The organism is Xanthomonas campestris pv. asclepiadis (assembly GCF_020784175.1).
Taxonomy (GTDB): domain Bacteria; phylum Pseudomonadota; class Gammaproteobacteria; order Xanthomonadales; family Xanthomonadaceae; genus Xanthomonas; species Xanthomonas campestris_D.
Genome location: NZ_JAJGQM010000021.1, coordinates 1 through 57,671, shown reverse-complemented (window position 1 = coordinate 57,671; position 57,671 = coordinate 1). Strand labels below are relative to the sequence as shown.

General features: G+C 65.2%; 46 protein-coding genes and 2 pseudogenes (1 of these 48 running past the window's edge). 29 read left to right on the top strand and 19 right to left on the bottom strand.

Annotated elements, in window-relative coordinates; translation table 11 throughout:
* The 9 genes and pseudogenes from LL972_RS11465 to LL972_RS11425 form a co-directional block, all read right to left on the bottom strand.
* On the bottom strand, positions 1-938 hold the 5' portion of the coding sequence (locus tag LL972_RS11465) for a BatA domain-containing protein (protein ID WP_228327712.1). It extends 241 nt beyond the left edge of the window; the window shows 938 of its 1,179 coding nt (coding positions 1-938); it begins with the start codon at positions 936-938; its stop codon lies beyond the left edge, outside the window.
* Positions 939-981: 43 nt separating this feature from the next.
* A complete protein-coding gene (locus tag LL972_RS11460) occupies positions 982-1,878 on the bottom strand; it encodes a DUF58 domain-containing protein (RefSeq protein ID WP_228327711.1) in 897 nt (298 codons plus the stop codon).
* A 13-nt stretch (positions 1,879-1,891) separates the two neighbouring features.
* Positions 1,892-2,884, bottom strand: coding sequence for an AAA family ATPase (locus LL972_RS11455; RefSeq protein WP_228327710.1), 993 nt, complete (start codon positions 2,882-2,884; stop codon positions 1,892-1,894).
* 250 nt (positions 2,885-3,134) lie between these two features.
* The gene (locus tag LL972_RS11450; protein ID WP_228327709.1) at positions 3,135-3,947 is read right to left on the bottom strand and encodes a DUF4159 domain-containing protein; all 813 of its coding nucleotides are present in this window, start codon (positions 3,945-3,947) and stop codon (positions 3,135-3,137) included.
* Complete coding sequence (locus LL972_RS11445) at positions 3,944-5,278, bottom strand: TldD/PmbA family protein (protein ID WP_039517956.1); 1,335 nt, start codon at positions 5,276-5,278, stop codon at positions 3,944-3,946. Before LL972_RS11445 ends, LL972_RS11450 begins: the two co-directional genes overlap by 4 nt.
* Before the next feature lie 14 nt (positions 5,279-5,292).
* Positions 5,293-6,926: pseudogene (locus tag LL972_RS11440) on the bottom strand (TldD/PmbA family protein).
* Between the two features lie 773 nt (positions 6,927-7,699).
* Positions 7,700-9,334 carry a TldD/PmbA family protein gene (locus LL972_RS11435; protein WP_228327708.1) on the bottom strand — a complete coding sequence of 545 codons (1,635 nt, stop codon included), beginning with the start codon at positions 9,332-9,334 and terminating at the stop codon, positions 7,700-7,702.
* Positions 9,335-9,529: 195 nt separating this feature from the next.
* Positions 9,530-10,684 (bottom strand): epoxide hydrolase family protein, encoded by a 1,155-nt coding sequence (locus tag LL972_RS11430; protein ID WP_228327707.1) that lies wholly within the window; start codon positions 10,682-10,684, stop codon positions 9,530-9,532.
* Position 10,685: 1 nt separating this feature from the next.
* Positions 10,686-11,600, bottom strand: coding sequence for an NmrA family NAD(P)-binding protein (locus LL972_RS11425; RefSeq protein ID WP_228327724.1), 915 nt, complete (start codon positions 11,598-11,600; stop codon positions 10,686-10,688).
* 178 nt (positions 11,601-11,778) lie between these two features.
* Here LL972_RS11425 and LL972_RS11420 point away from each other — a divergent pair, with 178 nt between their 5' ends.
* On the top strand, positions 11,779-12,420 hold the full coding sequence (locus LL972_RS11420) for a TetR/AcrR family transcriptional regulator (protein ID WP_228327706.1): 642 nt from the start codon (positions 11,779-11,781) through the stop codon (positions 12,418-12,420).
* A gap of 149 nt (positions 12,421-12,569) precedes the next feature.
* Here LL972_RS11420 and LL972_RS11415 read toward each other — a convergent pair whose 3' ends face one another.
* The 4 genes from LL972_RS11415 to LL972_RS11400 all read right to left on the bottom strand — a co-directional run bounded on the left by LL972_RS11415 (position 12,570) and on the right by LL972_RS11400 (position 16,340).
* Complete coding sequence (locus LL972_RS11415) at positions 12,570-12,824, bottom strand: DUF2164 domain-containing protein (RefSeq protein WP_228327705.1); 255 nt, start codon at positions 12,822-12,824, stop codon at positions 12,570-12,572.
* Between the two features lie 225 nt (positions 12,825-13,049).
* Positions 13,050-13,517 (bottom strand): hypothetical protein, encoded by a 468-nt coding sequence (locus LL972_RS11410; protein ID WP_052767866.1) that lies wholly within the window; start codon positions 13,515-13,517, stop codon positions 13,050-13,052.
* 312 nt (positions 13,518-13,829) lie between these two features.
* Positions 13,830-14,846 (bottom strand): class 1 fructose-bisphosphatase, encoded by a 1,017-nt coding sequence (locus tag LL972_RS11405; protein WP_016903904.1) that lies wholly within the window; start codon positions 14,844-14,846, stop codon positions 13,830-13,832.
* 291 nt (positions 14,847-15,137) lie between these two features.
* Positions 15,138-16,340 carry an aromatic amino acid transaminase gene (locus tag LL972_RS11400; protein ID WP_228327704.1) on the bottom strand — a complete coding sequence of 401 codons (1,203 nt, stop codon included), beginning with the start codon at positions 16,338-16,340 and terminating at the stop codon, positions 15,138-15,140.
* A gap of 156 nt (positions 16,341-16,496) precedes the next feature.
* On the opposite strand from LL972_RS11400, the gene LL972_RS11395 reads away from it, so the two are divergent.
* From LL972_RS11395 to LL972_RS11385, 3 genes are all read left to right on the top strand, one after another.
* Entirely contained in the window at positions 16,497-18,635 is a 2,139-nt protein-coding gene (locus LL972_RS11395; protein WP_228327703.1) for a TonB-dependent receptor family protein, read from the top strand.
* A 271-nt stretch (positions 18,636-18,906) separates the two neighbouring features.
* The gene (locus tag LL972_RS11390) at positions 18,907-19,206 is read left to right on the top strand and encodes a hypothetical protein (protein ID WP_228327702.1); all 300 of its coding nucleotides are present in this window, start codon (positions 18,907-18,909) and stop codon (positions 19,204-19,206) included.
* A 127-nt stretch (positions 19,207-19,333) separates the two neighbouring features.
* Positions 19,334-19,714: a cupin domain-containing protein gene (locus LL972_RS11385; RefSeq protein WP_228327701.1), complete on the top strand. Its 381-nt coding sequence runs from the start codon at positions 19,334-19,336 to the stop codon at positions 19,712-19,714.
* Positions 19,715-19,851: 137 nt separating this feature from the next.
* On the opposite strand, the gene LL972_RS11380 is transcribed toward LL972_RS11385, so the two are convergent.
* Positions 19,852-20,583, bottom strand: coding sequence for a carbon-nitrogen hydrolase family protein (locus LL972_RS11380; protein ID WP_228327700.1), 732 nt, complete (start codon positions 20,581-20,583; stop codon positions 19,852-19,854).
* A 164-nt stretch (positions 20,584-20,747) separates the two neighbouring features.
* Between LL972_RS11380 and LL972_RS11375 the strand changes: the two genes are divergently transcribed.
* The 8 genes from LL972_RS11375 to LL972_RS11340 all read left to right on the top strand — a co-directional run bounded on the left by LL972_RS11375 (position 20,748) and on the right by LL972_RS11340 (position 26,836).
* Positions 20,748-21,239, top strand: coding sequence for a hypothetical protein (locus LL972_RS11375; RefSeq protein ID WP_228327699.1), 492 nt, complete (start codon positions 20,748-20,750; stop codon positions 21,237-21,239).
* Positions 21,240-21,468: 229 nt separating this feature from the next.
* Positions 21,469-22,998: an aldehyde dehydrogenase gene (adh, locus tag LL972_RS11370; protein ID WP_228327698.1), complete on the top strand. Its 1,530-nt coding sequence runs from the start codon at positions 21,469-21,471 to the stop codon at positions 22,996-22,998.
* Between the two features lie 187 nt (positions 22,999-23,185).
* Entirely contained in the window at positions 23,186-24,067 is an 882-nt protein-coding gene (locus LL972_RS11365) for a LysR family transcriptional regulator (protein WP_228327697.1), read from the top strand.
* 74 nt (positions 24,068-24,141) lie between these two features.
* Positions 24,142-24,819, top strand: coding sequence for an isochorismatase family protein (locus LL972_RS11360; RefSeq protein WP_228327696.1), 678 nt, complete (start codon positions 24,142-24,144; stop codon positions 24,817-24,819).
* A gap of 85 nt (positions 24,820-24,904) precedes the next feature.
* Positions 24,905-25,342: a hypothetical protein gene (locus LL972_RS11355; RefSeq protein WP_228327695.1), complete on the top strand. Its 438-nt coding sequence runs from the start codon at positions 24,905-24,907 to the stop codon at positions 25,340-25,342.
* 42 nt (positions 25,343-25,384) lie between these two features.
* Positions 25,385-25,876: a cupin domain-containing protein gene (locus LL972_RS11350; RefSeq protein WP_228327694.1), complete on the top strand. Its 492-nt coding sequence runs from the start codon at positions 25,385-25,387 to the stop codon at positions 25,874-25,876.
* A gap of 182 nt (positions 25,877-26,058) precedes the next feature.
* Positions 26,059-26,205, top strand: a complete 147-nt coding sequence (locus tag LL972_RS11345; RefSeq protein WP_228327693.1) for a hypothetical protein — start codon at positions 26,059-26,061, stop codon at positions 26,203-26,205.
* 226 nt (positions 26,206-26,431) lie between these two features.
* The gene (locus LL972_RS11340; protein ID WP_228327692.1) at positions 26,432-26,836 is read left to right on the top strand and encodes a DUF779 domain-containing protein; all 405 of its coding nucleotides are present in this window, start codon (positions 26,432-26,434) and stop codon (positions 26,834-26,836) included.
* 112 nt (positions 26,837-26,948) lie between these two features.
* On the opposite strand, the gene LL972_RS11335 is transcribed toward LL972_RS11340, so the two are convergent.
* Entirely contained in the window at positions 26,949-27,128 is a 180-nt protein-coding gene (locus tag LL972_RS11335; RefSeq protein ID WP_228327691.1) for a hypothetical protein, read from the bottom strand.
* 149 nt (positions 27,129-27,277) lie between these two features.
* Between LL972_RS11335 and LL972_RS11330 the strand changes: the two genes are divergently transcribed.
* Positions 27,278-28,240, top strand: a complete 963-nt coding sequence (locus tag LL972_RS11330) for a Ku protein (RefSeq protein WP_228327690.1) — start codon at positions 27,278-27,280, stop codon at positions 28,238-28,240.
* 9 nt (positions 28,241-28,249) lie between these two features.
* Positions 28,250-31,012: a DNA ligase D gene (gene ligD / locus LL972_RS11325; RefSeq protein WP_228327689.1), complete on the top strand. Its 2,763-nt coding sequence runs from the start codon at positions 28,250-28,252 to the stop codon at positions 31,010-31,012.
* Positions 31,013-31,412: 400 nt separating this feature from the next.
* Here the strand turns inward: ligD and lldD are convergent, their stop codons facing one another.
* Positions 31,413-32,573 (bottom strand): FMN-dependent L-lactate dehydrogenase LldD, encoded by a 1,161-nt coding sequence (lldD, locus tag LL972_RS11320; RefSeq protein WP_228327688.1) that lies wholly within the window; start codon positions 32,571-32,573, stop codon positions 31,413-31,415.
* 126 nt (positions 32,574-32,699) lie between these two features.
* Here lldD and LL972_RS11315 point away from each other — a divergent pair, with 126 nt between their 5' ends.
* The 3 genes from LL972_RS11315 (at position 32,700) to LL972_RS11305 (ending at position 35,305) form a co-directional block, all read left to right on the top strand.
* The gene (locus LL972_RS11315; RefSeq protein WP_228327687.1) at positions 32,700-33,920 is read left to right on the top strand and encodes a sensor histidine kinase; all 1,221 of its coding nucleotides are present in this window, start codon (positions 32,700-32,702) and stop codon (positions 33,918-33,920) included.
* Complete coding sequence (locus LL972_RS11310; RefSeq protein WP_228327686.1) at positions 33,917-34,549, top strand: response regulator transcription factor; 633 nt, start codon at positions 33,917-33,919, stop codon at positions 34,547-34,549. The genes LL972_RS11315 and LL972_RS11310 overlap by 4 nt, the downstream gene beginning before the upstream one ends.
* A 294-nt stretch (positions 34,550-34,843) precedes the next feature.
* Positions 34,844-35,305 carry a hypothetical protein gene (locus LL972_RS11305; protein ID WP_228327685.1) on the top strand — a complete coding sequence of 154 codons (462 nt, stop codon included), beginning with the start codon at positions 34,844-34,846 and terminating at the stop codon, positions 35,303-35,305.
* Positions 35,306-35,608: 303 nt separating this feature from the next.
* Here LL972_RS11305 and LL972_RS11300 read toward each other — a convergent pair whose 3' ends face one another.
* Positions 35,609-35,992, bottom strand: coding sequence for a hypothetical protein (locus LL972_RS11300; protein WP_228327684.1), 384 nt, complete (start codon positions 35,990-35,992; stop codon positions 35,609-35,611).
* Positions 35,989-39,339, bottom strand: coding sequence for a winged helix-turn-helix domain-containing protein (locus LL972_RS11295; protein ID WP_228327683.1), 3,351 nt, complete (start codon positions 39,337-39,339; stop codon positions 35,989-35,991). The genes LL972_RS11300 and LL972_RS11295 overlap by 4 nt, the downstream gene beginning before the upstream one ends.
* A 293-nt stretch (positions 39,340-39,632) precedes the next feature.
* Between LL972_RS11295 and fabV the strand changes: the two genes are divergently transcribed.
* Positions 39,633-40,841, top strand: a complete 1,209-nt coding sequence (gene fabV / locus LL972_RS11290) for an enoyl-ACP reductase FabV (protein WP_065033226.1) — start codon at positions 39,633-39,635, stop codon at positions 40,839-40,841.
* Positions 40,842-41,008: 167 nt separating this feature from the next.
* The gene (locus LL972_RS11285) at positions 41,009-41,296 is read left to right on the top strand and encodes a hypothetical protein (RefSeq protein ID WP_054591801.1); all 288 of its coding nucleotides are present in this window, start codon (positions 41,009-41,011) and stop codon (positions 41,294-41,296) included.
* A gap of 167 nt (positions 41,297-41,463) precedes the next feature.
* On the opposite strand, the gene LL972_RS11280 is transcribed toward LL972_RS11285, so the two are convergent.
* Entirely contained in the window at positions 41,464-42,486 is a 1,023-nt protein-coding gene (locus LL972_RS11280) for a sugar kinase (protein WP_228327682.1), read from the bottom strand.
* 285 nt (positions 42,487-42,771) lie between these two features.
* Here LL972_RS11280 and LL972_RS11275 point away from each other — a divergent pair, with 285 nt between their 5' ends.
* The 10 genes and pseudogenes from LL972_RS11275 (at position 42,772) to LL972_RS11230 (ending at position 57,650) form a co-directional block, all read left to right on the top strand.
* Positions 42,772-45,552, top strand: a complete 2,781-nt coding sequence (locus tag LL972_RS11275; protein ID WP_228327681.1) for a TonB-dependent receptor — start codon at positions 42,772-42,774, stop codon at positions 45,550-45,552.
* 232 nt (positions 45,553-45,784) lie between these two features.
* Positions 45,785-48,982: pseudogene (locus tag LL972_RS11270) on the top strand (TonB-dependent receptor).
* Between the two features lie 13 nt (positions 48,983-48,995).
* Complete coding sequence (locus LL972_RS11265; protein ID WP_228327680.1) at positions 48,996-49,973, top strand: pectinesterase family protein; 978 nt, start codon at positions 48,996-48,998, stop codon at positions 49,971-49,973.
* Complete coding sequence (gene pelA / locus LL972_RS11260) at positions 49,973-51,013, top strand: pectate lyase (protein ID WP_228327679.1); 1,041 nt, start codon at positions 49,973-49,975, stop codon at positions 51,011-51,013. Before LL972_RS11265 ends, pelA begins: the two co-directional genes overlap by 1 nt.
* An 88-nt stretch (positions 51,014-51,101) precedes the next feature.
* Entirely contained in the window at positions 51,102-54,959 is a 3,858-nt protein-coding gene (locus LL972_RS11255; protein ID WP_228327723.1) for a LamG domain-containing protein, read from the top strand.
* 188 nt (positions 54,960-55,147) lie between these two features.
* Entirely contained in the window at positions 55,148-55,357 is a 210-nt protein-coding gene (locus LL972_RS11250; RefSeq protein ID WP_168959220.1) for a hypothetical protein, read from the top strand.
* Between the two features lie 60 nt (positions 55,358-55,417).
* Entirely contained in the window at positions 55,418-55,801 is a 384-nt protein-coding gene (locus LL972_RS11245) for a hypothetical protein (protein ID WP_228327678.1), read from the top strand.
* A 53-nt stretch (positions 55,802-55,854) separates the two neighbouring features.
* Entirely contained in the window at positions 55,855-56,055 is a 201-nt protein-coding gene (locus tag LL972_RS11240; RefSeq protein WP_228327677.1) for a KTSC domain-containing protein, read from the top strand.
* Positions 56,056-56,607: 552 nt separating this feature from the next.
* A complete protein-coding gene (locus LL972_RS11235) occupies positions 56,608-57,156 on the top strand; it encodes a hypothetical protein (RefSeq protein WP_228327676.1) in 549 nt (182 codons plus the stop codon).
* A gap of 83 nt (positions 57,157-57,239) precedes the next feature.
* On the top strand, positions 57,240-57,650 hold the full coding sequence (locus tag LL972_RS11230; RefSeq protein ID WP_228327675.1) for a hypothetical protein: 411 nt from the start codon (positions 57,240-57,242) through the stop codon (positions 57,648-57,650).
* Positions 57,651-57,671: the final 21 nt, after the last annotated feature.

The window sequence follows — 57,671 nt, the reverse complement described above, 5'->3', positions numbered from 1 at the left end:
TGCAGTGGCGCGGCCCAGCGCAGCAGACGGCCGCGGCCGACGGCGCTGGCGTCTATCAGCGCGGCGCCGTGTGCATCCTGCAGCAGCGCTTGCAACGGGCCAGCCAGTGCGGGCGGGGCCGGCGTCTGCGCAGCGAGCAGCAGCTGCCCGCCGGCCGCGACCCAGGCGATGACCGGCGCCGGCGGTGGGCGCCGCGACAGCCAGGCCACCACCGTGCCGGCCGGCCAGCGTGCCGGCGAAGCGTCCGCGGGCGTGCCCACCGGCAGTGCGCCGGGCAGTGCCCAGGCGGCATGGACGGCGCGCAGATAACGCAGGGCCGGGTCGGCGGGAGCGTCGGCGATGGCCTGCAACCGCAACGGCTCGACGGCCGCCACAGCGACAGCTGGCGACTGGCCGGGCAGCACCTGCCAGCGCACCTCGCGCGAGAGCTGCAGGCGTTGCGCATCCAGCGGCCCCCACTGGCTGGGCACGATCACGCTCAGCGCGGTGTCCGGCGGCAGGCTGGCATCGAGTTCGCGTAGCAGGCTGCCAACCGGCGGCGCGGTGCCGGCAGCTGGGCGTGCCGCATCGGCATCCACCGGCGGGAAGCCTGGCGCCAGCCAGACCCACTGCGCGTTGGCCGCGTGGGTGAGTGCCCGGGCGGCGGCCAGATCCACGCCGGGGCTGACCGCGATGCGCGGGCGCGCCTGCCGGTTGTCGCGCAACGCCGGCTCGGCCAGCAGCAGCGCCATGGCGGCCAGCAACAGCAGGCGCACCAGCAGCAGCGGCCATTCGTCGAATCGAACGCGGTGCCGGGGGCGCGGCAGCGCGCGCAGCCAGCGCAGTGCGGCAAAGTCGGTGGGCCGGTGTTCGCTGCGTCGGGCCAGATGGATCAGCAACGGCAGCAGCAACGCGGCCAACGCGGCCAGGCCGGCGGTGAACAGCAGGAGCAGGTTCACCGCTGCGCCCCTTCAGCCGCGGCGGTCGAGCCGGTGCGCCGGCTCATCGCCGCGCACCGTGCGCAAACAGCGCGCGCAATGCCGCATCCGGTGGCGCATCCAGATAATGCACCGCGTGCGCAATGCCGGCGGCCTGCCAGCGTGCCTGCAGCGCGCGCTGGGCCGCGCCGAAGCGTTGCAGATACGCCGCGCGCATCGCGGCGCCATCGCCAAGCAGTTCTTCGCCGGTTTCCGGGTCGCGGAAGCGATGCCCGCCGTTGAAAGGGAAATCGCGTTCGTCGCAAGTCAGCACCTGCAGTTGCATCACTTCGCGGCGTGCGGCGGCAAGTTTTTCCAGCGCGCCGACCAGTTCTTCGTCGAAGCCGTCGCCAATCGACAGCACCAGGGTGTGTGCGGCGATGCGTTCCCATAGCGGACGCACGGCGTCCATGCCCGGCCAGCGCCCGCAGGCGCGCAGCCCGTGCAGGGCCAGCCAGAGCCGGTCGCGCTGGCGCGGCCCGCCAGCGGCCGGCACGGCCACCAGGCCACCGCCATGCATGGCGAACAGGCCGACTTGGTCGCCTTGCTGCAGCGCGACCTCCGTAGCGCACGCGGCCAGGGTCGCCATCGCCTGCAGGCGCGTGACCTGCGGGCGCGCCTGATCGGCCTGGCCGGCGGAGGCGGTGGCATCGAGCAACACCCACAGCGTCAGCGGACTCTCGCGCTCGGCTTCGCGCACGAAGAAGCGGTCCGAGCGGGCGTAGAGCTTCCAGTCGATCTGGCGCAGTGCATCGCCGGGTTCGTAAGCGCGGTATTGCGAGAATTCCAGCCCGGCGCCGCGGCCGCGGCTGGCGTGCTGGCCGATGCCTTGCGCGCCCTGCGCATGCCGCGCGCGCAGCTGCAGGCCGCGCAGGCGGCTGCGCAGCTCGGCAGGAAGCAGTGCCGGCACGTCCTCGCTCACGTTGCCGCGCGCCTCACGCCGGGAACGGCACGGCGCGCAGCAGCGCGGCGACCACATCGTCGGCGCTGCGTTGTTCGGCCTCGGCCGCGAACGACAGCAACAGGCGATGGCCCATCACCGGCGCGGCCAGCGCGGTGACGTCCTCGCGGGTGGCGGCAAGGCGGCCGTGCAACAACGCACGCGCCTTGGCCGCCAGCACCAGCGATTGCCCGGCGCGCGGGCCGGCGCCCCATTTGATCCACTGGCGCACCTCCTCGCTGGCCTGCGGGCCGGGGCGACTGGCCCGCACCAGGCGATTGATCCAGGTCAGCAGGTCCGCGCCCACATGCACGTGCCGCACCTGTTGCTGCAGCGCCAGCACGCTGTCGGCATCCATCACCCTGGGCACCTGCGCAGTGGTGGTGCCGGTGGTCTGGGTGAGGATGTCGCGCTCTTCCTGCTCGCTGGGGTAATCCACCCGCACATGCAGCAGAAAGCGGTCCAGTTGCGCTTCCGGCAGTGGATAGGTGCCGGCCTGTTCGATCGGGTTCTGCGTGGCCAGCACGAAGAACGGCGCCGGCAACGCATAGGTGGTGCCGGCATAACTCACCGTGCGCTCGCTCATCGCCTCCAGCAGCGCGGCCTGGGTCTTGGGCGGGGTGCGATTGAGCTCGTCGGCCAGCAGCAGGTTGGTGAAGATCGGGCCCTGCTGGAACCGGAACTGGCGATGCCCGGTGCCATGATCCTCTTCCAGCAGCTCGGTGCCGAGAATGTCGCTGGGCATCAGGTCGGGGGTGAACTGCACGCGCCGGAACTGCAGCTCCAGCGCCTGCCCCAGCGAGCGCACCAGCAGCGTCTTGCCCAGGCCGGGCGCGCCTTCCAGCAGGCAGTGGCCGCCGGCCAGCAGGCCGATCAGCAGTTGCTCCACCACCGCGCCCTGGCCCACCACCGCCTGCGCCAGGGCCGCACGCAGCGCACCGAGTTGGGAGAGCTGACGGGTGAGGGTGTCGTCGCTGGGGGATGTCATGGGGAAAGTCTCGTTGTCTGGCTGCTGGCGTAGGAGCGCGCTTGCGCGCGATGCGTTACCGGTCAATCTTCATCGCGCGCAAGCGCGCTCCTACAAAGGCGTGCGCGGCTGGCGTATGCGACGGCGGGTGGTTGCGGTGGTGTGTTGCCTGGAAAAAATCTCACGTGCGTCCTGTAGGAGCGCGCTGGCGCGCGATATGGCGTTACCGATAAAGCCTCATCGCGCGCTAGCGCGCTCCTACGGATCGATTTCAGTTGGTCAGCGCATACATCACGATGTTCACTGCGAACTTGGTGTTGTCTTCGGCCAAAAACCGCTTGTTGCGCCAGTCGTAATCCCATTCGCAGCCGTAATCCTTGTTGCTGTACAACACGCCGAGCCGGCCATCGATGCTGATGCCCCTGAGATAATCGTGCACCAGATCGTCGCCCCAGCCATTGAGCTCGAAGCTGGTGGCCGGCGGGCCGTCGGGGAACTTGAAGAACGCGCTGTAGAGACGATGGTTTTTGGGCAGTTTCTGCAATGCGCTCTTGCCGAAGATCGCTGCCATCTGCGCCTCGAACGAGGTGGCGAACAGGCCGTCGATATCGTGATTGCAGTCGTCCACGAACACGAACCCGCCATTGCGCACATAGCGCTCGAAGTTGCGCCGCTCGGCGGGATTGAACTCCACCAGCTTGTGCCCGGACAGATAGCAGAACGGTGCCTGCAGCATGCGCGGATCGGCCAGGTCCAGCACATGCTCCTGCGGGTCCACGCGCAGCTGGGTGTAATCGATCAACGAGGTGATCAGGTTGGACGGCATGCGCGCATCCACATCCCAATCGCCCGAGTCATAGCGCAACCGTGTAAACCAGAAATCGTAGTTGCCCGCCGCCCGCGCCTGCAGCGGCAGTGCCAGCGTTGCGGCACTACCGAGCAGCAGACCGAGGAAATGGCGTCGCGATGTCGTGGCCGGGAGGGAACCGGGAACCGGAAGCGCTTGTAAACAATCAGGTTGGGAGGAGCGGCGCTTGCTCTCCCATTCCCGATTCCCGAATCCCGATTCCCGGCTCTCAGTCACACCGCATCCGACAACGAGGTAAACGTAAAGTCGCGCAGCCGCATCGGCGGAATCATCATCACGTAGCTGGATTCATCGCCGGCCACGCGCACCGGCCTGCCCAGCTCGTCGATGTTGTTGAGCATGATGATCGGCGATTCGTTGAAGCGGAAATTCTTCACCGGGTACTTGATCTGCCCGTTCTCGATGTAGAAGGTGCCATCGCGGGTCAGCCCGGTCAGCAGCACGGTCTGCGGGTCGACCATGCGGATGTACCAGGTGCGCGTGACCAGGATGCCCTTCTCGGTGCCGCGCACCAGCTCGGCGATGTTCTTGTCGCCACCGGCCATCAGCAGGTTGCCCGGCTCGCCGACCGCGCGCTTGCCGTTCTTCTGCGCCCAGAACCGCGAATACTGCAGGTTGGCGATCTTGCCGTTCTCCACGATCGGCATCTTCTCGCGCGGCAGGCCTTCCTCGTCCCATGGCAGCACGGCGGCACGCGCATCCCACGGGTCGGCGGTGATGTTCACGCGCGGGTCGTAGACCTGCTCGCCCAGCTTGTTGCCGCCGCCCTTCTTGGACAGGAAGCTGCGGCCCTCGTCGGCCATGCGCGCATCGAAGTAGCGCATCATGAAAGAAATCAGGCCTGCCGCCGCTGCCGGCTCCAGGATCACCGTGTACTTGCCCGGTTCCAGCGCCTTGGCTTCGGACGAGTCGCTGGCCTTGCGCATGGCGATGCGGATGTCCTGCTCGGCCTTGAAGTCGGCGGCATCCTTGAGGTTGCGGCCCACCCAGCCCGAGCCGCGGCCGTCTTCGGTGCGCACGGTGCAGGTGTAGTCGAAACGCGCGCCGCGCTGGTAGCCGAAGTTGCCCTTGCTGTTGGCGAACGCGGTAAAGCTCTGGCCATCTTCCAGGAAGCCGGCCGCGATCAATCCCTTGCCCTTGCACGGGGCGATCGAATCGGCGGCCACCTGCGCGCGGAATGCCGGGTCGATGGCGGCGGTGGATTCGCTGAAGGTGGGGCTGGGTTTGTAGGTCTGCTTGTCCACCGCCGGCATGAATTCCGGGTTTTCCGGCGCCAGCCGCGCCAGGTCTTCGGCACGCCGCACCACGCGCTCCAGCGCGGCGTCGTCGAACTCGTTGATGGTGGCGATGCCCACGCGCTTGCCGAACGCCACCTGCACCTGCAGGTCGGTGTTGTCGACGATGCCGCTGGTGGACACGTTGTTGAGCGCGAAACGGATATTGCCGTCGATCGAACCGCTGAGCGTGGCGGTGCACTCGTCGGCCTTGGACAGCTTGATGACCTTGTCCAGGATGGCCTTGGCCTGCGCTTCGGTAAGGATGCTCATGTGGGTTTCTCCTGTCAGCCGAGCGAGCGGGCGGTGTTGATGACGTTGATGCCGTCGAAACGGGCGGTGGATGAGCCATGCGAGACCGCCGAGGACTGGCTCGGCTGGCCCTTGCCGTCGAAGAACGAGCCGCCCAGGCGGTAGTCGCGTTGATCGGCCACCGCACTGCAGGCGTTCCAGAATTCCGGCGTGCGGATCTGGTAGGCCACGTCCTCGAGCATGCGGGTGATCGTGCCGTTCTTGATCTCGTAGAACAGCTGGCCACCGAACTGCGCGTTGTAACGCTGCTGGTCGATGGAGAACGAGCCGTCGCCGATGATGTAGATGCCGTTTTCCACGTTCTTGATCAGATCGCTCACGCTCAACGGTGTCTTGCCGGCGGCCAGCGACACATTGGCCATGCGCTGGAACTGCACGCTCGACCACGAGTCGGCGTAGCAGCACCCGTCGGAGGCGGTCTTGCCGAGGATATGCGCCTGGTCGCGGATGGCCTGGTAGTCCACCAGCTTGCCATCACGGATCAGGTCCCACTGCTTGGTCTTGACGCCTTCATCGTCGTAGCCCACCGCGCCCAGGCTGCCGGGCTGGATCTTGTCGGCCAGGATATGCACCTTGTCGCTGCCGTACTGGAAACCGGCCTTGAGCTTGTCCAGCGTGGCGAAACTGGTGCCGGCGAAATTGGCCTCGTAGCCGAGCACGCGATCCAGCTCCAGCGGGTGGCCGACCGACTCGTGGATGGTGAGCCAGGTGTGCGAGGGGTCCAGCACCAGATCGTACTTGCCCGGCTTCACCGACGGCGCCTTGAGCTTTTCCTGCGCCTGCTTGGCCGCGGCGATCGCGTCCTCCTTCATGTCGTAGGACAGGCCGTAATTCACCACGCCATTGGGCGAGACGAACTTGCCCGCGGCGGCGCCATCCAGATATTCGTAGCCCAGGCCCATCGGTGCGGACAAGCCGTCGCGGGTGCGGAACTTGCCGCTGGCCTTGTCGATGGCGGTCACGCTCAGCGGCGCCCAGATGCGGTGCACGTCCTGGTCGATATACGAGCCGTCGGTGCTGGCAAAGTACTTTTGCTCGTTGACCACGAACAGCATCGAATTGACGAAGTTGGCGCCGGCAGCGGTGGCGGCAGCGTTGACGCCCAGCAGCAGGTCCACCTTGTCCTTGATCGGCACTTCCATCGCGTTCTTGCTGATCGGCGTCTTCCAGCTGACCTCGCCCACGCCCGGCGTGGGCGCCAGCTGCACCGGCGTGCCCTGCACCTTGGCATTGGCCTTGGCGATCGCGGCGGCCTGCGCCGCGGCCTTGGCCACACCCTGTTCGGTGAGCTCGTTGGTGGCGGCAAACCCCCAGGCGCCCGCCACCAGGACGCGCACGCCCGCACCGATGGATTCGGTGTTGACCACGTTCTGCACCTTGTCCTCGCGGGTGATGACGAACTGGCGCAGATAACGGCCGATGCGGACATCGCAATAGCTCGCACCGGCCTGACGCGCGGCGTTGAGGCCGGCATCAGCCAGGCGCTTCTTGCGGCCCACATCAAGCTGCGTCACCAACTGCTCGGCGGCGATCGCCTTGCCGAAGTAAGCCGGCACGATCAGCCGCCCATGGTCAGCCCGGTCAGGGCCAGGAAATCACGTCGCTGCACGGCAACTCCCCAATGATCCCGCGCGGCGCGCAGGTAGTGTGGTGACGCACAGATCGCTATCTGCACGGTATCGCCGATTCTTGCCGGGCGATGAACGCTGCGTCAAATGACTTTCGGCAGGGGTAGGTATGCAAACGCAACACGTGCATGAACCCGGTGGCGTAGCAGGCCTGCACGTGTGGCGAGCGCGGCTGGCTGCGTGTGGTGCGTCCTCATCGCGATGCCCTCGGTGCGATCGATACCACGCGTGCCTTTCTCGCTGGCGATCGTGGCATCCACGCGCGTGTGCCATCGCGCGCAGTCGCTGTTTCACATGGGCCACGGCGGCTGAAAACGAAACGATGGTCTGCGGGGTTGCTGCAGTGTCCTTGCCCGCCCACCATCGCAGGACACGCCGTGAATCCGTCCATGGAGGCTCTTACGCGGCATCCATGCCGCGTAAGGTCCCGCGACGGTTGGCGGGCAAGGACCAGGCGAGATGGTCGGTACGCATAGTGAGAGCAAAGCATGACGTGCGTTGTTGAATAACGCCGCGGATCATCTTCGCAACGCGAGGCGATCAACCTGAGGCTTCAAAAAAAGCAACCGAATCACTCTCTGGTGCGGTGTCCTTGCCGCTTGCGGGACCGTGTGGCGGCATGGATGCCGCCACCGAGCCTCCACGGACGGATTCACGGCGTGTCCCGCGAGCGGCGAGGGCACCGCGCACTCGACTAACCAAGCTTTTGATCGCACCCAACAACGCTAAGAATCGACATCATTATTAGCCGCTCTCAGCCCAACGCACGCGCGGTGTTGATCACGTTGATGCCATCGAAGCGCGCCGTGGACGACCCGTGCGAGACCGCTGATACCTGGCTGGGTTGGCCCTTGCCATCGAAGAACGAGCCGCCCAGGCGGAAGTCGCGTTGGTCGCAGACCGCGCTGCAGGCGTTCCAGAATTCCGGCGTGCGGATCTGGTAGGCGCCGTCTTCCACCAGCCGCGTGACCTGGCCATTCTCGATTTCGTAGAACAACTGCCCGCCGAACTGCGCGTTGTAGCGCTGCTGATCGATCGAGTACGAGCCGCGCCCGTGGATGTACAACCCGCGCTCGACGTTCTTGATCATGTCGGCAACCGCCAACGGCGTCTTGCCTGCCGCCAGCGAGACGTTGGGCATGCGCTGGAACTGCACGCTGGACCACGAGTCGGCATAGCTGCAGCCATCGGACGCGGTCTTGCCGAGCAGATGCGCCTGATCGCGCGTGCACTGGTAGTCGACCAGGATGCCGTCCTTCACCAGCTCCCATTGCTTGCTCTTGACGCCCTCATCGTCGTAACCCACTGCGCCCAGGCTGCCGGGCTGGGTGCGGTCGGCGACGAAGGTCACCGCATCGCTGCCCCAGCGATAGCCGGCATCGCGCTTGTCCAGCGTGGCAAAACTGGTGCCGGCGTAATTGGCCTCGTAGCCGAGCACGCGATCGAGCTCGAGCGGATGGCCCACCGACTCGTGGATGGTGAGGAACAGGTTGCTCGGGTCGATCACCAGATCGTACTTGCCGGCCTTCACCGACGGCGCGGTGAGTTTGGCGCGCGCCTGTTTGGCGGCGGCGATCGCATCCTCGCGCGCATCGTAGCTGTGGCCGTAACCGATCAGTCCGCCTGGCAGCTGGTGCTTCTGGCTGGCATCGCCGTCGAGATATTCGTAGCCCATGCCCATCGGCGCCGACAGCCCGTCGCGGGTGCGGAACTTGCCACTGGCCTTGTCCACCGCGGTAACGGTGAACGGCAGCCACAACCGGTGCACGTCCTGGTCGATGTAGGAGCCATCGCTGCTGGCGAAATACTTTTGCTCGTTGATCGCGAACATGCGCGAGGCCACGAAGGTCGCACCGGCATTCAACGCCGCCGCGTTGACGTCCATCAGCAGCGCCACCTTGTCGCCCAGCGGCACTTCCATCGCGTTCTTCTGGATCGGCGTGCGCCATTGCACCTGCCCGGCAGGCGTCACCGGCGCCAGCTGCACCGGCGCACCGCCCAGCCGCGCGTTTGCCTTGGCGATCGCCACCGCCTGGCGCGTGGCGGTGGCCACGCCATCGCTGGTGAGCGTGTTGGTGGCCGCAAACCCCCACGCGCCATCGGCCAGCACGCGCACGCCAACGCCAACGCCACTGGATTCGGCATTGACCACGTTCTCCACCTGCGCCTCGCGGGTGATCACGAACTGGCGCAGATAACGGCCCACGCGCACATCGCAATAACTGGCACCGGCCGCCTTGGCCGTGCTCAGCGCGGTATCGGACAAGCGACGGCTGCGCGCGGCATCGTTGGGAGCGAGCAACTGCTCGGCCGCGATCAGGCGCGTGTGCGGCAGCAGCAGCCCGGCAGCACCGATGCCGGACAAGGTGAGGAAGGTACGACGGTCCACGGCGGTTCTCCGTTGAAGGCCAGCGGCACGACTCCCCGCCGCGCCAGCCCCCGAGACTGGCCCGTGCAGGCGACGGCGGTCAAGGGGGCAGTGCCGGCCTGGCGTCAGGCAACTCCAACTGCAAAGCGGAGACATCGGCAGCGTCGGCAGGGCCGTGGCGCGAAGGCAGTGCCGGCATGCCAGGAGCGGCCGCCGTCACCGCAGCGATCGAAACGTCGTTCGCAAATGATCGACAAAGACCGGCGGATTCTCCATCGCAGCAAAATGTCCGCCCCGCTGCGCTTGCCCAAAAAAGCGGAGATCCGCAAAACGGCGCTCTGCCCAGCGCCGGGAAAGGCGCACCTGCTCGCCGGGAAACATGCTGATGCCGGTGGGCGTGGGCATTGGATGCGAAGGCATCTGCGCCCTGGCTTCCTGCGCGGCTTCCCAATACAGACGCACCGAGCTGGGCCCTGCGTTCGGGAGCCAGTACAGCATGATGTCATCGATGAGGTGGTCCAAGGCGAACACGTTCTCCGGTTCGCCGTCGCTTTGTGAGACGTCCTGAAAGAGTGCATAGATCCATGCAGCCAGGCCCACCGGGGAGTCAGCCAAACTGAAGCCCACCGACTGCGGCCGGGTGCTTTGCAGCTTCATGTAGCCGGAAAATTCCGCGTAGTAGCGCTGGGCATCTTCCAGCATCTTCTGCTCGGCCGGTGTGGCTTCGGCGATTTCCTGCGTGCTGGGTTCAAACATCACCATGTTCAGATGGATGCCCACCAGGCCCGGTGGCTGCATGAATCCAAGCGCGGTGGTGATCGCACTGCCCCAATCGCCGCCCTGTGCGGCCCAGCGCTCGCCATACCCCAAGCGGCGCATCAGTTCGACCCATGCCGCAGCCGTGCGCCCGATTCCCCAGCCACGGGCGGTCGGCTTTGCAGAGAACCCAAAGCCAGGCAGGGATGGAATGATGAGATGAAAGGCGTCCGACGCCTGCCCGCCATGGGCCACCGGGTCACTCAAGGGGCCGATCACCTCGCGGAATTCGAGCACCGATCCGGGCCACCCGTGCGTCAGCAGCAACGGAAGCGCAGTTGGCTCCGGCGAGCGTACATGCAGGAACTGGATCTCCAGTCCATCGATCGTGGTACGGCTGCTGTTCCAGCCGTTCAACAACCGCTCTGTCGCACGCCAGTCGTAACCAGACTGCCAGCGGTCCACCAGGCGCCGGATGCGCTCGCTCTGTGGGCCCTGGCTGTGGTCCGCCACGGTTTCCCTGCTCGGCCAACGCGTTTGCCTCAGCCGGTGTGCAAGGTCATCCAGCTCCGCTTGTGCAACCTGGATGTGGAACGGTGCAATGCCATCGCGCATCTCAAGACTCCCGTACGTACGTATTGGCCAGTGTCTGGCGGGCTGTTTGCCAGGAGCGCGCACCGTAGCGATCGTTATCCAGCGGGACCAACTTGCCGCGCCCGCTCATCATGTCGCGCAGGTATTGCATGCCCTGCCAGGGAGGGAAGGGATCATCGCTGGCGGGCGTGAGTGCACGCACTGCACTGATGATTGCCGACATCGTCCCGAGCCCGCCGGGCCTGAGCGTGCGATAGCGCTGCCCGGTGAGTTCGGTGAGCAGTTGCGCGATGTCGTTGGGCGAAATGCTGTTGCCGGCAATGCGCAGGTCCCGCGGGGCCGTGGCATCCTGTGCGGCCGCGGCCGTGTAGCTGGCGACGTCATCTTTGGCGGTGAAATCGAGCTGCTGGTGTGCGTCGCCAAAATGCATGACACGACGGCCCGGAACCACGAGGCGTGCACTGCCCTCGAGAAGCTCCAGAAAACCACCGCACAGAACCGAGGTGGCCGCGATCGGCGCGGCATCCAGTTGGTCTCTGAACCGGCGCCGCAAATCCAGGTTTCGATTGTCGCCCGGCCGTGTCTTCGTATAGTCCAGCGAGAAATCAGACGGGATGAAGCGAGGCACGCCGGCGCTGACCGCTGCATGCAACAGCTTTCCCTGTTGACCCAGCATGACGTCTTCCAGGCCGTTGAGCGCGGAAACGACACATGCCGCATTCCGGACCGCCTCACGCAACGATTTGGCGTCTTCCATCTCGACGTAGCGGATCGTGATGTTCCTGCGTTGCAAGGCCGCGATACGGTCCTTGCCCGCACCTTGCCGAACAAGCGCAACCACCGCGGCGCCCTGGTCCTGCAGGGCAAAGGCGATGCGGCAACCCAGGTCGCCGGTGGCGCCTGCAACAACGATTGGGGATCTCACATCTGACGTCACGACTTGCCTCTCGCTTGGGTCTTTCGCGCCAACGACGGCAACGGGAACTGCAACAGAAGATGCGAGCTGTCTGTCACGCAGCACCCAGGCCATTCGCCGGCTTGGCAGACCACGCAGCGAATAACTGAACGATAACGTTCAGTTGATGGGGATGCAAGCGGCGTGTAAGTTTTCGTGCATGAAAGCGGTCAAGCAAAAATCAAAAGGCGGACGGCCGCCACTCGATAAGGCGGGTGATGTCGAACGGCGCTTACTCGATGCGGCACTGCAACTCTTCCTGGAGCGCGGATTCGAGGACACCTCGTGCGAGGACATCGCGCGGCTGGCAGGCGCGGGCAAGGCAAGCCTTTACGCGCGCTATGCCAACAAAGACGCCATCTTTGAGGCGGTGGTCCGTCGCGATGTCGACACCCAGCCGCTGCCTGCCGCAGCCAGCGTCGCCATGGATCTGGAGGGGCGCCTGAGACACGCAGGACAAGGGATACTTGCGCATGCATTACAGCCCCAGACGGTGGCCATGATGCGCCTGGTCGTCGGCACCTCCATCCGCGCGCCAGCGCTTGCCGCTGAAGTCAACCGCATTGGCTGGGAGGGCGGGCTGCGGCGGGTGCAGATGACGATCCTGGACGGCCCGGATCAACCGGCTAATCCGTCTGCGCTGGCAAGCCACTTCGTCGATCTGGTCTTCGCCCCGCATCAACTGCGCGCGCTGCTGGGCGAGCACCCGGACGACCTGATCGCCACCGCATCGGCGCGTGTGGAGTGGGCGCTTGCACTTCTCAAGGATGCTGGCCAGCTGGAAACCGGAAGTCCTCAGTGACACCCTTGCGTTGCAGGAATCATTGAACAACGCAACGCAACGCAGCGACTTGATGGCGTATTCGGCGGTATCTCTGACACGCGCATGTTGTCCCTGCTCGCAGCAGCGAAATGGAACTTCTCAGTGCTTTGGCATCGTGAGGTGACGGATCACTTTTTGAAGTCGGTAGGACGTTCCAGCTGGTAGATCGCCTCACCCAGGTCATCCAGCTTGCTGGCAACGATGGCCTGCGCATCGTAGGCGCCCCGATTGTAGAAATAGGCTCCCACCTCTTCGGCGAAGAAATCCAGCAGAAACTCCGCATCGAAGCGTCCGATCTGCTGCTTCAGCTCTTCGCTGAAGTACAGCTGGATCTTGCGCGTGATCGCCGCCCGCTCGCCTTCGCTGAATTTGATCTCGGTCATGGATGCTCTGGTTGGCTCAACTACGGTATCGGGGCGATGTGCGTCGCGACACAGGTAGCTTGGGGCGATACTTTTTCCGAGAACTACGCGACCGACCTGCTGCGCCGTAATGTGGCTGCAAGATCGATCGGTAAAAGATGTCGCATACAGGCTCCCTGCCTTCAAACTGCCGCTGCTCCTCAAATAAACGAGCCGCGCCGCGATGCGGCGTCGGCTCGCCCGTGTTCACTTGGACTGACTTGCCGCGCGTTTGAAATACGCCGTGCGCATTACCGGGTTGCCGTCCTTGAAGTACGCTTCAATCTCGGTCATGACCTTGCCGTCGGCACTGACCGTATAGGTGCGTGTGGATGCCGGGACGCCTTGATACATCAACTGCATCACCAGCACGCCGGGCTCTGGCATTTTGACTGCGGCGCGATCCACCAGGTAGGTGCCCGAGGCCTTGCCCGGTGTGCCGTCCAGCAACAGCGTGGATTGCGCCTGCAGCGTCTTGTTGTCGTGTTCGATGATCTCGGCGCTGGTGGCCCACTTGTTGCCTGGAACCTGTTTGAACTCCAGAACGACACGTTTGGGTCGTACCGCTGCCGGCATCGGCAGGCTGCTGGTGTCCAGCAGCCAGGTTCCGACCAGTGGCGATGGCGCGGTTGATGCGGAGAAGGCGGGTGTGGCCTGCAACATGACGGCAGCCACCAGTGCAACACATGCGGTCTTCATGTGAACTCCCTGATCGATATGTGATCCCTGCGGGCAGTCAGGCGACTGCTTGCAAGGCATTGCGCGTAGAGATCGACTTCCCGTAGACCGTCCCACTCCGGCCCGAGGGCGATACTCACCGCTGCCCGGTGGTGAGTCAACCGACGGCAGGATGTGGCTGCTGGCGCAGTTCTCGTCGCTCTGCAGACCATCATTGACTGCGTAATCTGCCGTTGTCACAAACAAAGACACCCGCACGGGGCGGGTGTCTGGCAGGCATCAGCGCGGCGTGTGGCTCGCGCCGAAAGTTCAGCCCTGTGCCTTGTCGAACTCCACGTGATAGCGCGTGGCCTCATTCACTTCGTTCTTCGACCCCAGGAACACAGGCACGCGCTGATGCAGCTGCGTCGGTTGGAGGTCAAGGATGCGCTCGCGCCCGGTGGTGGCCGCGCCGCCGGCCTGTTCCACCAGCATGCTCATCGGGTTGGCTTCGTACATCAGGCGCAGCTTGCCCGGCTTGGACGCGTCCTTCTTGTCCCAGGGGTAGATGAAGATGCCGCCACGGGTGAGGATGCGGTGCACGTCGGCGACCATGCTGGCGATCCAGCGCATGTTGAAGTCCTTGCCGCGGGTGCCGTCCTTGCCGGCCAGCAGGTCGCTGACGTAGGACTGCATGGCCGGCTCCCAGTGGCGCTGGTTGGACATGTTGATGGCGTATTCGGCGGTGTCTTCGGGCACGCGCATGTTGGCCTGGGTCAGCAGGAAGCTGCCTTCCTCGCGCTCCAGGGTGAAGGCGTGGGTGCCGTGGCCGAGCGTAAGCACCAGCATCGTGCTGGGGCCGTAGATGCAGTAGCCGGCGGCCACCTGTTGCGTGCCCGGCTGCAAAAAGTGCTCGTCGCCGGGCTTTTCGGTGCCCTTGGGCGCGCGCAGCACCGAGAAGATGGTGCCGACCGAGACGTTGACGTCGATGTTGGAGCTGCCGTCCAGCGGATCGAACAGCAGTAGGAAATCGCCGCTGGGGTACTGGTCGGGCACCGGCTGGCTGTGATCCATTTCTTCCGACGCGCACGCGGCCAGGTGGCCGCCCCAGGCGTTGGCTTCGAGCAGGATGTCGTTGCTGAGCACGTCGAGCTTCTTCTGCGCCTCGCCCTGCACGTTGCCGGTGCCGGCATCGCCAAGCACGCCGCCCAGGGCGCCCTTGCTCACGGCGATGGAAATGCGCTTGCAGGCGCGCGAGACGATGGTGATCAGCTGGCGCAATTCCGGGTCGATACGGCCGGCGTGTTGCTCTTCGATCAGGAAGCGGGTCAGCGAGGGACGCGACATGGGAGCGGGCAGCCTGTGTAGGAAGTGGTCCGCCATTGTCGCCATTGCGCCGTTAGATTTCGATCACTGGATGCGCGTTTTGCCGCGTTGTTGATCGAACATGCGCGAATGGGGGAGCGATGGTCGCGCTGCGCTTGCCCCCATCCGCCCTTCGGGCACCTTCCCCCGCCGGCGGGGGAAGGACGCGGCGAGGGCTGGGAAGGGGGGCGTTTGCGGGCACAAAAAAACCGGGAGGCTGGCGCGCTCCCGGTGTGCAGGCGTTGGCCGCTGTGGCCGACCACGCTGCGTCGCTTACATGCGGCTGACCGTGGCCACGGCCTGTGCCACATAGTCCAGGTTGCGCTGGCTCAGCGCGGCCACGCAGATACGGCCGGTGCCGACGGCATAGATGGCGAACTCCTCGCGCAGGCGGTCCACCTGGGTCCGGGTCAGGCCCGAGTACGAGAACATGCCGGCCTGGCGCTGGATGAAGTCGAACTCCGGCGCGCCCAGCGTGGCGAGCTTGGCCACCAGGCCCGCGCGCAGGGCGTGGATGCGCTCGCGCATCTCGGTCAGCTCCTGCTCCCACAGATCGCGCAGCTCCGGGCTGGTCAGCACGCCGGCCACCAGGGCGGCGCCGTGCGTGGACGGGCTGGAGTAGATCGTGCGGATGATGCGCTTGACCTGCGATTGCACGGCCTTGGCTTCGGCCGCAGTGGCCGAGACCACCGACAGCGCGCCCACGCGCTCGCCGTACAGCGAGAACGACTTGGAGTACGAACTGGCGACCACGTAGCTGTCGATGCCTTCGGCAGCGAGCAGGCGCACCGCGTAGGCATCGGCCTCGATGCCCTTGTCGAAACCCTGGTAGGCGATGTCGACGAACGGGAACAGCATGCGTTCCTTCAACAGCCCAGCAACCTGCTTCCACTGGTCCTTGGTCAGGTCGGCGCCGGTGGGGTTGTGGCAGCAGGCGTGCAGCAGCACCACGGTGCCCGGTTCGAGTTTTGCCAGGTCGGCGAGCATGCCGTCGAAGTTCAGCCCATGGCTGGCAGCATCGAAATAGGTGTAGTCCACGACCTCGAAGCCGGCCGCGCCGAACACCGCGCGATGGTTTTCCCAGCTCGGGTTGCTGATGGCGATGGTGGCCGTGGGCAGCAGCTTCTTGAGCAGGTCCGCGCCCACGCGCAAGGCGCCGCTGCCGCCGACGGTCTGCGAGGTCGCCACGCGGCCGGAGGCCACCAGCGCCGACTCGGCGCCGAACAGCAGCTCCTGGGTGGCCTTGTCGTAGGCGGCCAGGCCGTCGATGGGCAGGTAGCCGCGCGGTTTGGCGTCCAGCGCGAGCTGCTGCTCGATCTTGTGCACGGCGCGCAACAGCGGGATGCGCCCGTTCTCGTCGTAATAGATGCCCACGCCCAGGTTGACCTTGTTGGGGCGGCTGTCGGCGTTGTAGGCCTCGGTCAGGCCCAGGATGGGGTCGCCTGGAACCTGTTCCACGTTTGCAAAGAAGGACACGGCATGACTCGCTGAAGGACGAAAGAGTGAGGGACTTCCGGATGCTCGGCCGCGGCTGGGCCAAACCACTTCATCGTAGCAGCCCATGGCCGGCGTAGCATGCTTCGTTCCGTACGCAACGATGCGGCCACAGTACGGATGAGGGACACTACGCCCATGCCCAGACTGACCCTATTGGCCGCCGCCTGCGGCCTGTTCGCCACGAGCGCCGCGCCGCCCGTCCTGGCCGCCGATGCGGCGCCGCCCGCCTCCCCACCGATCCAGCGCTTGCCGACCGTGCAGGTGGACGCCGCGCGCGTGCGCGGGGTGGACGACTTCGACCTGCCGGCCTCCTTCACCGTGGTGGCGGCCGATGCCGACAACCGCCGCGGCGCGCAAGTGTCCGAGCTGCTGGACGGCATCCCCGGGCTGGTGGCGCGCGATCGGCAGAACTATGCGCAGGACACCCAGCTGTCGATCCGCGGCTTCGGTGCGCGCTCCACCTTCGGCGTGCGCGGCGTGCGCCTGCTGGTGGACGGCATCCCGGCCAGCATGCCCGATGGCCAGGGCCAGCTGTCGCACTTCAACGTGCTCGGCGCCGAGCGGGTGGAAGTGCTGCGCGGGCCGTTCTCGGCGCTGTACGGCAACTCCTCCGGCGGCGTGCTGCAGCTGTGGAGCGCCGACGGCGCCCCAAACGACCCCTGGCGGCTGCGCGCCACCTACGGCAGCAACGCCACCGTCAACACGGGCGCGCAATTGCTCGGCCAGCAGGGCGCGGTGCACTACAACCTGGCCGCCAATCATTTCGAAACCGACGGCTTCCGCGCCCATAGCCGCGCAAAGCGCGATTCGGTCAACGCCAAGCTCGGCTTCGATCTGGCCGAGGGCCGCCGGCTGGACCTGGTGCTCAACTATCTGGACGCACCCGACGCGCAGGACCCGCTCGGCCTGACCCGCGCACAGTTCAACGCCGACCCGGCGCAGGCCACGGCGGTGGCCACCCAGTTCAACACCCGCAAATCGGTGCGGCAGTCGCAAGCGGGGGCCATCTTCACTCAGCAGCTGGACAGCCAGACGCTGCGGCTGATGGCCTACGGCGGGCAGCGCAGCGTGGAGCAGTTCCTGGCGATCCCGGTGGCGGTGCAGCGCAACCCGCTGCATTCGGGCGGGGTGATCGATCTGGACAGCAATTACGAGGGCGCCGACGCGCGTTGGGCCTGGCAGGGCGAGGCGCTGGGCCGGCCGTTGCAGCTGACCGTGGGCGCGAACGTCGATCGCCAGCGCCAGCACCGCACCGGTTACGAAAACTTCGTCGGCGATACGCTGGGCGTCAAGGGCGCGCTGCGCCGCAACCAGCGCGATCAGGTCGAGAATGTGGACCAGTTTGCGCAGGCGTGGTGGCAGTGGAGCGCGCGCTGGTCCGCCTTGTTGGGCGTGCGGCATAGCCAGGTGCGCTTCGACTCGGACGACCACTACATCCTCGGGCGCAATCCCGACGACAGCGGCCAGCGCGATTATTCGGCAACCACGCCGGTGGCCGGCATCGTGTTCCGCGCTGCCGACGATCTGCGGTTTTATGCGTCGGTCGGCCGCGGTTTCGAAACGCCCACCTTCAACGAGCTGGGTTATCGCAGCGACGGCGGCGCCGGCCTGGCACTGGATCTGGGCGCGGCGACCAGCCGCAACTATGAGATCGGCAGCAAGTGGCGCGCACAAAGCGGCGCAGCGGTGGAGGTGGCGCTGTTCCGCGCCGACACCGACGACGAACTGGCGGTGGCCAGCAACACCAACGGCCGCAGCACCTACCGCAACATTGGCGCCACCCGCCGCCAGGGCGCGGAGCTGAGCTGGAATCAACCGGTGGGCACCACCCAGCAGTTGCAGCTGGCCTACACCTTCGTCGATGCCAGCGTGCGCGATGGCTACCTCACCTGCGCCAGCAGCGGCTGCGCCACGCCCACCGCACCGGTGGCCAGCGGCGCGCGCCTGCCGGGCGTGCCGCGCCAGCAGCTGTTCGCACGCTGGCAGTGGCAGCCGGCGCAATGGCAGTTCGCCGCCGAAACGGTGGCCTCCGATGCCACCGTGGTCAACGACCTGGCCACCGAGCGCGCGCCCGGCTACGCGCTGGTCAACCTGGAAGCGTCCCGGCGCTGGACCACCACGCTGGGCGGGCTGCGCACCTTCGCCCGCATCGACAATGCGCTGGACCGGCACTACATCGGCTCGGTGATCGTCAACGACGGCAACGGGCGCTATTACGAACCCGGCCCGGACCGCACCTACACGGTTGGCCTGCAATGGGATTTCGGCGGCTGAGCCACCCGCAGGCGGACGTGCGTGCAACAACACGCACGTCACCGTAGGAGCGCACCCGGGCGCGACAAAGCCGTCCCGCCAACGCGCGCGTCGCCACGGCGATGCGCCTCCAACAAACGGTCGGCCTGCAGCGTGATTTCATAGGCTGAGCCGGCCGCAGGCGGCGCGCATTCAACACCATGCACACCGCCCGTAGGAGCGCACCAGGGCGCGACAAAAGCCGTCTCGCTAATCCATGGTTTGCCATCGATCCACCACACCAGACCACACCATGATCGTCATCGATCACGCCCCCGCAGACTGGTTTCTGCTGCGCGAGGACAACCGTTACTGGCTGGACATCAACTGCACGATCTCGGCCACCGGCTTCTCCATCCTGCTGCTGTTGAACGCAATGGAGCAGGCCGACGTGCTGGCAGACGGGCACGCCGCCTGCGCACGACTGGCTGCGCAGGTGCAATGGCAGCCGCACGCCTTTGCCATGCGCGATGTCAGCGCCAGCCATGGGGCGCAGGTCAGCGCAGCCGTGCAAGCGTGGCGTGCGGCAGACACCCGCACCGCGCGTGCATGAGCGCGCATCGCGCCGGGCAAACCGATCGCGTTGCTTATTGAGTGTCACTGCAAGGCGCCGCGTTGATGCAGCAGTGACTGCGCGCAATGCGATGCACTAAGCTTGTAGGCGCATTCCCGCCACAAGGATGTTTCCCTTGAACACGCGCTACGCCCCGATCGATTTCAGCGACAAGCTCGCCTTGCTGTCGCAGCACTGGTCCCCGCGTGTCGTCGCGGAAATGAACGACTACCAGTTCAAACTGGTCAAGCTGCAAGGTGCGTTCGTGTGGCATCAGCATGCGGACACGGACGAGGTGTTTATCGTGCTGGACGGCACCATGACCATCGAATTTCGCGATGGTGTGGTCGCGCTGTCGGCCGGGCAGATGCACGTGGTGCCCAAGGGTGTCGAACACAGGCCGGCGGCGGAGCACGAATGCAGCGTGCTGCTGGTCGAGCCGCGCGGCGTGGTCAATACCGGCGATGCGGGTGGCGCCTACACCGCAGACAACGACGTCTGGCTCTGATCGTCGTGCATGCGGGTGCTTGGCATTCTTACCGTGACCAGCGGGCAGTCGCGTTGCCAGCTTTCCGTCCCTTGCAAGGCGCGCCGGTTGAACCAGACACAAGACCGAAGCATCGGTGATCCCAGATTTGCCTGGCCTCACGCCAATCGGGAGACACTCGCTTCTCCAGTCCGTAGGTCGTACGCCACCAAGGCCTCTTGAAAGGCGTCGGCACTGCAAACGCGTTCACCGTCGCGGTTCCAGATGGCAGACAGACCCGCTCCGATAAAGCTGTCAGCGGCGCCGACGCAGTTGGCCATCATTACCGTCATGGAATGCTTTTTTGCAGTCGCCGGATAATGACGGTAGGCCGATGCCACGCCCCTCTCGGATTTGGCCACGCTTGCCAGATACACCTGAGCGCCCAACTCTGCAGCGTGTTCTGCATGGCTTGCCTGCAATGACTCGTAGCAGATGGCGGGTGCCAGGACATGATCTGCCTGTCTGAGCACTCGCTGTTCAGTGCCGGGAGAGAAAAAAGCTAATTCGTCCGGGTGGAGATGCTGTTTGGAATAGGCAGTGCGCTCCAGCCCTGGCTGGAAGCAAAGCATGCCGATCTCGGTACCTTTTGCCCCCTTCGTAGGCGCGCCAACGGCGATGAGCATGCCATGGCGGTCACTCAATACCTGAAACGCATCAAGGCGCGCATCCGTTGGGTGCACCGCCAGGGCTTCCGCCATCCCGGGCTCATACCCGGTAAGGGAAAGCTCGGGAAAGACCACCACATCGGCACCTTTGCCCGCCGCCAAGCGGATGACATCAAGGTGTTTACCGATGTTCGTTTCGATTTCGCCAGGTGCAGAAAGGATTTGCGCAGCGACGAGCTTCATTGCCTGTCTCGTGTCCATGTGGTGAGGCTAAGCGTAGACACCTGGCGTCGCAACCACCGAGTGGAGCAGCTTCGTCATGCACGACGCGCTGTAACACCTTTGGCCAGTCGACTGTGAAGTGCGTGCTACGCTCGGCTTTCCGCACACAACGCATGGAGCATGGGATGACATTCCTGGGAGCGGTGTCGATTGCAGTGCTCGGCGCGACCAGCCTCCTGACCGCTGCCGTTGCCGGTGCCGCTGCGTCTTCGGAGCAGGGCACGCTGCAGGTGACACGGACTTATCCGGCCAATAGCCCGGCAGTCGTACAGGTGCATCGCTGGTTGCTGGCGCAGCCGTCCAAGGCGCAACCGCCGGCAAGTGCCGCCGCGCTTGGTCAGCTGCGCACCAGTTACCGCACGCACGCCTCAGGTGCCGGCGGGCGTGCGGATCTGACCAGTGCCGAGGTGGCGTTTCCCGAGCAGGGTCAGCCCGGGGACACCGTCGCCGTCGACGCATGTGGCGCAGGCTTGCGCTACCACTGGACCTATCGGTGGGCTGCGGCATCGGCCACAGCGGGGTGGCAGTTGCAGGCCTATCACCTGAGGAAAACGCAGGACTGCGCCGCTGCCATGGCCGATCCCGACGTGTTCAAGCCGGCCGCGCCGCGCGGTTGAGGTGGATGCTGTGCACAGCGTGCAAGTCACACATCGCACGCTGCGTGTGCTCACACATCGAGCGTCGCCCCAGGCGCACACGATGACGCGCTGCAGCGTAATTCTGCCGATTTCATGCGCTGCGGCCGCAGCGCTGCAATGACGCAGCGCAACAGCGCATGACATGACATTGCGCTAGCACTTGCCCGGGTATACACGTGCGCATCGGACCACGCCGCAGGAGACCATGATGAACGCGCTTGCCTCTGCCAAACCGCTCAATACCGATCCGCAGTCCATCTTCAAGCCGCGCTACGACAACTTCATCGGCGGCAAGTGGGTGGCGCCACAAAGCGGCCAGTATTTCGACAACACCACGCCGATCAATGGCAAGGTGTTCACCTCGATCGCGCGCTCCAACGCGCAGGACATCGAAGCGGCGCTGGACGCCGCGCATGCGGCCAAGGATGCCTGGGGCAAGACCTCCACCACCGATCGGGCCAACGTGCTGCTCAGGATCGCCGACCGCATCGAGCAGAATCTGGAACTGCTCGCCTATGCCGAGACCTGGGACAACGGCAAGCCGGTGCGCGAAACGCTCAATGCCGACGTGCCGTTGTGCGTGGACCACTTCCGCTATTTCGCCGGCGCCATCCGCGCGCAGGAAGGCGGCATCTCCGAGATCGACAGCGACACCATCGCCTACCATTTCCACGAACCGCTCGGCGTGGTCGGGCAGATCATTCCGTGGAATTTCCCGCTGCTGATGGCGTGCTGGAAGCTCGCACCGGCCCTGGCCGCCGGCAACTGCGTGGTGATGAAGCCGGCCGAGCAAACCCCGGCCTCGATCCTGGTGCTGATGGAGGTCATCGGCGACCTGCTGCCGCCCGGCGTGCTCAACGTGGTCAACGGCTTCGGCCTGGAGGCAGGCAAGCCGCTGGCCAGCAACCCGCGCATCGCCAAGATCGCCTTCACCGGCGAAACCACCACCGGCCGGCTGATCATGCAGTACGCCAGCCAGAACCTGATCCCTGTGACGCTGGAGCTGGGCGGTAAATCGCCGAACATCTTCTTTGCCGATGTCATGGCCGAAGACGACGACTTCCTCGACAAGGCGGTGGAGGGCTTTGTGCTGTTCGCCTTCAACCAGGGCGAGGTGTGCACCTGCCCCTCGCGTGCGCTGATCCAGGAATCGATCTACGACAAATTCATGGAAAAGGCGCTGGCGCGCGTGGCTGCGATCAAGCAGGGCAACCCCCTCGACCCCAACACCATGGTCGGCGCGCAGGCCTCCAGCGAGCAGCTGGAAAAGATCCTGTCCTATATCGATATCGGCAAGCAGGAGGCTGCGCAGGTTTTGATCGGTGGCGAGCGCAACACGCTCGACGGCGAGCTGTCCGGGGGCTTCTACGTCAAGCCGACGGTGTTCAAGGGCCACAACAAGATGCGCGTGTTCCAGGAAGAGATCTTCGGGCCGGTGGTGTCGGTGACCACCTTCAGGGACGAGGCCGAAGCGCTGGCGATCGCCAATGACACGCTGTACGGCCTGGGTGCCGGCGTGTGGAGCCGTGATGCGGCGCGCCTGTACCGCATGGGCCGCGCGATCCAGGCCGGGCGCGTGTGGACCAACTGCTACCACGCCTATCCGGCGCATGCCGCGTTCGGCGGTTACAAGCAGTCGGGCATCGGCCGCGAGAATCACAAGATGATGCTCGACCATTATCAGCAGACCAAGAATCTGTTGGTGAGCTATTCGCCCAAGGCGCTCGGGTTTTTCTGAGAGTTGTCGCTTTTGGCAATACACATAGCGCAAGAGTGGCATCGTCGGCACACCGGCGGTGCCACTCTTGTCTTGTGGAGCAACAGCTCCATGTTGTGGTCGACAGCATCGCCATCGTTGGCCGACGCCGCCCCCTATCACCCGATCGGCGCAACGCTGACCACATCTGGCAAGGTCGAGGAACTGTATGGATATCGAGGATCTGCAAACGTTCGTGGAGATCGCCAAGGCCGGCGGCATCTCGCATGCTGCGCGGCGGCTGGCGATTTCCAAATCGATTGTCAGTCGTCGGTTGGCCCGGCTCGAAAACGAGCTCGGCACCCAATTGATCGCGCGGACCACGCGCGGTGCAGCGCTTACCGATGCCGGTTCGATATTACTGGAGCATGCCGAGACCGCAGTGGCAGAAATGGAAGCCGCGCGCGACGCCATTCTTCCTGCCGGCGATCTGCGTGGGCTGTTCCGGGTCTCGGTGCCAGTTTCACTCGGCCCATCGCATCTGGCGCCCGTTTTGATAGAGCTGGCACGCCAAAACCCTGCGCTGCGGATTAGCACCAGTCACTCCGATCACTTCGTCGATATCGTTGGCGAAGGCTTCGATTGCGCTGTGCGCATCGGGCAACTGCCCGATTCCTCGCTGCAGGCGCGACGGGTGGGCCTAGTAAAGACCTGGATCGTCGCCAGCCCGGATTATGTGCGCACGCATGGGTCGCCTGAAACGTTTGAGGAACTCGCCACGCATGAGGCGCTGTTGCAGGGCACCGAAAACTGGCAGTTCGTCGACGCAGGCAAGCAACACGCGTTCCGGCCGCAAGGCCGGTACAAGGCGGACAGTGGCCATGCACTGACCTCTGCTGTACTGGCGGGGCTGGGCGTGGCCGCACTCCCCGACTTTCTGATCCGCAAGTCGTTGGCCGCCGGCCGCTTGGTGCCGGTAATGAAGCAGCACCGGCTGGTCGATATCGGTGTGTTCGTGGTGCGTCCACCGGGTGCAAATCCTACCCGCAAAGTGACAACGTTCACCGACATGCTGATCGCGCACTTCAACGCGTCCCAGGACGACTGCTGACGATAGGGAAGCACTATCGCGTGTCTGTTTGAAGGGATTTCGCTAGGCCGTCACCGGCCTGGCGTGTTTCGGTTTTGGCAACAGACAAGAGCGGCCCGCGCGACTACCGGGCCGTCAGGTGCGTGACTATATTTCCCGGGCAGCAAGCACATCCGACGCCATATCCAAGAGAGACCTACATGCACAGCACTGCTTTCACACCCGAAAATGCCGCTATGTTGCTGATCGATCACCAACTCGGCACGATGGCATTCACACACTCGCACGACCTGAACCTGGTCAAGTCCAACACCGTAAAGCTGGCCAAGATCGCCGCAGCGCTGGAAATCCCGGTGCTGCTGACCACCAGTATGGAAGACCGTGCTCCGGGTCCTCTGATGGCCGAGCTGGAAGAAATCCTGCCCGCAGCCCATGCTGCACGCGTCAAGCGTCCGGGCATCGTCAATGCGATGCACCATCAGGGCTTCAATGACGCGGTCAAGGCACTTGGCCGCAAGAAGCTGTTCGTGGCCGGCATCACCACCGAGATTTGCGTGCTGTTCCCAGTGCTGCAGATGCTCGAAGAAGGCTACGAGGTCCAGGTATCGGCCGATGCATCGGCCTCAGGTACCAAGTACGGCGACGACCTCGCCCTGCGTCGCATGGAAAATGCAGGTGCAGTCATCACCACGGTCGACCAGATCATCGCCGAGCTGGCAGTGGACTGGACCAGCGTCAACGGCCAGAAGCTGATGCCGATCCTCAATTACTGATCTGTTGACAGAGCCATGGCGCCTGTCATTGCGCCAAGCAGCGGCAGGCAGGGCCAACGAGGAGATGCACCATGAGGGGTCGGTCATGCCGATCACGGGGCCGGCTGTCGTCATCCTTGGGCATTACGAGGGCAAGACAAGCCCAGTGCGCTCGCCGCCAGGCATCACCTATCTAATGGTGACGTTGAGTGCCGGCCAAGCCTGGACGTATACGCCACCTGCCGGGCAGGACGTGGCCTGGCTTGCGGTCAGCCACGGGGTGGTCGCCTGCGACCAACAGGTCAGGCGCGGCCAGATGGCGATCTTCGATGGCATAGGCGCGATCGAGCTGATCGCCTCGCCAGACGGTGCGCGCTTTGTCATCGCCTCGGCGGTGCCGCATCCGCATGCGCTGGTGATGGGCAATTATTCGGTGCATACCAACCGCGCTGCATTGGACGCTGGCGAGCGACGAATTGCAGAACTCCAGGCGCGTCTGCCGGTGCATCGCGCTGCCGGCCCGGTTCCGGTGTTCCAGGGCTGACCGGCATCGGCCTGCACTCATCCACTTAACAAAGAGCATGCAATGAACGAGCTTCACGCAAGCATGGCGAGCGGTTTTTCGGTTGATGCAGGTGAGAGCGAACGTGTCTGGTTTGTCGCGGATACCTTGATCTTCAAGGCAACCGCAGCGACGACCGATGGCAGTTACACGGTGGTCGAATGTCTCACTTCACCTGGCAATGGTCCGCCGCCGCACATCCATACCAACGAGGACGAATTCTGGTTCGTGCTCGATGGCACGTTCGAAATCCATATCGGCGATGCGGTGCATGCCGTGGGACCGGGTGGCTTCGCCTTTGGGCCGCGCGGCATCATGCATCACTTCCGAAACACGGCCAGCACTCCAAGCCGCATCTTGCTGGGTTTCACCCCCGGAGGAATCGAAGATTTCTTCCGCGAGTCGGGGCAGCCTGTCACCAACGACGGCCCGCCACCTGCCGTGGACGCCGCCGAGATTGCGCGGATGAAAGCAGCGGCCGCGCGGCATGGCATCGTTTTGGCCTCTCATGATTAGCCTGCGCAGCGTCGCCGGTGCTGCAGTGACGCTGCAGCAGTGATGTGTCAATCGCCATCGTGCGCAGTGATGGCGACACGGCCACTTGTTTGAGGAGACACTGTTTGACTAGCCATGTGTTGCCCATTACAGGTTTCGGCTCCATCGACGGAGTTCCCTGGCTCCCAGACGGCTTCGAGTAGGTGTTTCGCAGCTACCGCGTCGAGATCGGGCAGATCGGGCTGCATGTGGTCACCGGCGGCAAAGGACCGCCGGTGTTGTTGCTCGGCGGCCGGCTCGCCTCGTTGCCGTTCGGTGTCTTGTCTACGCACAATTTCATCAAGATCTAAGCCCGTAACCTCTGATGAGCCGGCGCTTCAAGCAGCGCTGCAGCGTGCCGCATCGGACAGCAGGCAACTCCCCGCCACGACAGTTGTCCAATCGGCGCAGCCGCGTAGGTCGGGCTGCACCTTGCAGCACGGCCGCGTGACACTCCCCGGAGAACGCATGCGCGCAGCAACGTGAGGGCGTATCGTGCCTGACAGGGCAGCCTGATGCGGCTGCAGGAGGCCGACGATGCACTACACCACGCAATCCCCCACGCAATCGGAGATGCCGCTGCAGGTCATGGCCACCTTGGCGGCGTTGCAGTTGATCGACACGCTGCGCGCGCGCCACGGCGATGTGCTGTTCCATCAATCCGGCGGCTGCTGCGATGGTTCCTCGCCGATGTGCTTTCCGGTGGGCGATTTCATCGTCGGCGATCGCGACGTGCTGCTGGGCGAGATCGGCGGCGCGCCGTTCTACATCAGCCCCTCGCAGTTCGAATACTGGAAGCACACCCAATTGATCATCGATGTGGTGCCGGGGCGCGGCGGCATGTTCTCGCTGGAAAACGGCGAGGGCGTGCGCTTTCTGGTGCGCTCGCGTCTGTTTGCCGATGACGAGTTCGCCCGCCTGCAGGAGGCAGGTCGGGCGTAGGGCTGATCAGCGCGGCTGATCGCCACACCGGCGGCCAGGCGCGGGTAGCGCGGCTCGGGGATGGCATCGGACAAGGGGCTGCACGCCTGCGCTTTGTTTCAGTTGGATATTTTCAGCGGTCTGTCGCGGCCGACGGCGCGGTGCCTGGCCTCTTGGCCGGGGTGTCGCCATCGGCCGGAATCAGCGTGTCTGGCGCATCGCCTGCACCGCGGTCTTCGTAATGTTCGGCATCGCGCTTGCCGTGCTGTTCGCCGGGTTGGGTCGGTTGTTCGCGCAGTGGGTCGCGGGACATGGTGTTCTCCTGTATCCAAGATGGGCCAGCAGTTCACCGCGCGCGGGGTGAAGAGCATGCAGTCGCGCCATGCGGATGGCTCACGCATGGCTCACAGCGCCAGCGTTACAGCTATGTGCTAACCCAACAGCACCCGGAGTCACACGCCGATGGCACGACCGATCTGGACCGGAACCCTGTCGTTCGGCTTGCTCAATGTGCCGGTGGCGTTGATGTCGGGCGAGCGCAAGGTGGACCTGCATTTCCGCATGCTCGATTCGCGCGACAAGAAGCCGATCCGCTTCGAGCGCGTCAACGCCGACACCGGCGACGAGGTGCCGTGGAAGGAGATCGTCAAGGCCTTCGAGTACGACAAGGGCAGCTATGTCATCGTCGAGGAGCAGGACATCCGCTCGGCCTCGCCGGAGAGCCACGAGACGGTGGAGGTGGAAACCTTTGTCGACGCCGCCGACATCGACCCGCGCTATTTCGAAAAGCCCTACATCCTGGTGCCCGGCAAGAAGGCCGAAAAAGGCTATGTGTTGCTGCGCGAGACGCTACGCGACACCGGCAAGGTGGGCATTGCCAAGGTGGTCATCCGCACGCGTGAATACCTGGCCGCGGTGATGCCGCAGGGCGATGCCTTGATCCTGCTGTTGTTGCGCTACCAGCAGGAAGTGGTGGACCCGCAGGATTTCAAGCTGCCGGCCGGCGCGGTGGGCGAATACCGCATCACGCCCAAGGAACAGGAGATGGCCAAACAGCTGATCGAGTCGATGTCCGGCACCTGGCAGCCGGAGGACTACCACGACGAATTCCGCGGCAAGCTCGAGCAGATCCTGCGCAAGCGCATCCAGGCCAAGGGCGGCACCACCACCGTGGATGTCGAGCCGCCGCAGCACGAGGACGCCACCACCAACGTGGTCGACTTCATGTCGCTGCTGCAAAAGAGCCTGCAGGCCAACACGCGCACGCCAGCCAAGAAGAGCAGCGCGCCGGCAACTGCGCCAGCCAAAAAGACCGCCGCCAAAACAGCCGCCAAGAAAGTGGCCAAGAAGGCCACCAAGAAAGCCGCAGGCAAGGCCACCAAGGCCACAGCCAGCAAGGCGCCGCCGCGCCGCAAGGCCGGATAGGCCCAGCCCATGTCACTGCGCGACTACAACGCCAAGCGCCGCTTCGACCAGACCCCGGAACCGGCCGGCGACACGCCCGCACGCGCCAGCAAGCAGCCGATCTTCGTGGTGCAGCTGCATCACGCCAGCTCGCGTCATTACGACTTCCGTCTGGAACTCGACGGCGTGCTCAAGAGCTGGGCCGTGCCCAAGGGGCCCTCGTTGCGCGTGGGCGAAAAACGCCTGGCGGTGGAGGTGGAAGACCACCCGCTGTCGTACGCCAGCTTCGCGGGCGACATCCCGCAGGGCCATTACGGCGCCGGGCATGTGGATGTGTTCGACCAAGGGCATTGGCAGTGCGAGGGCGACGCGTTGGCGGCGCTGGAAGCGGGCAAGCTGGAATTCGAATTACAGGGCACGCTGCTGCGCGGTGGCTTTGCCTTGGTGCGCACGCAGATGCGTGGCGGCAAACCGCAGTGGCTGCTGTTCAAGCGCAGTGATGCGTACGCAACCGACCTGGATGCCGATGCGCTGGTGGCGCAGCAGGCGGCCGGCGCATCGGCAGCGGCAGCACCTGCGACGCGTGCCAAGGCCAGCCGGGCGCGGCGGGCGCCAGCGGCAAAAGCGAGCGCCGAGACGTCGCCTGCGGCCAGCAAGCGCGCACGTCCAGCGCGGGCGAGTTCCAAGCTCTGGCGAGCCCGCGCCCTGGCGCTGGACGGCGCCCGCGATGCGCCATGCCCCACCGAGCTGCGCGCGCAACTGACCTTGCTGCGCGAGCAGGCGCCCGATGGCGAGCGCTGGTTGCACGAGATCAAGTGGGACGGCTACCGCCTGCTGACCGATCTGGTCGATGGTGATGTGCAGCTGCGCTCGCGCAACGACCAGGCCTGGACGCAGCGCTTCCCGGAGGTGGTGCGCGCAGTGCAGGCCTTGCCGGTGCGCGATGCGCGCCTGGATGGCGAGCTGGTGGTCCTGGACGCGCAAGGGCGCACCGATTTCTCGGCGCTGCAACGTGCGCTCGATGGCAGCGCCGTGCAGCCGCTGCGCTATATCGTGTTCGACCTGCTGGGCGTGGCCGGGGTGGACCTGCGCGATACCCCGTTGCTGCAACGCAAGCAGTTGCTGCGCGAGTTGCTGGGCGATGAGCCGGGCACACTGGCATTCAGCGACCATGTGATCGGTCACGGCCCGCAGGTCTTCGCGGCCAGTGCCGGCACCGGTTGGGAAGGCATCGTCAGCAAGCTCGCCGACGCCCCTTATCGCGAGGGACGCAGCGCCGATTGGGTCAAGACCAAGCACGAGGACAGCGACGAGTTTGTGGTGGTGGGTTACACCGATCCCAAGGGCGCACGCAGCGGCTTTGGCGCCTTGCTGATGGCGCAACGCGAGGGCAAGACGCTGCGTTATGTCGGGCGTGTGGGCACCGGTTTCGACGATGCCTTGCTCGGCAAGATCACCGCGCTGTTGCAGGCGCTGCACAGCGACACCGCCACGCTGGAATTGCCGACGCACATCCCGGGGCGGCCACGCGACGTGCATTGGGTAAGGCCGGTGCTGATCGCCGAGGTCGCCTTCCGCGGCTGGGCGAAGGAAGGCCTGTTGCGGCAGGCCGCGTTCAAGCGTCTGCGTGAGGACAAACCCATGAGCGAGTTGGGCGGCGACCGCGCCGCGCCGGGTAAGGCGCGTGCTGCGGGCAAACGAGATGCGGCAACGGCCGCTGCGCCGGCGCGCAAGACGGCGACCAGGAAAACATCCAAAACGACAGTCGACGCATCCACCAGCACCACCAGCAAACGCACGCGCTCGACGGCATCGAAGACGACCGCGACATCCAAGGCTGCAGCGCCCACGTCCAGCGCATCGAAATCCGCGGCGTCCAAATCCACGGCGTCCAAGTCCACAACATCCACATCCACGTCGACAGACGGCATTACCATCACCCATCCCGAGCGGGTGGTGTTCCCCGCAGTGGGCATCAGCAAGGGCGATGTAGCTGATTACTACCGGGCAGTGGCGCCGCTGGTGCTGGCGGAGATCGCACGCCGGCCCCTGTCGTTGCTGCGCTGCCCTGATGGCGCCGGTGGCGATTGCTTCTTCCAGAAGCACGAGGGCCGCCACCTGGGCACGCACATCAAGGCGATTCCGCTGCAGCAAAAAAGCGGAACCGAGGATTACATCTACGTCGAAGATGCCGCCGGCCTGCTCGAGCTGGTGCAGATGAACACGCTGGAGCTGCATCCCTGGGGCGCGCAGGTCAACGATCCGGAGCATCCGGATCGGCTGGTGTTCGACCTGGATCCTGGCGATGCGGTGTCCTGGTCCGACGTGGTGGCCGCCGCGCGCGATATCCGCGCCAAGCTGCGCAGCGCGGGGTTGGAAAGCGCGGTGCGCCTGTCCGGCGGCAAGGGCCTGCACGTGGTGGTGCCGATCGTGCCGGAAGTGGACTGGGAGCAGGCGCGCGATTTCTGCGAGGCATTCGCCCAGGCACTGGCAACGCATGCGCCGGACCGCTACGTGGCCACCATGAGCAAGGCCAAGCGCCACGGCGTGATCTTCGTCGACTGGCTGCGCAACGGGCGCGGCAACACCAGCGTCTGTTCGTGGTCGCTGCGCGCGCGCGAAAAAGCCACCGTCGCCGTCCCGCTGCGCTGGGAGGAACTCGGCAAGATCAGCGGTCCGGACGCCTTCCCGATGGACAAGGCGCTGGAACGCGCCAAGCGCCAACGCGCAGATCCCTGGGCATCGGTGCTGGCGTTGCGGCAATCCTTGCCTACCGGTGGCGATAAAAACTAAACGTGTCTAACAAACCTACTGCCTAGCCGCGAGGCGGGCGCGGCCTGTGCTCGGAATCGGCATGGACTATTCCCAGCCTCAGATTCTGAGTGCGGCGTCCACGCGTGCATGACAATCGCTTGCAACGCGTCGTTATTATTCGAAATTATCCAATAGGTGCGCATTACGCCCAGAGCTTGACCATGCGTACCGACCATCTCGATTGGTCCTTGCCCGCCCACCGTCGCGGGACCTTACGCGGCATGGATGCCGCGTAAGAGCCTCCATGGATGGATTCACGGCGTGTCCTGCGATGGTGGGCGGGCAAGGGCCCTGCAGCCAGGTAAAGGGCCCTGCAGCCAAGCCGCAGATCATCCGCTCTTCTACCGACGTATCTCGATTCCCCGACTCCCGAATCCCGTCAAGGCGAAACCGCACGCTCCCGCGTCACCCGGCTCAACGCATCGCCACTGATCTCGGCAATCGAATGGGTGCCGGTCAGGGTCATCGCCACGCGCATCTCGCGTTCGATCAGGCTCAGCAGGTTCTCCACGCCGGCCTGTCCGCCAGCGGCCAGCGCGTAGACGAACGCGCGGCCAAGCAGCACCGCGTCGGCGCCCAGCGCCAGCATGCGCACCACGTCCAGGCCGCTGCGGATGCCCGAGTCGGCCAGGATCTTCAGCTGCCCCTTCACCGCATCGGCAATGGCCGGCAACGCACGCGCGCTGGACAGCACGCCGTCGAGCTGGCGCCCGCCGTGATTGGACACCACGATGCCGTCGGCGCCGAAGCGCACCGCATCGCGCGCGTCGTCCGGGTCCAGGATGCCCTTGATCACCATCGGCCCGGTCCAGAACTCGCGGATCCATTCCAGGTCCTTCCACGCGATGGACGGGTCGAAGTTGGCGCCCAGCCAGCCGATGTAGTCCTGCAGGCCGGTCGGGCTGCCCCGGTATGCCGAGATGTTGCCCAGATCATGCGGCTTGCCGAGCAGGCCCACGTCCCAGGCCCAGCGCGGATGGGTGACGGCCTGCAGCATGCGCCGCAGCCCCGCGTTGGGCCCGCTCATGCCCGAATGCGCATCGCGGTAGCGCGCGCCGGGCGTGGGCATGTCCACGGTGAACACCAGCGTGGTCACCCCGGCGGCCTTGGCGCGCTCCAGCGCGTTGCGCATGAAGCCGCGGTCCTTGAGCACGTACAGCTGGAACCACATCGGCCGCGCGATCGCCGGCGCCACTTCCTCGATCGGGCATACCGACACCGTGGACAGCGTGAACGGGATCCCGCGCGCGGCCGCCGCGCGCGCGGCCTGCACTTCGCCACGGCGTGCGTACATGCCGGTTAGCCCGACCGGCGCCAGTGCCACCGGCATCGCCAGTGTCTCGCCGAACAGCTCGGTGCCCAGGCTCAGGTCCGACATGTTGCGCAGCACCCGCTGGCGCAGCGCGATATCGGCCAGATCGGTGACGTTGCGCCGCAAGGTGTGCTCGGCGCACGCGCCGCCATCGATGTAGTGGAACAGGAACGGCGGCAGCCGCGCCTGCGCAGCGGCACGGTAGTCGGAAGCGGCGGAAATGATCATCGAAGACGCACGGCAGCTGCGGGTAGCCGCTGAGTGTAAGACCATCGGCGGGGCGGATGGACGGCTACGCGCCCGGCCGGCTGCAAGCGGGCATGGCGTGACTCCGTGGCGATGGGAGGCGTGCCAATGTGCGGCCGCGCCGCAGCGACGACAGCGGCGACAGGGCAGCGCCGCCACCTGCCGGAAGTCACTTTCTGCCTCCGTGCCATTGCCGCGCGGCCGCGCGGCCGTCAGCATCGCCGCATGACCTCGTCCCTGTTTCATTGCTTGCAACCGCTGCGTCTGGCCGGCGCGTTCACCATTGCCGCGGTGGCATTGTCGTTCGTGCCCGACGCCTCACCGCAGGGCGCCTGGCGCTGGGGCGTGCTGGCCGGCTTCACCGCGCTGTTTCTGCTGCATACCGTGTTGCCGCCGCTGCATGCCTTGCGCACTGTCGCCACGCTGCTGCAGGCGGTCATGGCGTTGTTGCTGGTCTGGATGGAGCCGCGTGCCGGCACCGCCCCGGTGTTGCTGGTCATGCTGGTGGCGCAGGCAGGCATGACCTGGCCGCCGGCGCGCGTGCTGCTGCTGGCGCTGGCGTTGAACGCGGGCATGTATGCGCTGCTGGTGCAGGCGGGGTTCGAGCGCCCGTGGTTGATCGTCGGCATCTACGCCGGTTTCCAGGCCTTCGCCGCGCTGACCGCGCATTACGCACGCACTGCCGAGCGCACCCGCGACGCGCTGGCCTACGTCAATGCCGACCTGCTGGCCACCCGCGCGCTACTGGCCGACAGCGCGCGCGATGCCGAGCGCCTGCGCCTGGCGCGCGAGCTGCACGACGTGGCCGGGCACAAGCTCACCGCCATGCGCATCAATCTACGCCTGCTCGGCGCCGACCCGGCACTGGCACGGCGCGAGGAGATTGCGGTGGTGGAGCAACTGTCGGCCGAACTGCTGTCGGACATCCGCAACGTGGTGCAGTCGCTGCGCGACGACCAGGGCCTGGATCTGCAGACCGCCTTGCGCGCGCTGGCCGCACCGTTCCCGCGCCCGGCGCTGCGCCTGCAGATCGACCCGGCGGTGCGCATCACCGATGCCCGCGTGGCCGAGCTGCTGTTGCGGCTGGTGCAGGAGGCGCTGACCAACGCCGTGCGGCATGCCGACGCCAATGAAGTCGCCGTGCACCTGCACTGCGAGGGCGCGCAGCTGCATGTGGACATCCGCGACGATGGCCGCCGCGCCGAGCGCATCCGCGAAGGCAACGGCATCACCGGCATGCGCGAACGCCTGGCCGCCCTGCACGGGCGGCTTGAGCTCGGCCGCACCGCCCAGGGCGGCATGCACCTGATGGCGAGGCTGCCGGCATGAGTGCACGTCGCATCGCGCTGGCCGACGACCAGGTCCTGGTCCGCGCCGGCCTGCGCGCGCTGTTGCAGCAGCAGGGCGTGGAGGTGGCCTGCGAGGCCGACGACGGCCAGGGCCTGCTGAACGCGCTCGCCAGCACCACCGTGGACGTGGTGCTCAGCGACATCCGCATGCCCGGCGTGGACGGCATCCAGGCGCTGCAGCAACTGCGCGCCCGCGGCGACCGCACCCCGGTGCTGCTGCTGACCACCTTCGACGACAGCGACCTGCTGCTGCGTGCCACCGAGGCCGGCGCGCAGGGCTTCCTGCTCAAGGACGCCGCCCCGGAAGACCTGCGCGAGGCGATCGAGCGGGTCGCCAATGGCGAGACCCTGCTGCAGCCGGTCAGCACCGACCCGGTGCGCGCGCGTTACCAGTTCCGCGACCAGCAGCCTCCACGCGAGACCTTCAGCGAGCGCGAGGTGGCGATCCTGCGCCTGCTCGCCGGCGGCTATTCGAACAAGGAGATCGCCCGCACCCTGTTCCTTGCCGAAGGCACGGTGAAGAACTACGTCTCCACCATCCTGGAGAAGCTTGGCACCCGCGACCGCACAAGGGCGGTGTTGAAGGCGATCACGTTGCGGGTGATTTGAGGGCGGGGGAATCGGGAATCGGGAATGGGGAATCGTAAGAGCGGGCTCTGCAGCGCTGCCACCGCCACGCGCGGGAACTGGCTCGACGCTCAAGCACACTGCCACCCGCCGCACGACGCTGTCTCGCCAGGTTGCATGGCGTTGTTTTATAGGGAATTTCCGGGTTCCGGCAGGATGGGGCAGCAACCGTAAGGTTGCCGTCAGGTCACGTGGGCGGCCAGGCGGGAAGGTTGTCCGGCGGCCACCGAGGTCGCTCGGGGACGCGTCGCGCTCCGGTCCGTTGCGGAGTCCGTCATGCGCCTGGTCCGGTACCTGTTCGTGTTGATCGTCGTGCTGTCCACCAGTGCCTGGGCGGCGTCCACCCAGGCCGAGTTGCCGGGCAGCTGGATCCAGGCCGCATTGCTGACGCAACCGGCAGCCGCCGAGCGTGACGTGCGGGTGGTCGTGGGCGCCTGCGATCTGGCAGCAAGGGGCGTGGCGGCTGGCACGTGCGCCAGCGTATCCGCCCGCTCCGCTCCAGGCGGCTGTGGGCCAGCTCTGGCCTGTCAGCAATGGGCGGGACGCGGCGCCGGCGGCGACCGCAGCGTCGGCATCGGCATGCCAGGCGTGCCGGCAACACGCGGACACATCACGGTGGCCTTCAGCAACCTGTCCGACCGGGACGATCGCGCGCACCTGTCGAAGCCGGAATGCGGCGCCGGATTGGCAGAGCCACCGGCAGGCCTCCAGGCGCGCCCGCGCGACTGCGTGGGATGAGCCATCGCGACCGGGTTGCTGCCTTTGTGTGCAGTGCTCCTGCATGCGTCGATCGACCTCGGCGCACCCTGCCGTGCGCCAGCGTGTGCCGGTTGCCGCAGGAAGACCTGGTCCCAGGCAAGCAGATACAGGGTCAGCCATCGAGGCAACGCGGCAGCAACGGTATCGTGCGGGCGTTCGCGTGCTGCCTTGCAAACGGGGCCAGCGCGTAGCACGGCGGTGGCGTCACCGCGCCGGGGAGCACCACGCCGTTGCAATACGCTGTCTGGCGGCTTGCCACCAGACAGCAGCAGCGGCAAGACCTTACTGGGGCGAGATCTGCGGATCGTTGCCAACCTGGGGGTCGCAGCTGAAGGTGACCTTGCGTTCCATGTCTTCGACGATGACCGTGAAGAAGATCAGCGTCGGCCTGTCGTTGGCGTTGACGAAGGAGGTCCAGCGCCCGTCCGGGTCGATCTTGATCTGACTGACCTGGTTCTGCGAGTCCGAACTGATCAGATTCCTGATCCGGAAGCTAAAGGGAACAGCACTGTCGAACGCGTACTTGATGATCACGTTCCTGTTTTCGCCACCTACGATCATCAGATCCGGTTCGAAGCGATACAGGTACTTGCCCTTGCCTGTATTACCGCCGAAATCGACGTATGCAACGGAGAGGGCGGTATGCATTTCCTTTTGTTCCGTCATGACTTGTCCTGTTCCTTGAAAAGCGGGGCATAGAGGGAGACGAACCCCGGGTGGCGGTAGCCCGCCTGATACAGCCATCCGAGCTGTTGCGTAACAACGGGGCGCTGGCCCAGGTGCACCTGCGCGCGAATCCAGGGGTCGAGCAGGGTCTTGTCGCTGCTGTTGCCGATGTCCTTGCCCAGCACCGCCACTGCGCGCTGCCATGCCGCGCGTGCACCGTCGTCGTCGCCGACGGCGGCGCGTTGTTCGCCATGCCACACCAGCGCTTGCGACAAGGCGGAGATGCCAAGCAGATCGTCGGGTCTGGCGCGATGTAGGGCATCCAGCCGCGCAACGATCTGATCAAGGTCGCCTGCGTGTGCGCCTGCGCGTCCGGTCTGTACGCGGTGCAGGCGCAGCGCAATGATGGCATCCAGCCATTGCCATTCGGGCAGCGGCTGGGCCTGTTGCAGCAGGCCAGCCATGGTCTGACGGGCCTGGCCAAGTTGCTGTTCGGCTTGACCGGGACGCCCATCCAACGCGGCCACCCAGCCAGCCTGCGCGTAGGCATGCGCCAGATCGCGTTGCCATGTGTTGTTGTCCGGCTGCAGCGCCACCAGCGGTTGCAACATCCGCACGCTGTCCTGCGCATCGGTCTGCGCCTGTGCCAGGTGACCCCGCGCCACCGCCAGGTTGGAGGTGCGGATCAACGAACCCGCCAGACGCCGTCGCCAGGCATTGGCATCGGGGTCGTTCTCGACCAGCACGCGCAACATCGCGATTTGATCGCGGTAGCCCTGCTCGGCAGGCGCCAGCAGGCCCTGGTTCTCCTGTGCCAGGCTGAGCCATGACAAACTGTCGATCAACTCGTAGCGCAACGACGGGTTGTCCGGAGCACGCGCGATCAGCACGCGCTTGAGCGAGATGTCGCGCGCGAAAAAACCGATCGCCGTCGTGGTATCGCCGCGTGTGGTGGCCAGCGTGCCGAGATTGTTGAGCGCGTACGACAGCTCCAGCTGCCAGCGTTGGTCATCCGGCGCCGTGCGCACCAGCCACTCACTGGCCGCCAGATACTGCGACCAATAGGTCTGCGCCAACGGGAACTGCTTGCTGCGGTAGGCCATGTTTCCCAGCCAATACGCCGCCTGGCCCATTTCCGCGCGCGCCTCCAAGGTATCTGGCGCTCGCATGCGTGCCTGCTCGGCAGTGGCGGCCGCACGCGTGAATGCCGCCTGCGCCTGGTCCAGCTTGCCCTGGTTCATCAGCACCTCGCCGGTGGTGCGCAGCGCGCGGGCGTGGTTGATCAGATCGCCTGGCTGCATGCTCGTGCTGGGCAGGTCTTCCAGATAGCGCAGCGCGCGGCTGCCCACGCTGTCGAGCAGTTTCAGATTGCCCACCGTGCGCAATTGCTCGGCCAGGTCGCCCAGCATGTAGCCCACCAGGTGCTGCGCCTGGTCGCGGCGTTGCTCGGCCACCTGCTGCGCTTGGCGCGCTTGCCAGCCCAGCAGCAGCGAGGCGCTTGCCAGCACCACCAGCAAGGTCGCCGCCGCCGCATACATCCCGCGCCGTTGCCGCTGCGAGCGCTCGCAGGCATGCAGGAACGCGTGATCCAGCGCGTCCAACTCCTGTGGCATGCGCCGCGCCGCCTCGCGCGCCTCGCTCAACGGGCGCCCGCTGTTGAGCAGGTGATCGCTGCGCCGGCCTTCGGCGGCCCAGCGTTGCGCGGCCAGTTGCAGCCGCTTGCGCGCCTGCAGCAGGCGGCGGTTTTCATGGATCCACTCGGCCGCGCGCGGCCATTGCCGCAGCAACGCTTCGTGCGCGACCGCAAAGCCGGGCTCGCCGGCCACCAGTTCGCTGACGAACAAACGCGCATGCACGAAGGCATCCACCAGCACGCGTGCGGCGCCGTTCTCCGGCAACGCCGACCACAGCGCACGCCGCGCGGTCACCGCATCGCTGTCGGGGTGGATCACGCTCAGCAAACTCAGCACCTGGCCCAGCGCCGCCTGTGCGGCAGCCGGCAGGGCACGGAAGGTGTGTTCGGCATGGTGCGCCAATGCGCCTTCCAGCCCGCCCAATGCGCGGTAGGCGGCAAAGGTCAGCAGGCCGTCGTCGCTGCGTTGCGCGTGCAAGGCATGCCGCAGATGCTGCAGCAGCGGCAGGGCATCGGGCTGGCGCGCGGTGGCATCGCGCAGCACATCGTCCAGCCGGCTGGCGCTGTCGCGGTCCTCTTCGAAGCGCAGCCCGGCCATGGCCGCCGGCACGCGGATGATCTGGCCGATCTCGCCATCGCGCGGCGCCAGCAGATCCACGTGCCCGTCGCCGCGTTTGAGTTCGACGATCTGCGGCAAGGCGTCGATCAGGCGCGGGTAGAAATCGCTGCGGGTGAGCATCAGCACCGCCACCTGCGCGCTGCTGCATAGCGCCTGCAAGGCCGCGGCCAGTGCGGCGCGGTCGGCATCGGTGATCCCGGGCGTGGCCACCAGCGCTTCTGCGTGATCGATCACCAGCAGCAGGTGGCGCTGGGTCTGCGTGCTGTCGCGCGCTGGTGCGCGTTGACGCACCGCCTCGCCAATGGCCGCATGCAGCGGGGCAGGGCGCTGCAGCCACTCGGGCAACGCCGCCATCTGCGCCGGCGAAAACACCGCGCGCCCGCCGGCTGTCCAGTCGCCGAGTGCGCGCGCCAGCGTGTCGAGCACATCGCCGCCACGGCATTGCGCCAGGTTGCAATACGCCACCGCAATGGCTTCCAGCCCATCCAGCCCGCCGGGCTGCGCCAGCAACGGCACCACGCCGGCGCGCAGCAACGAGGTCTTGCCGCAGCCGCTGGCACCGCTCACCAGCACCAGCCCGCGCTGGCTGTGCAATTGCGCGCGCATCGCGCCCAGCACCTGCGCAATCGCATGGCTGCGGCCGAAGAAGACCTCGGCATGTGCGGGATCGAACGCCTGCAGCCCCACATACGGGCTACCGTGTCCCCACACCTGCGTGCCCATCACCGCACCGCGATAATCGTCGGGAAACACCACCTTGGGCAGCAGCCGGTACCCGCGCTTGCGGATGGTTTCGATGTAGCGCGGTTGGCGGCTGTCGTCGCCCAGCTTGCGGCGCAGTTGCGCGATGGTCTTGTGCACCGGGTTGTCGCCGTAGAAGCTGCCGTGCCACACCTCGATCAGCAACTGCTCTGCGCTGACCACCTCGCCGGCACGTTCGGCCAGCGCGATCAGCACTTCCATCATGCGCGGTTCCAGCGCGATGGTCTGGCCGTCGTCGATCAGCGCAAGCCGTTCCGGCTCGACCAGCAAGGGCCCAAGCCGAAACCGCGGGACCGAGCCCAGCTGCGTGACGCGCTCGCTTCGAAGAGACATTCGCTCGGATACCGGTCGCACGGTGGGAGGAGCCTCGACGATCGCCATCAGGCGCGGCCAGGCACGGCACGGCAGGCGCAAAAGTAGCACAGGCGCTGACGCAGGAAATCGATGGTGATCGCCGTTCGTTCGCGCCCGTGCGCGGAAGATGCATGCCCGGTCGTGGGGCATGCCAGGCGCTGCAAGCGGGCTTCATGCAACGCCATACAGCGGCGTGTGGTGCGCCTCAGGCTGTTTCGCCAGCAGGCCAGCGATTAAGATGCCGCCAGCATCTTGCTGACCAGGAGTCCACGTTGATCATCCATCCCAAAGTGCGCGGCTTCATCTGCACCACCACGCATCCGCTTGGCTGCGAGCGCAATGTGCTCGAGCAGATCGCGGCCACGCGCGCGCGCGGCGTACGCAACGACGGCCCGAAGAAGGTGCTGGTGATCGGCGCATCCAGCGGCTACGGCCTGGCCTCGCGCATCACCGCCGCGTTCGGCTTCGGTGCCGACACGCTCGGCGTGTTCTTCGAAAAACCCGGCAGCCCCAGCAAGGCCGGCACCGCCGGCTGGTACAACTCCGCCGCGTTCGACAAGCACGCCAAGGCCGCGGGCCTGTACAGCAAGTCGATCAACGGCGATGCGTTTTCCGATGCCGCACGCGAGAAGGTCATCGAGCTGATCAAGACCGAGATGGGCGGCCAGGTCGACCTGGTGGTGTATTCGCTGGCCTCGCCGGTGCGCAAGCTGCCGGGCACGGGTGAAGTGAAGCGCTCGGCGCTCAAGCCGATCGGCAACACCTACACCGCCACCGCCATCGACACCAACAAGGACACCATCATCCAGGCCTCGATCGAGCCGGCCAGCGCGCAGGAGATCGAAGACACCGTCACGGTGATGGGCGGGCAGGACTGGGAGCTGTGGATCGACGCGCTGGAAGGCGCCGGTGTGCTCGCCGACGGCGCGCGCAGCGTGGCCTTCAGCTATATCGGTACCGAGATCACCTGGCCGATCTACTGGCACGGCGCGCTGGGCAAGGCCAAGGTCGACCTGGACCACACCGCGCAGCGGTTGAACGCGCGCCTGGCCAAGCGCGGCGGCAGCGCCAACGTGGCGGTGCTCAAGTCGGTGGTCACCCAGGCCAGCGCGGCGATCCCGGTGATGCCGCTGTACATCTCCATGGTCTACAAGATCATGAAAGAAAAGGGCCTGCACGAAGGCACCATCGAGCAGCTCGACCGCCTGTTCCGCGAGCGTCTATACCGCGAAGACGGCCAGCCCGCCGAGGTGGACGCGGAAAACCGCCTGCGCCTGGACGACTGGGAACTGCGCGACGACGTGCAGGACGCCTGCAAGGCGCTCTGGCCGCAGGTCACCACCGAGAACCTGTTCCAGCTCACCGACTACGCCGGCTACAAGCACGAGTTCCTCAAGCTGTTCGGCTTCGAGCGCGACGATGTGGATTACGACGCCGATGTGGAGACGGACGTGAAGTTCGATTGCATCGAGCTGAGCTGAGAGCAGGGATTCGGGAATCGGGATTTGGGATTTGCAAAAGCGGTGGGTGGCTGCATCGTTGATCTTCGCTGGATCCAAATGCGTTGCAGCAAGGACAATCGGCACGCGATGCCGGTTGCCCTCGCTGTTACGAATCCCCACTCCCCAATCCCAAATCCCCGCCCTCCATGGACAAACTGATCGCCTTTCTGGTGCTGGCCGTTGTGGTCAGCGTGGCCTGTGCCGTGTTGCTGCGCTTCGTCAGGTTGCACTGGTCATTGAAGGCGATCGCCAATCTGTTGATCACCACGGCCGTCGTCTGCGCCGTGGTGATGCAGGACGGCTCTGCACCGCCCTGGAACCACGCCTTGCTGATCACGCTGTTCTTCAGCGTCCCGGCGTCGCTGTGTGTGGTGCTGCTGAGCGCAGGCTTCAAATGGATCACCAACAAACGCCGCAGCCGTGCGCCCGCGTGAAACGCGTGAGCGCAGCGAACAACACCTAGCAAGCACCTGCCCGCTGCCCACGGGCGCATCAGCCCTCAGCGCACCGCGCACCGCGCTGCTTGCAACACGCCCGGCCAGAGCGCCGAATCTCCGGCGCTGTTGCCAATCCCCAATCCCGATTCCCGATTCCCGGCGCGTCAGCGCCGCACATCAAACCGCGCATCGCCCACGCAGGCCTGCACATCGGCCACCGACAGCGGATTGAAATCGCCGGGAATCGAGTGCTTCAGGCAGCCGGCCGCCAGGCCGAAGCGCACCGTGTCGTCCAGCGACCAGCCTTCGATCAGGCCGTGCAGCACGCCGGCGGCAAACGCGTCGCCGCCGCCGATGCGGTCGATGATCGGGCTCAGTTCCTCGCTGGGCGCGCGCGCCACCGCACCACTGCGCGGCACCAGCAGTGCGCCCAAGCTGTGGTGGTCCACGTTGTGCGCCACGCGCTGCGTGCAGGCCATCAGCTGCAGCTGCGGGAATGCGGCAAAGGCCTGCTGCGCGGCCGCTTCCACGCGTGCTTCCAGCGTGTCCTGCGGGAACTCGCCGCCCAGCACCACGCCGATGTCGCGGTAGTCGGCAAACACCACGTCCGCACAGGCGAACAGCTGGTGCAGGATGCCGCGCGCATCGCCCTGCCAGCGTTGCCATAGCTTGGGCCGGTAATTGCCGTCGAACGAGACCTTGACCCCGGCCGCACGCGCCGCGCGTGCCGCCGCCAGCGTGGCCTGCGCCACGTCCGCACCCAGTGCCGGGCTGACCCCGGACAGATGCAGCCACTGCACCCCGTCCAGCAGGGCCGGCCAGTCGTAGGCGTCGGCCGGGGCCAGCGCAAACGCCGAGTCGGCGCGGTCGTAGACCACTTCGCTGGGGCGGTGGATCGCGCCGGTGGTCAGGAAGTACAGCCCCATGCGCCCGTCCACCCGCCGCACATGCCGCGTATCCACATCATGGCGGCGCAACTCGCCCAGCAGCGCCGTACCCAGCGGGTTGTCCGCCACCGTGCTGACCATGGCCACGTCATGGCCGAAATGCGCCAGCGACACGCCGACATTGGCCTCGGCCCCGCCGCAATGCACGTCCAGCCGCGGTTGCTGCAGCAGCAGCTCGTGACCAGGCGCCCCCAGGCGCAGCAACAACTCTCCAAAGCACAGGATACGGGCACGACTCATGCGGCAATTACCTCGGCTGTGTGGTGCGTCACGGTGTGGGGGAACCGTCGCGCGTCAGGATGACCATCGGTGTCATTCTAGCCGGCGCCAAACGCGCCGGGCGAGGTCCATGATGCGACGCGCAGTGACCGCTTGCACCCCTTTTGGGCAAATTTGGTGACGTTTTCTGCTGCGCTGCAAGATGTTACGGGAGGATTCAGCTGGTAACGTCGTTTTGACTAGCGGTGTCATTGCCGCTCACAACCAGACTTTCATGTTGTTCATGGACCCTTGGGAGGGGAGGACATGCAATTTCGGACCACCAGCCGGAAGACACCGGTTACCTTGCTGGCGTTGTCGATCGGCCTTGCGCTGAGCGGCCACCTGGCAGCACAAGAAACCACCCAAGCGCCCGCAGAACCGGCCGTCGACCTGGACACCGTCACGGTGACCGGCTATCGCGCCTCGGTGGAAAAGGCCCTGGACATCAAGCGCGGCGAAGCCGGCGTGGTCGATGCGATTGTCGCCGAGGACATCGGCAAGTTCCCCGACCTCAACCTGGCCGAGTCGCTGCAGCGCATCCCCGGCGTGGTGATCACCCGTGAGGCCGGCGAAGGCCGCGCCATCTCGGTGCGTGGCCTGGGCCCGGAGTTCACCCGGGTGCGCATCAACGGCATGGAAGCGCTCACCACCGTCGGTGCCGGCGACCAGAGCGGCGGCACCAACCGCGGCCGCGGCTTCGACTTCAACGTGTTCGCCTCGGACCTGTTCTCGCAGCTGATCGCGCGCAAGACCGCCTCGGCCGATGTGGAAGAAGGCTCGCTCGGCGCCACCGTCGACCTGCGCACCGCGCGTCCGTTCGACTACAACGGCTTCACCTTCGCCGCCAGCGGCCAGGCCGCCTACAACGCCATGGCCGAGAAGGCCAACCCGCGTGTGGCCGCGCTGATCGCCAACACCTGGGCCGACAACACCTTCGGCGCCCTGCTGTCGGTGGCCTACACCGAGCGCGAGGTGCTGGAAGAGGGTGCCAACACCGGCCGCTGGGCCAACGGCCCCAGCAACGGCAACTTCAGTCCCGCCTCACCGTTCGCCGCGGCGCGTTCGGCCGATGTCTACCACCCGCGCTTCCCGCGCTACACCCAGCAGATCCACGACCAGGAACGCCTGGGCGTCACCGGCTCGCTGCAGTGGAAGCCGACCGAGCGCACCACCCTGTCGCTGGATGCGCTGTATTCCAAGATCGACGCCAAGCGCGACGAGCACTACATCGAAGCGATCTCCTTCAGCCGCAACCGCGACGGGCTCACCCCGCGCCGGCCCGAGCGCGACGGCAAGCCGGGCACCATCGTGCGCAACGGCGAGATCCGCAACAACGCGCTGGTCTATGGCGAGTTCGACAATGTCGATATCCGCTCCGAAAACCGCCACGACGAGTGGAACACCAAGTTCACCCAGGTCAGCCTGGACCTGGAGCATCGCTTCAACGACGACTTCAGCATCAATGCCCGGGTCGGTACCTCGCGCTCGGCGCACGAGAACCCGGTGCAGACCACCATCATCATGGACAAGTACGACGTCGACGGGTACAGCTACGACTACCGCGGCAACAGCCGCGCGCCGGTGCTGAACTACGGCATCGACCCGACCAACCCCGCCGGCTGGGAACTGGCCGAAATCCGCCTGCGTCCGCAGTCGGTGGACAACGACTTCGACACCGGCCAGATCGACTTCAACTGGAACATCAGCCCCGGCTTCCGCCTCAAGGGCGGCGTGCTGGCCAAGAACTACAGCTTCAGCACCGTCGAACTGCGCCGCGCCAACGAACTGGCAGTGCCCACCTTCGCCAACGGCAGCACCATCGTGCCGGCCGACCTGACCGAACAGGCCGGGCTCAAGGGCATCAACGGCACCCCTGCCGCCTGGGTGGTCCCCAACCTGGATGCGGTGGCCGACCTGTTCGGCATCTACAGCAACAGCGGCACCTTCGCCGTGGCACCGCGCGTCAACAACAGCCGCAGCGTCGAGGAAAAGGATCGCGGCGTCTGGTTGATGGGCGAGTTTTCCACCGACCTGGGCTCCATCCCGCTGTCGGGCAACTTCGGCGTGCGCTATGTGCGCACCGAGCAGGAGTCCACCGGCTATGCGCTGATCAACAACGCACCGGCGCTGACCACCGTGGGCCGCAAGTACAACAACACGCTGCCCTCGTTCAACCTGGTCGCCGAGCTGGTGCCTGACCTGTTGTTGCGCCTGGGCGCGGCCAAGGTGATGAGCCGCCCGGGCCTGGGCAGCCTCACTCCCGGCGTGACCGTGGCGGTGGCCGGTGGTGCGCGCACCGTGGCCGGCGGCAACCCGGACCTGGACCCGATCGAGGCCACCAACGTCGACCTCGGCCTGGAGTGGTATTTCAACGAAGGCGCCATGTTCGGTGTCGGCCTGTTCTACAAGGACATCGAGAGTTTCATCCAGACCGCGCGCGAAGTGCGTCCGTATTCCAGCAGCGGCCTGCCGGCCTCGCTGCTGGACGGCACCGGCGCCACCGTTGACGACGACTTCGCCTTCAGCATCCCGCTCAATACCCCGGGCGGCGAATTGAAGGGCGTGGAAGCCAACTACACCCAGCCCTTCACCTTCCTGCCGGGCAAGTGGGCCAACCTGGGCGTGCAGCTCAACTACACCTGGGTCGATTCGCAGATCCAGTACCTGGCCAGCAGCGGCGCGCCGGTGATGAAGAACGACCTGCTCGGGCTGTCGCGCTCGTCGTGGAATGCCACGCTGTTCTACGAAGGTGAGTCCTTCGCCGGGCGCGTGTCGGCCACCAACCGCGACGACTACCTCACCCAGGCACCGGGTGCGGAAACCGGCTTCAACGTCGATGGCGTGCACGGCATGACCGGCACCACCATCCTCGACGCCTCGCTGCGCTACAAGATCAGCAAGCAGCTGGAGCTGAGCCTGGAAGGCATCAACCTCACCAACGAAGCCTCCGACGAGTGGGTGTCCTCGCCGCGGACCGGCCAGCTGCCGCTGCAGTACGCCGAAACCGGCCGCCAGTACCTGCTGGGCCTGCGCTACAAGTTCTGACCCGCTGTCCGCCCGCTGCGCACACGCGCGGCGGGCCCTTATTCCAACGCTTGATCGTCGTGGATGCGGTGCACTGGTGCACGCATGCAACGCGGTGGGCGTGATGTTTAAAGCCTCCAGCAACAACGTCGCGCGATTGCGCAGCGGTGGTGTTGGTCGCCCATTGCGACGCCGTGGCCTTGGGGGAGGCTGAGCGCGTCATTGCAGCCAGTGCCATGGAGAGAGCCGCATCATGCATGTCCGTTCGCGTCGTTCCGCCTCACTGGCGGCCGTTCGCCTGCCCACCGCGCGTCTGTCGGTGGCCATTGTCCTGGCACTGCACGCGGCCGCTGCCGTCGCGCAGACCACACCGGCCACACCGCCCACCGACGCGGTGGACCTGGACCGCGTGCAGGTCAAGGCCACCTACCGCGAAAGCCTGCAGCAATCGCTCGATGCCAAGCGCTACAGCGTGGAGCAGGTGGATGCCATCTATGCCGAAGACATCGGCAAGTTTCCCGATCTGAACCTGGCCGAATCGATGCAGCGCATCGCCGGCGTCTCCATCGACCGCGAAGGCGGGGAGGGCAAGCAGATTTCCGTGCGCGGCCTGGGCTCGGACTTCACCCGCGTGCGCATCAACGGGCTGGAAGCCCTGGCCACCGCCGGCAGCGGCAGCGATGGCGTCAACCGCAGCCGCGGTTTCGACTTCAATACCTTCGCCTCCGAACTCTTCAGCCGCGTCACCATCAGCAAGACCCAGTCGGCGCAGATGGACGAAGGCTCATTGGGTGCAACGGTCGACCTGCGCGGCTCGCGCCCGTTCGACTTCGATGGCTTCGAAGCGGCCGCGTCCACGCAATACGGCTACAACGATCTGTCGCGCGAAAAGGACCCGCGTTTCTCCGGCCTGATCAGCAATATCTGGGCCGATGGCCGCGTCGGCGCGCTGATGTCGGTGTCCTACAGCGAGCGCCACCTGCGCGAGGAAGGCTACAACCCGGTGCGCTGGGAGCACGGCAACTACCGCAACTCCAACCAGAGCACCGCCACCAACAACGGCACCTACGGTTTCTGTTCGCCGGTGGGCTACAACCCGCAGACCCCGCGCAACCCGCTGGCCAACGAAACCCCTGCCGGGGTCGGCTCGCAGGCCAACCAGGACCGCAACAACGGCTGGGGCAGCTACGGCATCAGCGCCACCAACTGCGGCACCGGCATCGCGCGTCCGGCCAACACGCCGGAGAACATCCAGGCCTACGAAACCGCCACCAATGCCTAGATTCCGCGCTACCCGCGCTACATCCGCACCGACCACGAGATCAAGCGCCTCGGCGTCACCGGCGCGCTGCAATTCAAGGTCAGCGACGACACCCTGCTGAACTTCGACATGCTGTATTCCAAGCTTGACAAGGACCAGCGCGAAGACTCGGTCGGCGCCAATCTGCACCGCACCGCCAACTTCGGCGGCAAGACCCAGATCGCCGTGCGCGAAGCGCAGATGGACGACCAGAACCGCCTCACCTACGGCGTGTTCGACAACGTCGACTTCCGCACCGAATCCAGCAACATCGAAGAAACCACCGAGTTCAAGCAATTCAGCCTGGACCTGCAGCACCGCTTCAACGACCAGGTGCGCGTCAATGCATTGGTCGGCCACTCGACCTCGGACTACGAACGCCCCGAGTTTTCGATGGTGAGCTTCGACAACACCAACCTGGACGGCTTCGTGCTCGACCGCCGCAATGGTGGCGATTACCCCAGCATGAGCTTCCCCTTCGATGCGGGTAACCCCGACAACTGGCAGTGGCTGGGCTATGGCGCGGTGCCGGTCAACAGCAACGGCACCGCGCGCGGCACCAACATCAGCGAGGTGCGGCTCAACCCGCAGTCGGTGGGCAACACCTTCGATACCGCCAAGGTGGATCTGGAATTCAACATCAGCCCCACCTTCACCTTCCGCACCGGGCTGGCCTACAAGAACTACGACATGGACACGTCGGAGTCGCGCAACATCTCCTATGGGCGCCTGGCGCAGGCCTTGCCGGCCGGTGTGGGCGTGGGCGATTTGAGCACCAACCTGGACGGCTTCGGCCGCAGCTTGAACGGCAGCTTCCCCACCACCTGGGTGATTCCGGATTTCCAGAAGGTCGCCGACCTGCTCAACATCAATTGCGACTGCGACACCGGCGTGCCCGGCGGCGACTACCGCCTGGCCGATGTCGGCCACTTCGGCTCGTCCAACAACAACTTCGCCGTCAACGAAAAGAGCCTGGGCACCTACCTGCAGCTGGACTTCAACACCGACCTTTGGGGGCGCGCGCTGCGCGGCAACCTGGGCGTGCGTTATGTGCAGACGCAGATCGCCGCCAGCGGTTATGCGCCGTGCACGGCCACTGCGGCGGGCGCCATCTCGCCCAACTGCGAATCGTTCTTCGGTGTGGCCAGCGCCACCGCCGCGGCCGGCGAGCGCCTGCTGGTGCCCACCACGGTCAACCACAACTACCGCGACATCCTGCCCTCGTTGAATCTCTCGTGGGATGTCAGCGACGAGGTGGTGCTGCGCTTCGGTGCGGCCAAGACCATGGCGCGCCCCACGCTGGCATACCTGTCGCCCAGCGTCAGCGGCGGGCCCACGCAGTATTTCGACGACGGGCGCTTCTTCTCGATCAACCTGGGCAACCCCAAGCTCGACCCGTTCCGCTCCACCAACTACGACCTCAGCGCCGAGTGGTACTTCCGCGAGGGCTCGCTGCTGTCGGCGGCGGTGTTCTACAAGGACATCGACAGCTACGTGCAGCGCACCCGCGTGCTCAGCACCTGGGAAGCGATGGGCTACTCGCTGGACCTGCTGCCGGCAGGCTTCACGCCGGACACCATCTTCAACGTGCAGAGCTACTTCAACACGCCCGGCGGCCCGCTCAAGGGCTTCGAGCTCACCTACCAACAGGCCTTCGACTTCCTGCCCGGCTTCTGGCGCAACTTCGGCATCCAGCTCAACTACACCCAGGTCGATTCCAAGATCAATTACCTGTTCAGTACCGCCGGCAGCAGCAATAGCAGCATCACCACCACCGCCACCGAGCGCGACCTGCTCAACCTCTCGCCGCAGTCCTACAACGCCACCGTCTATTACGACGACGGCCGCTTCAGTGCGCGCGTGTCCACCAGCTACCGCGATGGCTACATCAACAACATCCTCGCCCAGGAAGACGTCTACGACCTCGATGGCAAGCGCCTGGTCACGGCTGATGTGACCGGCAAATACAGCGTGGAAAACGTCGATTTCAACATGTCCTACAAGCTCAACGACCAGCTGTCGCTGACGTTTGAAGCCATCAACCTGCTCGACACCCCCGACCGCCGCTACGTCGATTCCACGCTGGAACTGCCCGACAAGTACACCGTCACCGGGCGCCAGTACTACATCGGCGCGCGCTACAAGTTCTGACCAGGAGAGCGACATGCAAGTGCATCGCAGAACCGTCTTACGTCAGTTGGCCGCCACCGCGTTGGTGGCCGTGGCAGGCCTGTGCAGCACCGCCGCCATCGCCGCCGACCCGGTCTACACCGTGGCCAAGCAGGGCAGTGCCGGCTACCGCACCGTGCAGGCCGCCATCGACGCCGCCGTGCAGGGCGGCAAACGCGCGCAGATCAACATCGGCGCCGGCACCTACCAGGAACTGATCGTGGTGCCGGCCAACGCACCGGCACTCAGGCTCACCGGCGCCGGCGCCACCCAGACCATCATCACCTACGACAACTACGCCTCGCGCATCAATCCGGCCACCGGCACCGAATACGGCACCTCCGGCTCGTCCAGCGTCATCATCGCCGGCAACGACTTCACTGCAGAAAAACTCGCCTTCGGCAATCACGCCGGCCCGGTCGGGCAGGCGGTGGCAGTGCGCGTGGATGGCGACCGCGCCGCGTTCCGCAACGTGCGCTTTCTCGGCTATCAAGACACGCTGTATCTGCGCAATCCCAAGCTGTCCTACTTTCTGGATTGCTATGTGGAAGGCACCGTCGATTTCATCTTCGGCGGTGGCACCGCGCTGTTCGAAAACGCCCAGCTGCACTCATTGGGCGATGGTTATCTCACTGCCGCCTCCACCCCGCAGGAGAGCGCACACGGTTTCGTGTTCCGCAATGCGCGCGTCACCGCTGCCAGCGGCGTGTCGCGCGTGTTCCTGGGCCGGCCGTGGCGCCCGTACGCCAGCGTCAGCTTCATCGGCAGCCAGCTCGGCGCACACATCGTGCCCGAGGGCTGGAACAACTGGGGCAACACCGCCAACGAGGCCACCGCCCGCTACAGCGAATACCAGAGCAGCGGCGCCGGCGCCAACCCGTCGCGCCGGGTCAAGTGGTCGCGTCAGCTCAGTGCCGCGCAAGCCGCTGCATTGGATCGCAACACCATCCTCGGCACATGGAGGCCGTTCTGATGATCCGTTCGCACCTGCTCCGTTTCCGCACGCTCGCCTTCGCTGGCGCCTTGCTGCTGGCTCCGCTGTCCGCACTGGCCGACAAGATGGCCGACAACATGCTGCTGCAGACCGCCTCCGGCGGCTGGTCCAAGCAGTACAAGGGCGTGGCCGTCGACTACACCCGCACCTTCACCGCTGCGGAAATCGCCGAGCTGCAGCAACCCGGGCGCAAGGACGACGCCACCATCGACAACAAGGCCACCACCTACGAGATCGGCTACCTCTCCACCCTCTACAAGACCGACAAGAACGCCAAGTACGTGGCTGCCGCCAAGCGCGGCGTGGACTATCTGCTCACCGCGCAATACGCCAACGGCGGCTGGCCGCAGTTCTACCCGGACCTGTCGTCCTACCATCACCAGATCACCTACAACGACGACGCCATGGTGCGCGTGCTCAACCTGCTGCAGGACATCAGCGAGGGCAAGGGCGACACCGGCGCGCTGCTGCGTGCCAGCCACGGCGCACGCGCACGCCAGGCAGTGACCAAGGGGCTGGAATGCGTGCTCGCCACCCAGGTCAAGATCGGTGGCACGCTCACCATCTGGGGCGCGCAGTACGACGAGGTCACGCTCAAGCCGGCCAAGGCGCGCGCGTATGAGCTCGCGTCGCTGGCCTCCAGCGAGTCGGTGAGCATCGTGCGTTTCCTCATGCGCCAGCCCAACCCGTCCGCACAGATCAAGACATCGGTCGAGGCCGCTGCACGCTGGTTCGACACCCACCGCATGCGCGATCTGGCCACCAAGAAGATCGATGACCCCACCCAGGAAACCGGCAAGGACGTGATCCTCATCGCGCAACCAGGTGCGTCACTATGGGCGCGCTTCTACGACCTGCAGAATCAACGTCCGCTGTATGCCAACCGCGACGGCAAGGCCTTGACCGAGTACATGCAGGTGCCCAACGAGCGCCGCGTCGGGTATGCCTGGCACGGCACCTGGCCGGACAAGCTGTTGAAGGACGACATTCCCAAGTGGCGTACCGCCAACGGTCTGTAAGTGCGTCGCCGCCACCGCGTGCAACCGCGCGGTGGCTGTTTTACGTTTTGGAATTGACGAGGTGAGCGTGTCGAAGTTCTTGTTGGGAATGCTGTGCCTGATCGCGCTGCCGGTAAGCGCGGCCACCACCACCGCGCCGGAGCTGTTGTTCCGGGTCTCGGCCGACCGCGACCTGCAGGCCGATGTGGCCCGCGGCGACCGCGTGCCCAACTTCCGCGACAAGATCACGCTGGTGCCCACCGGCAAACGCGGCAACGCCATCGAGTGGGCCGACGACGGCGTGCTGTCGTGGAACGCGCCCGGCAACCTCTACACCCAGCGCGGCACGCTCAGCTTCTTTTGGCGCGCACGCTATCCGGTGAGTGAAGCGCCGTTCGTGATTTTCCGCGTCGGCTACGCCGACCACACCAGCTGGGACATGGCCTGGCTGCGCATCGACTGGAATGGCCACGGCTTCGATGCCTTCGTCACCGACGCCAACCTCGCGCGCACCCGCGTCTCCTTCAAGCTCGACAAGAACCCCACTGCCAGCGACTGGACCCATATCGCCTTCGCCTGGGACGAAACCCGCGGCGTGCGCCTGTATGTCGATGGCAAGGAAGCTGCACGCGTGGACTGCGGTGCGCCCTGCGCCAATGGCGGCGCGCTCGACTTCGACGCCGCGCTGGACCAGTTCGGCCTGGCCGGCCGCGTGATGTCGCCGCACCAGGTGCAGAGCCGCTACAACTTTCTGCGCGGCAGCGACTTCGACGAACTCCGCATCTACGACCGCATGCTCGACGCCAGCGGCGCCGCCGCACTTGCACGTCTGCAGGAGCCCGCCACTGCGGAAGCACCCACCGCGCAGTCACAACACGCCGCCTTCCTGCACCGCTACGGCTGGGACAACGGCCACGCACCGCCCGCACTCACCGCACCGGTCACCCGCATCCGCAAGGTGGAGTTCGCCGACGCACGCGACCTCAAGCAATGGATGTGGAAGGCCACCGACGGCATCGCCGAAACCACCTGGCCCGGCGTGTACAACCGCTCGCGCCTGCCCGGCCGCAACGACTACTTCCAGCTGCCGGACTGGAACACCTACGTCGAAGGCGGCAAGGCGCTGGACCTCACCTTGCCGGACGAGCCGGTCAACCGCATCGAGCTGCGCGGCGCCGCCTATGGCCAGGCCAGCTACACCGCCCCAGCTGCCGCCGGTGCAAGCAGCGCGCAGGCGCAACCACTGTTCGCACGCGCACAAGGCGTGGTGCGCAGCGTGGACCAGTTCCCCGAGCGCCGCGGCGGCACCCTGCGCTTTGCCAACACCGCGCAGGAAACCCCCATCCAGGAAATCTGGGCCTACAACGTGCAGCCCGGCGAGGTACCCAAAGGCAGCGCGCAACTCAGCTACACCGTGCGCAGCGACATCCAGCCCGACTACGACAACCTTGCCCCCTTGCGCGATGTCATCGCCGGCCGCTACCCGCCGGGCGAGCGCCAGACCGTGATCGCCCTGCCCACCAAGGCACCGGCGCGCAAGCGCCCCAGCGACAAGGCCGCCGCAAGCGCGCAGCAACCCATCGTGCACATCCTGGTGCCGTCCAGCCTGGGCAACCCGCCGCCGGACCAGGCACTGATGCGCAGCTGGTCCCACGGCTGGGAGAACATGCACGACGGCCTGGACGGCATCGCCATCACCCTGCCGGCGCTCACCCTGCCGGCCACGCACAACGGCAGCATCCCGCTCAACATCCGCATCAAGGACCCCATCTGGCCGGCACGCGACATGATCGATGTCTCGGTCGCGGTCGCCCCCGGCCAGCCGCGCACGCTGTGGCTGGACCTGCGCGACAGAATCCTCAGCAACGACAGCCTGATGCTCAGCATCGCCGCCGCCGCGCCCGGCTTCGATGCCAACGCGCTCGACGGCACCCAGCTGCAACTGGTGTTCAAGCCGCGCGCCGAGGCCATCAAGGAACACGTTGCCGACCGCTTCAACCAGGTCAAGGACAACTGGGGCTTTCTGGTGGAAGAGCACACCACCTCCAAGCGCCAGCTGCTCTACAAGCGGCTGGACGCAGACATCACCGACCTGTTGCGCGTGGACCCGGACCACGCCCTCGGCCGCGAATACTGGAACGACATCAGCTACGCCAACCAGGGCGCGTTGCCTGTCGAGATGCCCACCGTGCCCAAGGGCGTGCCCGCCTGGGCGTTCTGGCAGCTGCAAGACCTCAGCGCCACCCGCCGCTACATCCGCTGGTGGATCGAGCAGCGCCAGGTGGCCTATGGCGATTTCGGCGGCGGCATCTCCGACGACTCGGACCTGGTGCAGCAATGGCCCGGCGTCGCCCTGATGGGCGTGGACCCGGACATGCTCAACGCCTCCATGCTGGCGCTGTCCGATGCCAACTACCGCAACGGCATGTTCACCAACGGCCTGTCCACCATCGAAACCGACGAGCTGCATGCGTATGAGGAGGGCATCAACCTCAACAGCGCCCTGCTGTACCTCAACTGGGGCGACCCGCGCACCGTCGAGCGCCTGATGCAAACCGTCAAGGCCTTCGACAACATCATCCAGGTCAACCCGCAAGGCCACCTGCTGTTCGCCAGCAACTGGTTCGGCGGCCGCAAGGTCTACCGCGAGCCCAACTGGCAATGGCAAAAACCGTACTCCTTCCCCATCGTGCACCCGGCCATCCTGCTGGGCGGCTATAACGCCGACCCCAACAGCCGCCGCATCGTCACCGGGCTAGCGGATGGCTACCTCGCCCACGCCTACACCAACGCCAAGGGCAACTGGGCCCTGCCCAACGAGATCAACTGGCAAACCGGCAAAACCCGCGGCGGCGAACTGTTCGAAGGCAGCGGCGGCGCCGACACCTTGCACACCTTCTGGGCCGCCTACCGCTTCACCGGCGAGCAGCGCTATCTCAAGCCAATCGACTACCGCGTCGCCAACAGCGGCCCCAACGGTCTCTCCTTGCTCAACGAAAACTTCCTCGATGTCATGGGCAAGCGCGGCGACTGGAGCGGCAAGCTCATCGATGCGGCAAATAAAGACGACGGCAGCGCCCCGGACTTCCCGCACCATGTGGCCTGGGAGCAGACCGGCAACCTCGAGTATCTCGCCGCCATTTACCGCAGCGAGGCAAGAGAGAAACTGCAGAACTTCTACATGAACACCCAAGGCCACTGGTGGAGCGACCGCGTGGAATCCCCCACGGTCAACCTGCAACGCGCACGCCTTGGCGGCGTGGCGCTCAAGCGCAACCAGACCTACCCCGGCCACACCGTGAGCTGGCGCTTCAACGATCCAGAGGCTGCAACGCAAGTGGCCATCGCCATCCCCGCACCCCAACAAGACCGCTTCACCGTCATCGCCTACAACACCTCCAACAAGGCGCAGCGCGCCAGCATGACCGGCTGGAACGTCGCCCCAGGCCAATGGCGCATCACCCAGGGCGTGAGCAAAGGCAATGACGGCAAGCTCGACAGCGCAGGCAAGACGCAAGAGATCGCTTTCGAAAAAAGCGCATCCATCGACATCGACTTCCCCGCAGGCCGCACCACCGTCCTGCAGCTCGAACGCATCGCAGCCACCACCCCGGTCGAACTACGCCCGGACCTGGGCATCGGCCATGGCGATGTGCGCGTGACTGCCGATGCCATCGAGGTGACCGTGCACAGCCTCGGCCATGCGGATGCGCCAGCTGGGTTTGTGGTGTTGGAGGATGCGCGTGGCAAGGAGCTGGCGCGGAGCGCGTTTCCGGCACTTGCCGCACCACGCAATCTGCAGCCAATCACCACGCAGGTGCGCTTGCCGCTAACCAACGCGTCAAATCTAAAAACCGCGCAATTGCGTGTGGTGACCGAAAGCAACGGCCCAGAGATTACCGACCTCAACAATAAACTCGCTCTATCCACCTCAGCCAAGCCGGCAACCGCAAAAAACAGCCAATAATCCAACACACTAACCCCCTTCTCCCGCACGCGGGAGAAGGTGCCCGAAGGGCGGATGAGGGCAAACCCGATAAAGCCAGCAATCAATCGCGCAAGCGCATTGACGCAACCCAAAAACTCGGCGAGGATCAAAACAGGCAGCATGTAATGCAGCCGCAAAGCCACACATTTCTTCAGGGGGAAGAAACAATGTTGAGCAAGGCATGGAGCATAGTGGCACTGACTGTGGCCGCACTCGGTGTGTTTACCCCGACAGCGCAAGCGCGCGTCAGGGCCGCCGGCACGCACCACACCACCAGTCACGGCGGTCACTACAGCGCAGGCCACGGCGCCTCGCACAAAGGTGGCAGCTACCGCAGCACCAGTACTAACAACCACTATCGGCGTCACAAGTCCTAGCAGGCCTCAGGCCAACGCCACTCGGAAGTGCTGCGTAATGCAAGAACTAGGACGCGAAGAATGCATTATCAAAAACTCCTGAAGCTGCTCGCCGGCCTTGCCGGCATCATGCTCGCGGCCACAGGCGCTTTGCTGGTGGCGCTGGTTGCAGTAGGCCAGGTACGTGAGGGACAGACGGGCGCATTGATCAGCGGCATCGGTTTTGTCGTGATGGCCGCTCCTGCGCTGGCAGTGCCGTTTTCCGTACACGCTGCCAAGCGATTGCTGATGCTGACGCTGTGCTGCCTTGCCGCACTCGCGATCTGGCTTTCCTTCTGGCCGAAAGAGGGTGTCACGCCGACGCTTCAGCTGCGAGTCGCTGTCCTTGCATTCCCTGCACTCCTGATACTCCGCATGCTGCTGGCTCGTCGTCGCAAGATGACGAAGCTTAGTACTGAAAATTGATTCAAATTGCAGCAACGACGTAGCCTCACCTAATTGGAGTGCTAGGAGAATCGATGGATATGATTCGCGTAACCTCGGCAGCCATCAGCGCTATTGGCTACGACCCGACTAGCATGCGTATGAAAATTAAATTCGTGCAGGGTCACACATACGATTTCTGCGGTGTGCTCTTGCACGTGTTTCAGGGGCGTCGCGATGCGGACTCAAAAGGCCGTTACTACAACGATCATATCCGTGACCGCTATCAGTGCTAACGCTTGGCTTTGGGGCGTGTCCTAGCGATTCATTGACGCCGAGCTGGCTTCGGAAGTCGGCTTAATTCAGGAATTGGGGCTTAGGAAATTAACCCTGTGAAAATCAATAATATAATATTATCTCTCTTGGTGGCAGCGTCACTGGCAAGCTGTGCCGAGGAAAGGGAAAATCCATATTCTTCAGAATCCGAGTGCGCCTGTGGCTGAAGCCAGGTTGGAGTTGGAGGGAAGTACTGCCAAGCTCATCGTGCGCTATACGGATGACTCCACCTCAATCCTGTCTGCGGCGATTCAGCGTAGCAACGCCGCGCCGCAGACATTTACCTTGGGCTTTGATTCGCTCCCGAAGAAGAAATTTGAATTCAGTACCATTCCACAGTTGAAGACAGGGATTCTGAAATGTGCGGAGTGTCTGGAAATGTCGGCCATCAGTAGTCTGAAGCCATAAACTTCACTCGTCGAGTGGAAGCGTGCGGCCGATGTCTAACAATTCAGAAACAGAAGCCGCTTCGCAGGTCGGTTTAATTCAGGTCTTAGGCCCGGAGTAAAGATTTGAGCATCTTTGAGGCGGACGTTGTTAGGGTAACGGATCCTCTCACGGCGCACACCCGATCCGTCCGTAAAACCTTGCTAACCGCTAGCACGCTGGCTCTTGCAGTTGGAATGACCGGACTCATTCCAGCCAAGATCGCGGCACTGGGAGTGGAGTTCTCTAAGTTAGATCGCAACTCGATGGTTCTTCTGCTTAGCGGTATCGTCGTATTCATGCTTGTTTCTTTTGTAGTAACCGCTGCCTCAGATTTCACAGCTTGGAGAATTTCTTATGCTTCAAAATCCTGGGCAGAGGAATCTAGTGGCTATGACGCAGCCCGCCGCGCCTTCATGGAGGAGCGAAACCTCACTGAGGACGAGAAGGAAGAGCTCGCTAGGTGGGAGACTAGCCAAGGCAACATGTGGCGCAATGCCGGCCATGTTGATAGATACATGTTTGTTCAGAGGATCGTTGGGGTAGTGTATTGGGCTCGCTTGTCTGTTGAGTTCGTCGCGCCTGTAATCATAGGTGTAACAGCGCTCTTCTCGTTGACTAAGGTGTGGCAGTAAGGGCCTCGCCTAACAATTCATTCAAGCCGATGCCGCGTCGCGGCGCGGCTTAACTCAAGCGTTAGCGCCTACACGGAGACCGTATGATTAACCTGAACGGGCCGGAAGACACATATAGGCAGTTGGTTGAACAGTCCGACAAGAGCTGGCTACTGGGCCTGGTAGCATTTGCAACGATCGAAGAGCAGCGCATCGAGTGGATGCGACATTACGAAATTCAAAATGGCGCACTGCCCTCAGATCAGTTAGTCCACGACTGGTACCTGCAGCAGCCGAGCGGCGTACTATTGAGAGCAAGCGGAGCAGCTGAAAGCGCCTTGCAACTTTACGCACAGGAGGTTGCTTCGACGCTAGAGGAGGACTACCGTCAGGAGATACAACAAAGCACTCTTATCCGAGAGATTCGGTCACACAATAGATTCTGGCCACAATTTGGCGCTAAGGAACCTCTGAACAACGCATCGCAGATACGCGACACTATCCACTCACGTTGAGGAGTGATGCATGCAACTGAC

What these genes read in the sequence shown, in the direction of transcription:
- LL972_RS11275 (WP_228327681.1), top strand. Translation starts at nt 42,772, where the DNA reads ATGCAATTTCGGACCACCAGCCGGAAGACACCGGTTACCTTGCTGGCG.
- LL972_RS11245 (WP_228327678.1), top strand. Translation starts at nt 55,418, where the DNA reads ATGCATTATCAAAAACTCCTGAAGCTGCTCGCCGGCCTTGCCGGCATC.
- LL972_RS11305 (WP_228327685.1), top strand. Translation starts at nt 34,844, where the DNA reads ATGCGCCTGGTCCGGTACCTGTTCGTGTTGATCGTCGTGCTGTCCACC.
- LL972_RS11250 (WP_168959220.1), top strand. Translation starts at nt 55,148, where the DNA reads ATGTTGAGCAAGGCATGGAGCATAGTGGCACTGACTGTGGCCGCACTC.
- LL972_RS11420 (WP_228327706.1), top strand. Translation starts at nt 11,779, where the DNA reads ATGAAAGCGGTCAAGCAAAAATCAAAAGGCGGACGGCCGCCACTCGAT.
- LL972_RS11255 (WP_228327723.1), top strand. Translation starts at nt 51,102, where the DNA reads ATGCTGTGCCTGATCGCGCTGCCGGTAAGCGCGGCCACCACCACCGCG.
- LL972_RS11380 (WP_228327700.1), bottom strand. Translation starts at nt 20,583, where the DNA reads ATGAAGCTCGTCGCTGCGCAAATCCTTTCTGCACCTGGCGAAATCGAA.
- lldD (WP_228327688.1), bottom strand. Translation starts at nt 32,573, where the DNA reads ATGATCATTTCCGCCGCTTCCGACTACCGTGCCGCTGCGCAGGCGCGG.
- LL972_RS11445 (WP_039517956.1), bottom strand. Translation starts at nt 5,278, where the DNA reads ATGAGCATCCTTACCGAAGCGCAGGCCAAGGCCATCCTGGACAAGGTC.
- LL972_RS11395 (WP_228327703.1), top strand. Translation starts at nt 16,497, where the DNA reads ATGCCCAGACTGACCCTATTGGCCGCCGCCTGCGGCCTGTTCGCCACG.
- LL972_RS11390 (WP_228327702.1), top strand. Translation starts at nt 18,907, where the DNA reads ATGATCGTCATCGATCACGCCCCCGCAGACTGGTTTCTGCTGCGCGAG.
- LL972_RS11405 (WP_016903904.1), bottom strand. Translation starts at nt 14,846, where the DNA reads ATGTCGCGTCCCTCGCTGACCCGCTTCCTGATCGAAGAGCAACACGCC.
- LL972_RS11300 (WP_228327684.1), bottom strand. Translation starts at nt 35,992, where the DNA reads ATGACGGAACAAAAGGAAATGCATACCGCCCTCTCCGTTGCATACGTC.
- LL972_RS11430 (WP_228327707.1), bottom strand. Translation starts at nt 10,684, where the DNA reads ATGCGCGATGGCATTGCACCGTTCCACATCCAGGTTGCACAAGCGGAG.
- LL972_RS11385 (WP_228327701.1), top strand. Translation starts at nt 19,334, where the DNA reads ATGTTTCCCTTGAACACGCGCTACGCCCCGATCGATTTCAGCGACAAG.
- adh (WP_228327698.1), top strand. Translation starts at nt 21,469, where the DNA reads ATGAACGCGCTTGCCTCTGCCAAACCGCTCAATACCGATCCGCAGTCC.
- LL972_RS11350 (WP_228327694.1), top strand. Translation starts at nt 25,385, where the DNA reads ATGAACGAGCTTCACGCAAGCATGGCGAGCGGTTTTTCGGTTGATGCA.
- ligD (WP_228327689.1), top strand. Translation starts at nt 28,250, where the DNA reads ATGTCACTGCGCGACTACAACGCCAAGCGCCGCTTCGACCAGACCCCG.
- LL972_RS11375 (WP_228327699.1), top strand. Translation starts at nt 20,748, where the DNA reads ATGACATTCCTGGGAGCGGTGTCGATTGCAGTGCTCGGCGCGACCAGC.
- LL972_RS11295 (WP_228327683.1), bottom strand. Translation starts at nt 39,339, where the DNA reads ATGTCTCTTCGAAGCGAGCGCGTCACGCAGCTGGGCTCGGTCCCGCGG.
- LL972_RS11355 (WP_228327695.1), top strand. Translation starts at nt 24,905, where the DNA reads ATGCCGATCACGGGGCCGGCTGTCGTCATCCTTGGGCATTACGAGGGC.
- LL972_RS11265 (WP_228327680.1), top strand. Translation starts at nt 48,996, where the DNA reads ATGCAAGTGCATCGCAGAACCGTCTTACGTCAGTTGGCCGCCACCGCG.
- LL972_RS11310 (WP_228327686.1), top strand. Translation starts at nt 33,917, where the DNA reads ATGAGTGCACGTCGCATCGCGCTGGCCGACGACCAGGTCCTGGTCCGC.
- LL972_RS11455 (WP_228327710.1), bottom strand. Translation starts at nt 2,884, where the DNA reads ATGACATCCCCCAGCGACGACACCCTCACCCGTCAGCTCTCCCAACTC.
- LL972_RS11285 (WP_054591801.1), top strand. Translation starts at nt 41,009, where the DNA reads ATGGACAAACTGATCGCCTTTCTGGTGCTGGCCGTTGTGGTCAGCGTG.
- LL972_RS11280 (WP_228327682.1), bottom strand. Translation starts at nt 42,486, where the DNA reads ATGAGTCGTGCCCGTATCCTGTGCTTTGGAGAGTTGTTGCTGCGCCTG.
- pelA (WP_228327679.1), top strand. Translation starts at nt 49,973, where the DNA reads ATGATCCGTTCGCACCTGCTCCGTTTCCGCACGCTCGCCTTCGCTGGC.
- LL972_RS11315 (WP_228327687.1), top strand. Translation starts at nt 32,700, where the DNA reads ATGTGCGGCCGCGCCGCAGCGACGACAGCGGCGACAGGGCAGCGCCGC.
- LL972_RS11340 (WP_228327692.1), top strand. Translation starts at nt 26,432, where the DNA reads ATGCACTACACCACGCAATCCCCCACGCAATCGGAGATGCCGCTGCAG.
- LL972_RS11230 (WP_228327675.1), top strand. Translation starts at nt 57,240, where the DNA reads ATGATTAACCTGAACGGGCCGGAAGACACATATAGGCAGTTGGTTGAA.
- LL972_RS11365 (WP_228327697.1), top strand. Translation starts at nt 23,186, where the DNA reads ATGGATATCGAGGATCTGCAAACGTTCGTGGAGATCGCCAAGGCCGGC.
- LL972_RS11415 (WP_228327705.1), bottom strand. Translation starts at nt 12,824, where the DNA reads ATGACCGAGATCAAATTCAGCGAAGGCGAGCGGGCGGCGATCACGCGC.
- LL972_RS11240 (WP_228327677.1), top strand. Translation starts at nt 55,855, where the DNA reads ATGGATATGATTCGCGTAACCTCGGCAGCCATCAGCGCTATTGGCTAC.
- LL972_RS11335 (WP_228327691.1), bottom strand. Translation starts at nt 27,128, where the DNA reads ATGTCCCGCGACCCACTGCGCGAACAACCGACCCAACCCGGCGAACAG.
- LL972_RS11330 (WP_228327690.1), top strand. Translation starts at nt 27,278, where the DNA reads ATGGCACGACCGATCTGGACCGGAACCCTGTCGTTCGGCTTGCTCAAT.